At 54.7% G+C, this 56601-nt stretch carries 59 protein-coding genes, 2 tRNA genes, 1 other RNA gene and 1 riboswitch (2 of these 63 running past the window's edge); of the genes, 16 read left to right on the forward strand and 46 right to left on the reverse strand.

The features are described 5' to 3' along the window. The 5 genes in view from prmC to CBW42_RS06115 are tightly spaced (at most 37 nt apart) and all read right to left on the reverse strand, a layout consistent with a single transcriptional unit that may run on beyond the window. Positions 1 to 121: the beginning of a peptide chain release factor N(5)-glutamine methyltransferase gene (prmC, locus tag CBW42_RS06095; RefSeq protein ID WP_087018789.1), read on the reverse strand. It extends 767 nt beyond the left edge of the window; the window shows 121 of its 888 coding nt (coding positions 1-121); it begins with the start codon at positions 119 to 121; its stop codon lies beyond the left edge, outside the window. Beyond that, positions 118 to 1068: a DUF1385 domain-containing protein gene (locus CBW42_RS06100; protein WP_242969813.1), complete on the reverse strand. Its 951-nt coding sequence runs from the start codon at positions 1066 to 1068 to the stop codon at positions 118 to 120. Before CBW42_RS06100 ends, prmC begins: the two co-directional genes overlap by 4 nt. A gap of 3 nt (positions 1069 to 1071) precedes the next feature. Further along, positions 1072 to 2640 carry a sensor histidine kinase gene (locus tag CBW42_RS06105; RefSeq protein WP_087018791.1) on the reverse strand — a complete coding sequence of 523 codons (1569 nt, stop codon included), beginning with the start codon at positions 2638 to 2640 and terminating at the stop codon, positions 1072 to 1074. Positions 2641 to 2657: 17 nt separating this feature from the next. Then, the gene (locus CBW42_RS06110) at positions 2658 to 3344 is read right to left on the reverse strand and encodes a response regulator transcription factor (protein WP_087019756.1); all 687 of its coding nucleotides are present in this window, start codon (positions 3342 to 3344) and stop codon (positions 2658 to 2660) included. A gap of 37 nt (positions 3345 to 3381) precedes the next feature. Beyond that, complete coding sequence (locus CBW42_RS06115; RefSeq protein ID WP_087018793.1) at positions 3382 to 4713, reverse strand: hypothetical protein; 1332 nt, start codon at positions 4711 to 4713, stop codon at positions 3382 to 3384. Positions 4714 to 4911: 198 nt separating this feature from the next. On the opposite strand from CBW42_RS06115, the gene CBW42_RS06120 reads away from it, so the two are divergent. Continuing rightward, a tRNA-Leu gene (locus tag CBW42_RS06120) sits at positions 4912 to 4994 on the forward strand. 77 nt (positions 4995 to 5071) lie between these two features. Continuing rightward, positions 5072 to 5938 (forward strand): fumarylacetoacetate hydrolase family protein, encoded by an 867-nt coding sequence (locus CBW42_RS06125; protein ID WP_087018795.1) that lies wholly within the window; start codon positions 5072 to 5074, stop codon positions 5936 to 5938. A gap of 52 nt (positions 5939 to 5990) precedes the next feature. On the opposite strand, the gene CBW42_RS06130 is transcribed toward CBW42_RS06125, so the two are convergent. From CBW42_RS06130 to CBW42_RS06150, 5 genes are all read right to left on the reverse strand, one after another. Beyond that, entirely contained in the window at positions 5991 to 6746 is a 756-nt protein-coding gene (locus tag CBW42_RS06130) for an ABC transporter ATP-binding protein (RefSeq protein ID WP_087018797.1), read from the reverse strand. Further along, the gene (locus CBW42_RS06135) at positions 6746 to 7792 is read right to left on the reverse strand and encodes an ABC transporter substrate-binding protein (RefSeq protein ID WP_087018799.1); all 1047 of its coding nucleotides are present in this window, start codon (positions 7790 to 7792) and stop codon (positions 6746 to 6748) included. Before CBW42_RS06135 ends, CBW42_RS06130 begins: the two co-directional genes overlap by 1 nt. A gap of 12 nt (positions 7793 to 7804) precedes the next feature. Continuing rightward, positions 7805 to 8581, reverse strand: a complete 777-nt coding sequence (locus CBW42_RS06140) for an ABC transporter permease (RefSeq protein ID WP_087018801.1) — start codon at positions 8579 to 8581, stop codon at positions 7805 to 7807. Continuing rightward, positions 8547 to 8849 carry a thiamine-binding protein gene (locus tag CBW42_RS06145; RefSeq protein WP_087018804.1) on the reverse strand — a complete coding sequence of 101 codons (303 nt, stop codon included), beginning with the start codon at positions 8847 to 8849 and terminating at the stop codon, positions 8547 to 8549. Before CBW42_RS06145 ends, CBW42_RS06140 begins: the two co-directional genes overlap by 35 nt. 72 nt (positions 8850 to 8921) lie before the next feature. Beyond that, a riboswitch (TPP riboswitch) is annotated at positions 8922 to 9031 on the reverse strand. A 42-nt stretch (positions 9032 to 9073) separates the two neighbouring features. After that, positions 9074 to 9637, reverse strand: coding sequence for a DUF3793 family protein (locus CBW42_RS06150; protein ID WP_087018806.1), 564 nt, complete (start codon positions 9635 to 9637; stop codon positions 9074 to 9076). A gap of 265 nt (positions 9638 to 9902) precedes the next feature. Here CBW42_RS06150 and CBW42_RS06155 point away from each other — a divergent pair, with 265 nt between their 5' ends. Continuing rightward, the gene (locus CBW42_RS06155) at positions 9903 to 11345 is read left to right on the forward strand and encodes a nicotinate phosphoribosyltransferase (protein WP_087018808.1); all 1443 of its coding nucleotides are present in this window, start codon (positions 9903 to 9905) and stop codon (positions 11343 to 11345) included. 60 nt (positions 11346 to 11405) lie between these two features. On the opposite strand, the gene CBW42_RS06160 is transcribed toward CBW42_RS06155, so the two are convergent. Further along, the gene (locus tag CBW42_RS06160; protein WP_087018809.1) at positions 11406 to 11993 is read right to left on the reverse strand and encodes an HAD-IB family phosphatase; all 588 of its coding nucleotides are present in this window, start codon (positions 11991 to 11993) and stop codon (positions 11406 to 11408) included. A 131-nt stretch (positions 11994 to 12124) separates the two neighbouring features. On the opposite strand from CBW42_RS06160, the gene CBW42_RS06165 reads away from it, so the two are divergent. Next, positions 12125 to 12508 carry an HsmA family protein gene (locus CBW42_RS06165; protein WP_087018811.1) on the forward strand — a complete coding sequence of 128 codons (384 nt, stop codon included), beginning with the start codon at positions 12125 to 12127 and terminating at the stop codon, positions 12506 to 12508. Positions 12509 to 12553: 45 nt separating this feature from the next. On the opposite strand, the gene CBW42_RS06170 is transcribed toward CBW42_RS06165, so the two are convergent. The 3 genes from CBW42_RS06170 to gdhA all read right to left on the reverse strand — a co-directional run bounded on the left by CBW42_RS06170 (position 12554) and on the right by gdhA (position 15343). Next, positions 12554 to 13426: a DegV family protein gene (locus tag CBW42_RS06170; RefSeq protein WP_165761084.1), complete on the reverse strand. Its 873-nt coding sequence runs from the start codon at positions 13424 to 13426 to the stop codon at positions 12554 to 12556. A 17-nt stretch (positions 13427 to 13443) separates the two neighbouring features. Next, on the reverse strand, positions 13444 to 13812 hold the full coding sequence (locus CBW42_RS06175; protein WP_087018815.1) for a VOC family protein: 369 nt from the start codon (positions 13810 to 13812) through the stop codon (positions 13444 to 13446). A gap of 187 nt (positions 13813 to 13999) precedes the next feature. Continuing rightward, positions 14000 to 15343 (reverse strand): NADP-specific glutamate dehydrogenase, encoded by a 1344-nt coding sequence (gdhA, locus tag CBW42_RS06180; protein WP_087018817.1) that lies wholly within the window; start codon positions 15341 to 15343, stop codon positions 14000 to 14002. Between the two features lie 537 nt (positions 15344 to 15880). On the opposite strand from gdhA, the gene cls reads away from it, so the two are divergent. Further along, the gene (cls, locus tag CBW42_RS06185; RefSeq protein WP_165761085.1) at positions 15881 to 17452 is read left to right on the forward strand and encodes a cardiolipin synthase; all 1572 of its coding nucleotides are present in this window, start codon (positions 15881 to 15883) and stop codon (positions 17450 to 17452) included. A gap of 150 nt (positions 17453 to 17602) precedes the next feature. Here cls and CBW42_RS06190 read toward each other — a convergent pair whose 3' ends face one another. From CBW42_RS06190 to malQ, 6 genes are all read right to left on the reverse strand, one after another. Then, a complete protein-coding gene (locus CBW42_RS06190) occupies positions 17603 to 18775 on the reverse strand; it encodes an NAD(P)-dependent malic enzyme (RefSeq protein WP_087018821.1) in 1173 nt (390 codons plus the stop codon). Positions 18776 to 18949: 174 nt separating this feature from the next. Beyond that, a complete protein-coding gene (locus tag CBW42_RS14460) occupies positions 18950 to 19207 on the reverse strand; it encodes a hypothetical protein (RefSeq protein ID WP_133058273.1) in 258 nt (85 codons plus the stop codon). Positions 19208 to 19319: 112 nt separating this feature from the next. Beyond that, a tRNA-Gly gene (locus tag CBW42_RS06195) sits at positions 19320 to 19395 on the reverse strand. A gap of 180 nt (positions 19396 to 19575) precedes the next feature. Continuing rightward, the gene (locus CBW42_RS06200; protein WP_087018823.1) at positions 19576 to 20175 is read right to left on the reverse strand and encodes a lactate utilization protein; all 600 of its coding nucleotides are present in this window, start codon (positions 20173 to 20175) and stop codon (positions 19576 to 19578) included. A 13-nt stretch (positions 20176 to 20188) separates the two neighbouring features. After that, positions 20189 to 20830, reverse strand: a complete 642-nt coding sequence (locus CBW42_RS06205) for an HAD family hydrolase (protein ID WP_205703617.1) — start codon at positions 20828 to 20830, stop codon at positions 20189 to 20191. A gap of 16 nt (positions 20831 to 20846) precedes the next feature. Then, positions 20847 to 22346 carry a 4-alpha-glucanotransferase gene (gene malQ, locus CBW42_RS06210; protein WP_087018827.1) on the reverse strand — a complete coding sequence of 500 codons (1500 nt, stop codon included), beginning with the start codon at positions 22344 to 22346 and terminating at the stop codon, positions 20847 to 20849. 136 nt (positions 22347 to 22482) lie between these two features. Here malQ and trmB point away from each other — a divergent pair, with 136 nt between their 5' ends. Beyond that, on the forward strand, positions 22483 to 23220 hold the full coding sequence (gene trmB, locus CBW42_RS06215) for a tRNA (guanosine(46)-N7)-methyltransferase TrmB (protein ID WP_087018830.1): 738 nt from the start codon (positions 22483 to 22485) through the stop codon (positions 23218 to 23220). Between the two features lie 183 nt (positions 23221 to 23403). Here trmB and CBW42_RS06220 read toward each other — a convergent pair whose 3' ends face one another. The 6 genes from CBW42_RS06220 to CBW42_RS06245 form a co-directional block, all read right to left on the reverse strand. After that, a complete protein-coding gene (locus CBW42_RS06220; RefSeq protein ID WP_087018832.1) occupies positions 23404 to 23580 on the reverse strand; it encodes a FeoB-associated Cys-rich membrane protein in 177 nt (58 codons plus the stop codon). A gap of 15 nt (positions 23581 to 23595) precedes the next feature. Then, positions 23596 to 25779 carry a ferrous iron transport protein B gene (feoB, locus tag CBW42_RS06225; protein WP_087018834.1) on the reverse strand — a complete coding sequence of 728 codons (2184 nt, stop codon included), beginning with the start codon at positions 25777 to 25779 and terminating at the stop codon, positions 23596 to 23598. 77 nt (positions 25780 to 25856) lie between these two features. Next, the gene (locus CBW42_RS06230) at positions 25857 to 26078 is read right to left on the reverse strand and encodes a FeoA family protein (RefSeq protein ID WP_087018836.1); all 222 of its coding nucleotides are present in this window, start codon (positions 26076 to 26078) and stop codon (positions 25857 to 25859) included. Between the two features lie 28 nt (positions 26079 to 26106). Continuing rightward, complete coding sequence (locus CBW42_RS06235) at positions 26107 to 26319, reverse strand: FeoA family protein (protein WP_087018838.1); 213 nt, start codon at positions 26317 to 26319, stop codon at positions 26107 to 26109. A gap of 265 nt (positions 26320 to 26584) precedes the next feature. Continuing rightward, positions 26585 to 27151 carry a hypothetical protein gene (locus CBW42_RS06240; RefSeq protein ID WP_087018840.1) on the reverse strand — a complete coding sequence of 189 codons (567 nt, stop codon included), beginning with the start codon at positions 27149 to 27151 and terminating at the stop codon, positions 26585 to 26587. An 11-nt stretch (positions 27152 to 27162) separates the two neighbouring features. Next, entirely contained in the window at positions 27163 to 27720 is a 558-nt protein-coding gene (locus tag CBW42_RS06245; protein WP_242969814.1) for a class I SAM-dependent methyltransferase, read from the reverse strand. A gap of 165 nt (positions 27721 to 27885) precedes the next feature. Here CBW42_RS06245 and CBW42_RS06250 point away from each other — a divergent pair, with 165 nt between their 5' ends. Next, positions 27886 to 28506 (forward strand): CpXC domain-containing protein, encoded by a 621-nt coding sequence (locus tag CBW42_RS06250; protein WP_087018844.1) that lies wholly within the window; start codon positions 27886 to 27888, stop codon positions 28504 to 28506. A gap of 51 nt (positions 28507 to 28557) precedes the next feature. Here the strand turns inward: CBW42_RS06250 and rplT are convergent, their stop codons facing one another. Genes rplT through infC form a run of 3 tightly spaced genes read right to left on the reverse strand, consistent with a single transcriptional unit; the run spans position 28558 to position 29808 of the window. After that, complete coding sequence (gene rplT / locus CBW42_RS06255; RefSeq protein WP_087018846.1) at positions 28558 to 28911, reverse strand: 50S ribosomal protein L20; 354 nt, start codon at positions 28909 to 28911, stop codon at positions 28558 to 28560. A gap of 51 nt (positions 28912 to 28962) precedes the next feature. Beyond that, positions 28963 to 29160, reverse strand: coding sequence for a 50S ribosomal protein L35 (gene rpmI, locus CBW42_RS06260; RefSeq protein WP_087018848.1), 198 nt, complete (start codon positions 29158 to 29160; stop codon positions 28963 to 28965). A 54-nt stretch (positions 29161 to 29214) separates the two neighbouring features. Further along, on the reverse strand, positions 29215 to 29808 hold the full coding sequence (gene infC, locus CBW42_RS06265) for a translation initiation factor IF-3 (RefSeq protein ID WP_087018849.1): 594 nt from the start codon (positions 29806 to 29808) through the stop codon (positions 29215 to 29217). Positions 29809 to 30236: 428 nt separating this feature from the next. On the opposite strand from infC, the gene CBW42_RS06270 reads away from it, so the two are divergent. Together CBW42_RS06270 and ssrS are read left to right on the forward strand one after the other, a co-directional pair. Next, positions 30237 to 30530 carry a DUF1292 domain-containing protein gene (locus tag CBW42_RS06270; RefSeq protein ID WP_087018851.1) on the forward strand — a complete coding sequence of 98 codons (294 nt, stop codon included), beginning with the start codon at positions 30237 to 30239 and terminating at the stop codon, positions 30528 to 30530. A gap of 25 nt (positions 30531 to 30555) precedes the next feature. Then, a non-coding RNA gene (ssrS, locus tag CBW42_RS06275) (6S RNA) lies at positions 30556 to 30749 on the forward strand. A gap of 504 nt (positions 30750 to 31253) precedes the next feature. On the opposite strand, the gene CBW42_RS06280 is transcribed toward ssrS, so the two are convergent. The 4 genes from CBW42_RS06280 to CBW42_RS14645 form a co-directional block, all read right to left on the reverse strand. Further along, positions 31254 to 31439: a TipAS antibiotic-recognition domain-containing protein gene (locus CBW42_RS06280; protein ID WP_407922954.1), complete on the reverse strand. Its 186-nt coding sequence runs from the start codon at positions 31437 to 31439 to the stop codon at positions 31254 to 31256. A 40-nt stretch (positions 31440 to 31479) separates the two neighbouring features. Beyond that, positions 31480 to 31824 (reverse strand): TIGR04076 family protein, encoded by a 345-nt coding sequence (locus CBW42_RS06285; RefSeq protein ID WP_087019759.1) that lies wholly within the window; start codon positions 31822 to 31824, stop codon positions 31480 to 31482. 50 nt (positions 31825 to 31874) lie between these two features. Beyond that, entirely contained in the window at positions 31875 to 33380 is a 1506-nt protein-coding gene (locus CBW42_RS06290; RefSeq protein ID WP_087018855.1) for a YifB family Mg chelatase-like AAA ATPase, read from the reverse strand. A gap of 124 nt (positions 33381 to 33504) precedes the next feature. Beyond that, entirely contained in the window at positions 33505 to 33678 is a 174-nt protein-coding gene (locus CBW42_RS14645; RefSeq protein ID WP_165761086.1) for a hypothetical protein, read from the reverse strand. A gap of 109 nt (positions 33679 to 33787) precedes the next feature. Between CBW42_RS14645 and nifJ the strand changes: the two genes are divergently transcribed. Continuing rightward, on the forward strand, positions 33788 to 37336 hold the full coding sequence (gene nifJ / locus CBW42_RS06295; protein WP_087018857.1) for a pyruvate:ferredoxin (flavodoxin) oxidoreductase: 3549 nt from the start codon (positions 33788 to 33790) through the stop codon (positions 37334 to 37336). Between the two features lie 368 nt (positions 37337 to 37704). Continuing rightward, positions 37705 to 38805 carry an MGDG synthase family glycosyltransferase gene (locus CBW42_RS06300; protein ID WP_087018859.1) on the forward strand — a complete coding sequence of 367 codons (1101 nt, stop codon included), beginning with the start codon at positions 37705 to 37707 and terminating at the stop codon, positions 38803 to 38805. Between the two features lie 96 nt (positions 38806 to 38901). On the opposite strand, the gene CBW42_RS06305 is transcribed toward CBW42_RS06300, so the two are convergent. Then, positions 38902 to 40152: an IS110 family RNA-guided transposase gene (locus CBW42_RS06305; RefSeq protein WP_108721050.1), complete on the reverse strand. Its 1251-nt coding sequence runs from the start codon at positions 40150 to 40152 to the stop codon at positions 38902 to 38904. A gap of 285 nt (positions 40153 to 40437) precedes the next feature. Between CBW42_RS06305 and CBW42_RS06310 the strand changes: the two genes are divergently transcribed. Then, a complete protein-coding gene (locus CBW42_RS06310) occupies positions 40438 to 41121 on the forward strand; it encodes a polysaccharide deacetylase family protein (protein WP_087018861.1) in 684 nt (227 codons plus the stop codon). Then, positions 41111 to 42151 (forward strand): lysylphosphatidylglycerol synthase transmembrane domain-containing protein, encoded by a 1041-nt coding sequence (locus CBW42_RS06315; RefSeq protein WP_165761087.1) that lies wholly within the window; start codon positions 41111 to 41113, stop codon positions 42149 to 42151. Before CBW42_RS06310 ends, CBW42_RS06315 begins: the two co-directional genes overlap by 11 nt. A gap of 41 nt (positions 42152 to 42192) precedes the next feature. On the opposite strand, the gene CBW42_RS06320 is transcribed toward CBW42_RS06315, so the two are convergent. The 4 genes from CBW42_RS06320 to CBW42_RS06335 form a co-directional block, all read right to left on the reverse strand. Next, positions 42193 to 43131 carry a 1-phosphofructokinase family hexose kinase gene (locus tag CBW42_RS06320; protein WP_087018865.1) on the reverse strand — a complete coding sequence of 313 codons (939 nt, stop codon included), beginning with the start codon at positions 43129 to 43131 and terminating at the stop codon, positions 42193 to 42195. Between the two features lie 212 nt (positions 43132 to 43343). Next, complete coding sequence (locus tag CBW42_RS06325; protein WP_087018867.1) at positions 43344 to 43784, reverse strand: HEPN domain-containing protein; 441 nt, start codon at positions 43782 to 43784, stop codon at positions 43344 to 43346. After that, entirely contained in the window at positions 43756 to 44067 is a 312-nt protein-coding gene (locus CBW42_RS06330) for a hypothetical protein (RefSeq protein ID WP_087018869.1), read from the reverse strand. The genes CBW42_RS06325 and CBW42_RS06330 overlap by 29 nt, the downstream gene beginning before the upstream one ends. A 22-nt stretch (positions 44068 to 44089) precedes the next feature. After that, positions 44090 to 44812: an acyl-[acyl-carrier-protein] thioesterase gene (locus CBW42_RS06335; protein ID WP_165761088.1), complete on the reverse strand. Its 723-nt coding sequence runs from the start codon at positions 44810 to 44812 to the stop codon at positions 44090 to 44092. Positions 44813 to 44969: 157 nt separating this feature from the next. On the opposite strand from CBW42_RS06335, the gene CBW42_RS06340 reads away from it, so the two are divergent. Beyond that, positions 44970 to 45461 (forward strand): GNAT family N-acetyltransferase, encoded by a 492-nt coding sequence (locus CBW42_RS06340; RefSeq protein ID WP_087018871.1) that lies wholly within the window; start codon positions 44970 to 44972, stop codon positions 45459 to 45461. A gap of 48 nt (positions 45462 to 45509) precedes the next feature. Beyond that, the gene (locus CBW42_RS06345; RefSeq protein ID WP_087018873.1) at positions 45510 to 46829 is read left to right on the forward strand and encodes a glycoside hydrolase family 10 protein; all 1320 of its coding nucleotides are present in this window, start codon (positions 45510 to 45512) and stop codon (positions 46827 to 46829) included. A gap of 55 nt (positions 46830 to 46884) precedes the next feature. Here the strand turns inward: CBW42_RS06345 and arcC are convergent, their stop codons facing one another. From arcC to lexA, 8 genes are all read right to left on the reverse strand, one after another. Then, complete coding sequence (arcC, locus tag CBW42_RS06350; protein WP_087018875.1) at positions 46885 to 47829, reverse strand: carbamate kinase; 945 nt, start codon at positions 47827 to 47829, stop codon at positions 46885 to 46887. A gap of 98 nt (positions 47830 to 47927) precedes the next feature. Next, positions 47928 to 49121, reverse strand: a complete 1194-nt coding sequence (gene ygeW, locus CBW42_RS06355; protein ID WP_087018877.1) for a knotted carbamoyltransferase YgeW — start codon at positions 49119 to 49121, stop codon at positions 47928 to 47930. A 21-nt stretch (positions 49122 to 49142) separates the two neighbouring features. Beyond that, positions 49143 to 50462, reverse strand: a complete 1320-nt coding sequence (locus CBW42_RS06360) for a YgeY family selenium metabolism-linked hydrolase (protein WP_087018879.1) — start codon at positions 50460 to 50462, stop codon at positions 49143 to 49145. A gap of 58 nt (positions 50463 to 50520) precedes the next feature. After that, positions 50521 to 51771: a diaminopropionate ammonia-lyase gene (dpaL, locus tag CBW42_RS06365; RefSeq protein WP_087018881.1), complete on the reverse strand. Its 1251-nt coding sequence runs from the start codon at positions 51769 to 51771 to the stop codon at positions 50521 to 50523. Positions 51772 to 51928: 157 nt separating this feature from the next. Beyond that, complete coding sequence (locus CBW42_RS06370) at positions 51929 to 52558, reverse strand: helix-turn-helix transcriptional regulator (RefSeq protein WP_407922955.1); 630 nt, start codon at positions 52556 to 52558, stop codon at positions 51929 to 51931. Positions 52559 to 52990: 432 nt separating this feature from the next. Then, on the reverse strand, positions 52991 to 53203 hold the full coding sequence (locus CBW42_RS06375) for a helix-turn-helix domain-containing protein (RefSeq protein ID WP_087018885.1): 213 nt from the start codon (positions 53201 to 53203) through the stop codon (positions 52991 to 52993). Positions 53204 to 53451: 248 nt separating this feature from the next. Further along, positions 53452 to 55488 (reverse strand): ATP-dependent DNA helicase RecG, encoded by a 2037-nt coding sequence (gene recG / locus CBW42_RS06380; protein ID WP_087018887.1) that lies wholly within the window; start codon positions 55486 to 55488, stop codon positions 53452 to 53454. Then, positions 55485 to 56084, reverse strand: a complete 600-nt coding sequence (gene lexA, locus CBW42_RS06385) for a transcriptional repressor LexA (RefSeq protein WP_087018889.1) — start codon at positions 56082 to 56084, stop codon at positions 55485 to 55487. Before lexA ends, recG begins: the two co-directional genes overlap by 4 nt. A gap of 271 nt (positions 56085 to 56355) precedes the next feature. On the opposite strand from lexA, the gene CBW42_RS06390 reads away from it, so the two are divergent. Further along, positions 56356 to 56601: the 5' portion of an Asp23/Gls24 family envelope stress response protein gene (locus tag CBW42_RS06390; protein ID WP_087018891.1), read on the forward strand. 105 nt of this gene lie beyond the right edge of the window; only the first 246 of its 351 coding nucleotides appear in the window; it begins with the start codon at positions 56356 to 56358; its stop codon lies off the right edge, out of view.

Genomic DNA, 56601 nt, shown 5'->3' on the forward strand with positions numbered 1-56601 from the left:
TATCACGCGCATCCAGTCCGGCGGCGCGCGCCGTCAGCTCGCGCGCCTCGAGGTCAGATTCCTCCACGCCCATCGCGGTCAGCTGATCCCGCATCTGCCGAAAGCAGTCCCATGCGTTCACCACTTGTCCTCCTGCTTATTTTCCGGGATGACATGCTCGAGCGACACAATGGCGACCTCAATCATGCCGTCGTCCGGCTCAAGCACGGTGATGTGTTGGAGCATCATGCCGGGCCAGCGCAGCGCACGGGAAAGTGCGCCGTCATGCCGTCCGGCAAAACGGTTGACCTCATAGCTCAATCCAATGACCACCGGCAGCAGCACGAGCCGCAGCACAAGCTGTACCACACGGCTGTCCGACGTCACGAGTGAAAACACCAGGATACTGATAATCATCACAACAAACAGGAAACTCGTGCCGCAGCGCGGATGCTCCCGCGGCTGCACGCGCACGTTTTCCGTCGTCAGCGGCAGTCCCTTTTCATAGCAGTAGATGGTCTTGTGCTCCGCGCCGTGATAACGGAATGTACGCTTCATGTCGGGAATGAACGACATCAGCCACATATAGCCGATAAAAATGGCGATACGCACAACGCCCTCCAGCAGGTTGACTGCCAGATGCGGTACGCTGTCCGGCAAAAAGCCCACCAAAAATGCGGGCAGCAGGATAAACAGACCAACTGCCAGCACAACGCCCAGTACAATGGAAAAAACGTACAGCGCGTTTTCCACTGCACCCTCGCCAACCTTGTCAATCAGCCATTTCTCAAAGCCGGACGGCTCCTCCTCGTCCTCTTCTTCGAGGAACTGCGAGGAATATTCAATCGCCCGGAATCCGTCCGCAAGCGACTGCACCATCACGAGAAAGCCACGGATGACCGGCCAGCCTGCCGGAGCAAATTTTTCGCGCAGCGGTGTGGTCTCCTCATCCCGGATGGCGAGTGTGCCATCCATCCTGCGCACGACGGTACAGCTTTTGCGCGGGCCCTTCATCATAATGCCCTCAAGAATCGACTGTCCGCCGATGGTTGTCTTATGCACAACCTCCTGTGAATGCTTGCTGTTCAATGCTTACTCCTTGTTGATCTCTGCGACGATGGTTTCGGTCGGTTCGACGCGCTTGGTATCTGTGTTTGCCAGCGGCAGGGAAATCGTGACCGTCGTTCCCTCGCCATAGGTGCTGGCGATGTTCAGCGTGCCGCCGTGCATGCGGACGATCTCATCCGTAACGGCGAGGCCGATGCCGCTGCCGCGCTGCTTGGAGCTGCCCTTATAGAACTTCTCCTTGACAAACGGCAGTTCGTCTTCCTTGATACCGACACCCCAGTCGCGCACCTCGATGCGCACGGTATAGCTGTCGCGCGACAGCTCAATCTGAATTTTGCCGCCGCTCTTGCCGTACTTCGCTGCGTTATCAATGACATTCAAAAATACCTGCTTGAGGCGGTGACGATCACCGCTGACCGGACACATCTGATCGGGAATGTCATATACCAGCTGGATATCTTCCTTTTCCAGCATATTTTCGTACATATAGACCGCTTCATACAGCTCTGCGCCGACGTCGAACAGCTCGACGTTGAGCTTCATGCGGCCGGATTCCAGCCGTGTGAAGTCCAGCAGCTCCTCGACCATCTGGGTCAGACGGCTGCTCTCCTTCTGAATGATGCGCAGACCCATGATGACCTCCTCCGGGTCGGTCGCACCGCCTGCAATCAGCGTGTCGCTCCAACCGCCGATGGCGGTGAGCGGCGTGCGCAGCTCATGGGAAACGGAGGAAATGAAGTCATTTTTCATGCGCTCGGCACGGCTGATTTCCTCCGACATATGGTTGATGGTGTCACACAGGTCGCCGATTTCATCGTCATAGACCTTGTGCAGGCGCATGCCATAGCGTCCCGCAGCAATCTCCTTGGCAATGATGTTAATTTTCATGACCGGTTCGACAATCGACTTGATGAAATACCGGTTGGAAAGCTCGACGGTCAGCGCGAAAAACAGCCCGACCAGCAGGCAGGCCAGCACGATATAGACAATCTGCCGCTGTACCAGCGCCATGGATGAGATACAGCGCACACAGCCGATCAAATTCTGGTTGGAATCGTACAGCGGCGAGGACGCAGACATAACGCGTTCGCCCGATGTCGTATCCTTGCCCATCCAGACGGTTGTCGTGTTGTTTTCCAGGCACTGCGCCACATCCTCTGTACCCGGCGCGCTGCCGGTCTGCGTAAAGGACGAGGACGATGACAGGATATATCCGCCATACGAAACAATCTGAATTTCCAGCTTGTCCTTATCCTCAAAGCCGGTGACAAACGACTGTCCTGCGGACAAAAACTGCTCATAGCTCGAGTTGAGAAAGCGGTTGAGGAATGCCGCCGACTGCGTCGTTCGCGTGACAAGATTCTGCCGCATGTTGTTGTAATAATAGCTTGCCCCTATCATGGTAATGAAAATCGAGGCAATGGCAAGCGCTGCCGTGATGATCGTCATCGAATTCATCGTCCAGCGCCCCTTGAGGCCGCCGCGCGCATGCTGCACGCGGAATTCACGCGGCCCCTCCTGTTGTTTTTTCCCCTTGAATTCCTGCGAAAGATCGGGCAGCTCCCTGGTATCCGCAGTTACCTTTTTATCCATAGATCAATCCTTCTCGGTCAGTCTTTCCACATGTAGCCAAAGCCGCGTACCGTCGTGATGTGCTTCGGGGAAGCCGGATCATCCTCTACCTTGATGCGCAGACGGCGGATGTTGACATCGACAATCTTCAGCTCGCCGGAATAATTCTTGCCCCAAACCGCGCCGAGCAGTTCCTCGCGGTCCATGGCTCGGCCGCGGTTTTCCAGAAACGTCTTCATCAGTGAAAACTCAACCTGTGTCAAATCGACGCGACGGCCATTCTTTTTGAGCTCACGTGCGCGCATATCCAGACAGAATTCACCGCTCTGAATGGTCTCCGACGAGAAGGAATGCAGACCGAGGCGGCGCACCAATGCGTCGACGCGGGCAGTCAGCTCGACGACGGAAAACGGCTTGGTTACATAGTCATCCGCGCCGGTCATCAGACCGGTGACCTTGTCGGACTCCTGTGTGCGGGCAGTCAGCATGATAATGCCGCCCTCATAGCCCTCTGCGCGCAGCGTACGGCAGACATCATAGCCATCGATACCGGGAAGCATGACATCGAGGATGCAGACTGCCACATCCGTATTGTTGTGAAATTTCTCCAGCGCTTCCTCGCCGCTGCCCGCCTGAATGACTTCATAGCCCGCACGTTTGAGGTTGATTACGACAAAGCTGCGGATATTTTCCTCGTCCTCTAAAACCAATACCTTGCGTGTCATCATAATTCTGTCCGATCTCCTTCATCCCTATATATGGTTATTTCCATTCGCCTTGTACCACGCTGAACGCCTCCACAGCTTCGTCCTCCGATATCTGATAGCTGCTGTCGCTGTGACCGAGCTTTGCGGCAAAACAGGTATCCACCGTCGAGCCGAGCGCAATCAGCCCGCCCGATCCGGCAGCGGCCTCGCGGTCCTCGCCGGTGAACACATAAATGGTCAGCAGCGGGTCATTCAGCTGCCCGGGCTGCATAAATGTTGTCTGGCTGACACCCGCCTCACTGGTGGTGGTCGCCGTGACTGCCCCGCGCCATTCCTTTGGCAAGCGGAACGTCCAGCCCTCCGAAAGGCTGTCATAGGTAGTCAGCATCCGCTGTGTCGCGCCGTTCATGCTGTAGCGGTACCAGTCCACCATCCACAATGTCTGGGTCGCATCGCTGTTCTCGTAACCGGGCATCGGCTGTAGCTGCGGCACCTCAATAATGCCGTCGCCGTCGATATCCTGACTGTAGTACAGCGAAACCGAGCGATACGTGGAGGCATTGGCGGACAGTGCCACATTGCGCAGCCTGGTTTTATCCAGCACGTAGATATCGGTCTGCATGCCGTTGTCATTTTCAAATTTGTTGTCGACAAACACCGCCTGATGGCCGTCCTCATCCAGCTTGCCCTGTGTGATATTGGCGACCGTCTGCACATCCTGTGTCGCATCGGTCTGCGAAAGAAGAATCATTTTGTTGTCGGCATAATCATAGACCTGTGCGGTCTTGCGCCCTGCGTCGTCATAGGTGACGGTAAACAGCTCCTCCGAGCCGTCGCTGTCGAGGTCGCTCATCGTATAGCTGGTATACGTCGCATCGAGCACTTCGGTGAGCTTGCCGTCCTGCACGGCGCATACGGTCATGCCCTGCTTGAGGTCGCCCGACAGCGTCCAGGTCAGCACAATGAGCTTTTCCTTCCGCTTGTCACCCGTGCCCTCATCCTTCTCATGGATCTTGAGGAATGACATCGAACCGAGTGCAGAGCCGGGAGCCTCAATGCTGCCGATGGGACGGTATTCACCGTCCTCGAGTTCAAACGCATACACATAAATTTTTCCGCCCGAGCCTTCGCGCAGGAAGGCAATGGCTTCCTTTTCGCTGTCGCCGTCAATGTCCTCGAACGTGACGGTATTGCGGTATTCACCGCCCTGCGGCGACACATACGTCATCGTGTCACCCATGATCTGTTCCAGCTGTTTTTGCAGCAGCATAAAATTTTCCGACGGCCGGGGTGTTTGCAGCAGGTCATCCCCGCTGGAAATCAGCGAACAGCCCGACAGAAGTGCCGCGCACAACACAACAGCAATACATCTTTTGACTGTTTTCATAATCCTACCCATAAGATGCGGGCTGCATCCGGCGTCACCGCCGAACCCCGCCCGCCGTTGTTTTTGCGTCTGTCCTGACAATTTTCTTTATTGTATCACACTTTACGCAGTTTGAACACCACAGACCGAACAAATTTTCACCCCATGGCCTTGACAACAATTTACTGCATATGCTACCATAACCGTATACTGTTTTACGCGGATATGGCGGAATTGGCAGACGCACTGGATTTAGGTTCCAGCGGGCAACCGTGCAGGTTCAAGTCCTGTTATCCGCACCAGGTCGGAGCAAACCGGGCTTTGCTCCGACTTTTTTCTTTTTTCAGATTCTCACATCGCACGGAAAGGAAGATAACCCATGAAGCTGTACACCTACCGAGCCGCGGATGGCGCGGAGCGCCTTGCCGCGGAACTCCACAACAGACTGTATGATCTCGAACAGTTCGGTCTGCATTATGCCGATATGAACGCACTGATTGCCGACAGCGGGGTCTTCCTGCGCACGCAGCTCGACCCCACAGGCAAGCAGCCGTTGGCAGAGCCGGTGACACTGTGCGCCCCTATCCCGCACCCGCAGCAGGATGTGCTGTGCCTCGGCATCAATTACACCGCACATGCGGAAGAGGCCAGCCGGTTCAACGGCGAGGCATTTGGCGGTGAGCGTCCAAAGGCGATTTATTTCAGCAAGCGCGTGCACACAGCCTCCGGCTACGGCGACCCCATCCCGTCCTATCCAGGTCTCGTCGACAGCCTCGACTATGAGTGTGAGCTGGGTGTTATTCTCGGCAAAGACGCCTTCTGCGTACAGCCGGAGCAGGTCGCAGACTATATTTTCGGTTATACCATCGTCAATGATGTATCTGCACGTAATTTACAGACCGCGCACAAACAGTGGTATTTTGGCAAGAGTCTCGACGGTTTTACGCCATGCGGCCCGTGCATCCTGACAGCGGATGAGGTCCCTTTCCCGCCCGCGCTGGATATCCGCTGCACGGTCAACGGCGAGCTGCGGCAGAACAGCAATACCTCATACCTGATTCACGGTATTGCGGAAATTATTTCCGAGCTGTCGCGCGGCATGACGCTATGCACCGGAACCATCATTGCCACCGGCACCCCATCCGGCGTCGGCATGGGCATGCAGCCACCCCGATTCCTCAAACCGGGCGACTCCGTTGTCTGTGAAATCGAGGGCATCGGTGCCCTGCACAACACCGTGGAGTAATTTCATCTTTTTGCGCACAAAGCCCCGGCAGCGATTGCTGCCAGGGCTTCCTTTATGCCTGTGATTCGTCCAGTTTTTCCAAAATACGGCGCTTATACGCCAGAAATTCCGGTGTCAGATTAAAATCTACCGCACGCGGCTTCGGCTCTGTGATGACAATTTCCTCAGAAATACGCCCCGGCCTGCCGGTCAGCAGATAAATGCGGTCAGACAGCAGGACTGCCTCGTCGATGTCGTGTGTGATAAACAGCGTCGACAACCGGATGCGCTGCATGACATCCAGATACCAGGTATGCATGGCAGACTTGGTCAGCGTATCCAGCGCAGAAAACGGCTCATCGAGCAGCGCAACGTTGTGCGAAAACATATAGGTGCGCAACAGGGCAGCGCGCTGGCGCATGCCGCCGGACAGCTGTGCCGGATACTTTTTCTGCGTGCCGTCCAGGCCGAATGCCTCAAACAGCTCACCCGCCTGCGCCCGTGCCTCTTTTTTTCCCACGCCGCGCAGCAGCAGCGGCAGTGCCACGTTGTCCTCAATTGTGCGGTATGGCAGCAGCAAATCCTTTTGCAGCATGTAGCTGATGCGTCCCGGCTGGCCGGTAATATCTGTGCCATCCAGAAACACCTGCCCACAGTCCGGCTTCATCAGACCGGAAATGATATTGAACAGCGTTGTCTTGCCTGCACCGCTCACACCGAGAAAACAGACCAGCTCTCCCTCATGCAGCGTGACATGGATGTTGTCCAACACCTGTTTGTCGGCAAACGACTTGCTGACGCCGCGCACCTCCAGTTTGTTCTGTTCCATCAGGACTGCGGCAGGTAATCGTTGGAGAATCCGGTATTCTCCGGAATGTCCGCGGATACCAGATCGTTTTCATTCAGCCAGTTGTAGAACGCATTCCAGCGCTCCGCGTCAAAAATACCCCACTGAGATGCATCAGCAGTGTATTTATCTGCAAGATACTTCTGGCTCTCAACGACAAGCTCCCGATTGGATTTCAGCTCCGGACACTGCTCAAGCAGGATATCCGCAGCCTCCTCCGGGTTCTGCTCGGCATATTCATAGCCCTTTGCCAGCGCAGCAAGGAACGCCTTTGCTGTTTCCGGATCGTTTTTCAGGAAATCATTGTTCGCAATGATGACCGGGGTATAGTAATCAAAGACCGGATTGATGTCAGAAAATGCAAAGTAGTCGGTGTCAAGTCCTGCAACCTTGGTCGCAATGCCGGCCCAGGCATAATACACCCAAATCGCGTCGACCGACTTGCTCTGTAATGCGGACACCTCATCCGTGACGGTGGACGGGATCAGCTCAACCTTGGAGAAATCACCGCCGTCCGTCTCGACGACATTCTTCATCATAGCTTTTTCAATATCCATATCCCAGGTGGCATACTTTTTGCCTTCCAGACCCTTCGGGCGATCCATCCCCTCGCCTGCGCGAGAGATAATACCGGAGGTATTGTGCTGGATGACCGCGGCAACCGCCGTGATTGGCAGTGCGTTGTCACCGATCAATGCAGAAGCCATCGTGTCCTGAAACGACACGCCAAAATCTGCCTTACCCGAGCCGACCAGAACCTCTGCGCCGTCATCAGGCGGCTGTACAACATCGACATCCAGTCCGGCGTCTTCAAAATAACCATTCTGCAACGCGACATACAGACCGGTATGGTTGGTATTCGGCGTCCAGTCGAGCACAAAGGTGACTTTCTTGAGATCCCCAGAAGTGTCTCCGGAGCCCTGTTCCGCAGAACCGTTCTGCGGCGCGCTGCTGCTGCCGCAGGCAGCGAGTCCCAGCGCCATGGCGGACAGAACAACTGCCGCCGTTACTCTTTTCCACAGTTTCATACAAATCCTCACTTAATCGTCGCCGTCCATATTGGAATACGGCATGCATTTCTTTTGCAGCAGGTTGACCAGCGCCATCAGGATCAGACTGATGGCGGAAATCAGGAAAATGACTGCAAACATCTTGTCAAACGCAAACGCCTTTTTGACGCGCGTCATGTATACACCCAGACCGCCGAAGCCGCCCAGCCATTCCGAGATCACCGCACCGACAATCGCATAGGCCGAAGCAATGCGCAGCCCGGAAAAAAACTGCGGCAGCGCAGACGGGCATTTGATATAGCGGAAAATCTGCCATTTGCCCGCGCCCATCGAGCGCAGCAGGTTGATGGAATCCGGGTCAATGCTGCGGAAGCCGTCGAGCAGACCGACTGTCACCGGAAAAAACGTTGCAATGACAATCAAAATGATCTTTGGCGTCATCTCATAGCCAAACCAGAGCACGAGCAGCGGCGCAATTGCCACGGTCGGGATAGTCTGGGAAATAACCAACAGCGGATAAAATGCCCGGTACAGCCAGGAAAACGCATCCATCAGCACCGCAAAGGCAAAGCCGATGGCAACACCGAGTGCAAGACCAAGAAACGCCTCCTCCAGCGTAATGACAGCATTCTCACACAGCAGGCCAAATTCCCCGACAAAGGCGCGAACGACCTGCACCGGAGACGGCAGCATATAACCGGGCACCAGCCCGCTGGCCGAAACCAGCTGCCAGACCGCCAGCAGCAGGACAATCGCAAGTGCGGCAGGCCCCTTACTGCTCGTGATGCTTCGTAACCTTTTTATCAATGGTCAGAATCTCTCCTTCCGGGCGGTACACTACCTTAATGTACGCGGAAACCGACGGCGCACCTGCACGGATGGCAATGTGCTGGCATTCCTTTACAATGTCCATCAGCTGGTCATAGTCCTCACCCTCAATCGTTGTCTCAAACGGGCCGACATAATAATGCAGGCCGGTGCTTTTGATATACGCAATGACTTCATCGACAATACGTACCAGTTCGGTTTCGTTTTCTGCCTCCGGCAGAGTCTGAATTGCAACGCTTGCTTTCATGCTACTTCTTCCTTTCTTTGTTCGCAGCGGTTTACACACAGAAAAAGCGCCTTCACCGGAAACGCGGCGAAGGCGCTGGCAGTTCTGTCACTCCCGCGCTGGCATGATCCAGATCAGGTCAAAGGGTCACGGAACAGTATCCGTTTCTCAGCCCGTCTGTCCGGACTCCCCTGATAGTCATTTAATATAGCACAAATCCTGCCTGTCTGCAACCCCGTGCGCCATTATGCAGCGACAACCAGCTTCATCAGCGGCACACCACGGCGGTACATACGCTTATACACGGCTGTACAGCGCTTATAGACATCGAAAGTCCGCTGCGCCCGGTCTGCATCGCCGTAGCACTTCCAATGCCCGCAGCAGGAATAGTTTTGTCCGCGGTTTTCAATAAATCCAATCACATCATGCAGCGGATAGCCCAGAAATACACCGATTTCATGCGGGAAATCCTCCTGCAGGCACAGGCGGCGCGACAGCTGGCACAGCACGCTCTCTGTCCCCTTCGACAGATCATAGCCGTTTGTGCGTAGAAATTCCGCCGTATCCGCCTGCGCCAGTGTGCGGCAGATCCAGTCCCAGCGGCACACATAAATCAGACATGCATGGGTACGGCGGCAGCGTTTGACCACACGAATGCGGATACCGCTCGCGCGAAGGCGGTTGTCCCACTCCTGCACCGAATGGTACAGCGCCGCATGATCGGGGCAACGGAACAGATTCGCAGGCTTCACTCCTGCCAGCGTCGGCGCGCACTGCTCCACCAGCATTTCTTCCAGCGTTTTATCCATGTCCTTCCCTCCATAATTAGCAAAAGCTAACTCAATTTTCCAAAAAGAGGGGCTGCTTTGACAACCCGCTTGCAGTTAGCCCCTGCTAACTGCCATTATGATACCAAACCAGTCCAGATTTGTCAATCCTTTCTTTTGTCTTTTCCGCTGTGCCTGTAGTTTCCCCTGTCGCCTGTCTTGCTATGTATGCGGACAAATTGATTGTACTGGCAAAATAGGGTATACTGAGTACATCAAACCCAACCGGGAACAGGAAGTGACTGTAATGCAACGAGAAAATCTTTCCATGCTCTGCGATTTTTATGAGCTGACAATGAGCAACGGGTATTTCCTCAACGGCTTTTATAAGCGAAATACCTATTTTGATGTATTTTTCCGCACGGTGCCGGACGGCGGCGGCTTTGCAATTGCGGCCGGACTGGAGCAGATCGTGCACTATATCGAACAGCTGCATTTCGAGGAAGAGGACATTGAATACCTGCGCTCGAAAAAACTGTTTGACGAAAAATTTCTGACCTATCTGCGCGAGTTCAAATTTACCGGTGATATTTACGCTGTGCCGGAGGGCACGCCGGTGTTTCCGAACGAGCCTATCCTGACTGTGCGCGCCCCGGCAATTGAAGCACAGCTGATTGAAACCTTTGTCCTGCTCGCCATCAATCATCAGTCGTTGATTGCTACCAAGGCCAAGCGCATTGTGCGTGCCGCACAGGGTCGTGTTGTGCTGGAATTCGGCTCCCGCCGCGCACAGGGTGCGGACGGCGCAGTCATCGGCGCGCGCGCGGCATACATCGGCGGCTGTGCCGGAACGGCATGCACGCTGACCGACGAGCTGTACGGCGTCCCGGCGGGCGGTACCATGGCACATTCCTGGGTACAGATGTTCGACAGCGAATATGAAGCATTCAAAACATACTGTGAGCTGTATCCGGACAACACAACGCTGCTGGTCGACACCTACAACACACTGAAAAGCGGCGTACCAAACGCCATCCGTGCCTTCAAAGAGATCCTTCTGCCGAAAGGGATCACCAATTTTGCCATCCGTCTGGACTCCGGTGACATCGCCTATCTGTCCCGGCAGGCGCGAAACATGCTGGATGAGGCAGGGCTGTCCTGCTGCAAAATCACCGCGTCCAATGCTCTGGATGAGCACCTGATCCGCGACCTGCTCATGCAGGGTGCCTGTATCGATACCTTTGGTGTCGGCGAGCGCCTGATTACCGCGCGCAGCGCACCGGTCTTCGGCGGCGTGTACAAGCTGGTGGCAATTGAAGCACCAGACGGCACCATTGTGCCGAAAATCAAAGTGAGTGAAAACACCTCCAAGATCACTAACCCGCATTTCAAAAAGCTGTACCGCTTTTTCGACAACGAGAGCGGCAAGGCACTGGCAGATGAACTGTGTATCTATGATGAGGTCATCGACCCGGACACACCGCACACAATTTTCGACCCGAACGCAACCTGGAAAACCAAAACGCTGACCAACTTCACAGCAAAAGAGCTTCAGGTTCCGATTTTCAAAAACGGCAAGCGCGTCTACGAGCTGCCGTCCATCCACGACATTCAGGCGTACTGCACCGAGCAGGTCGGCCTGCTGTGGGATGAGGTGCAGCGCTTTGAAAATCCGCACACCTATTATGTCGACCTGTCCCGCAGGCTGTGGGACATCAAGCGGCTGCTGTTGCAGGACTGCAAGAGCTGATTTCTTCTCTCAACAGCATGTGCCCCGCCGGTTGCCCGGCGGGGCACTTTTTGCATACGATTATTTTTTCTTTTTGCGCTTCTCCCATTCCGCCCACGGAATCAGTTCATCGCCGCGCACAATCCACGCAGTCTGTGCTTCGCGCGCAAGCGGCGTATCCGACAGCGAATCGGAATAGAAGGTTTCAATCTGCGCGTCGCCGAATACCTCGCGGAAGCGGCGCACCTTTTCCTCGCCCCAGCAGTTGACACCGGTGTATTTTCCCGTGTGCGCATCGACGCGCGATGCCATCAGATATTTGATACCCAGCTGTTCACAGGCGGGCTTCAGCAAAAATTCCGGCGATGCGGAAATAATTACATCATCCTCCCGCCAGGTCTTCTCTATGTACCATGGCTTGATGTTGCGGATATGTGTGCGCCAGAATTCCTGCACCACCTGCTCAGAATCACCGATGGCGGTCAGAAAGCGATACATCTGCTGCTTGGCCTTTGTCTTATCCCACAGCTTTGCGCCATACAGGGCAAAGCCACCGATGGTTCCCGGCACGGTGCGCAGCATCAGCGGCTTGTGCCGCAGGCAGTAAAAATAGAAATCTACCGTGCTGTCGCCGTGGTAGATGGTTTGGTCAAAATCATATACGTTCATCCGTCCATCCTCCATGTGTCTTTCTGATTTTATGATACACTGTGCGGTTATACCACGTCAAGAGGCGGTTTGCGATTCGCCGGGAATGTGCTATACTGGAGAAAATCATATCTATTCAGGAGGAACCTGCTATGTCACCCTTGCTGCTTGCAGCTATTCTTTTTATCACGCTGGCACTGATATTCTACACTACCGGTGTCTTTGGCGAACGCCGTTCCGGTACGCTGACCGTGCGCCATGTTGTCATCTTCTGGCTTGGCCTGTGCTGCGATACGACCGGCACGCTGTTGATGTCGCGCATCGCCTCGCAGCAGAATGCGGGCGCGGGAAATCCACTGCACGCCGTCACCGGCACGCTCGCCATTGTGCTCATGCTCATCCATGCGGTCTGGGCGGTTTACACCCTGCGCCGCGGCACAGAACATGCACGTCACATTTTCCACAAATTCAGCCTTGCTGTCTGGCTTGTCTGGCTCATCCCATATGTGCTCGGCATGGTCATCGGCATGGGATAAACGCAAAAAAACAGCCGCAAAGCCTGCGGCTGTTTTTCATCTGGTTCAGTTTCCGCGCTTATCTCCGTAGAAAAACAGCGCAACGGTTCCCGGCCCGGCATGGGCGCCGATGACCGTGTCCAGCATATGGATTTCCACATCCTTCACCTCTGTGTGGCTGAGGATATAGTTTTTCAGGTATTCAGCATCCTCCAGACAGTCACCGTGGCTGATGGTGACCGGATAGCTGCCAATGTTCCGAATATGCGCATTCAGCTGCTTGCAGAGCATGTCGAGCGCACGCCGACGCCCGCGCACCTTTTTGTCCGCGATCAGGCGTCCGTCATCCGACACGTACAGAATCGGCTTGATGCCGACCAAAGAGCCCATGACGGCGGATGATTTGGACACACGGCCGCCGCGATGCAGGTACATCAGATCATCCACTGTAAACCAGTGGACAACATGGGTACGGAATTCCTCCACCCATTCGACAAGCTGCTCAGCGGTCATACCCTCCGCCCGGCGCTTCGCCGCTTCACGGACAATCAACGTCTGTCCGCCGGAGGCGGCAAAGGTGTCGACGCAGTACACCCGGTTGGGATATCTGTCCTTCAGTTCGTCGCGCGCCATACAGCCGGACTGGAAGCTGCCACTGAGTGCGGAGGAAAAGCCGATATACACAACATCACGACAGGACTGCAAAATACCTTCAAAAACGCTGGCAAATGCGCCCACAGTCGCCTGGGATGTTGTGATACTTTTTCCCTCGCGCAGCTGCTGATAAAAGGATGAAAAAGGAACGGTTCTGCCGAAATCGTCTTCTACGGTGTCACAGCCCTCCAGTGTAAAGCTGAGCGGAACCGTACAGATATCGTTCTGGAGCAGATAGGACTCTTCAATGTCCAGAACGGAATCCGTGACAATAACGTACCCCATGGTATCCTCCTTCCGCATCATTCTGCCGGAATAATCTCGACCCAGTAGCCATCTGGATCGACGATGAAATAGATGCCCATCGCTGCATTTTCAAAGCAAATGCAGCCCATTTCCTGATGCTTTTCATGTGCCTCTTCAAAATTGTCCGCGCGCAGGGCAAGGTGAATTTCATTTTCACCCAGATTGTATGCCTGCGGATGCTCACGCAGCCAGGTCAGCTCAAGCAGATGCGGCGTCACACCGTCACCCAGATAAACAATGGTAAATGCGCCGTCCGGCCCGTGGATGCGGCGCGTTTCCTTCAGTCCCAGCGCCTCCTGATAGAACGCAATCGAAGCGTCCAGATCCTTTACATTTATGTTATTATGTGCAAATGTAAACTGCATATGCATTCCCTCCCATAAACAAATATCACTGATCGTATCTATTATACGTGGATTTCCGTGCTTTCGCAATGGTCTGTCCCCATTTTTCACAATCTCTCCGCATTTTCCGTCTGTTTGCACAAAGAAAATCCCCTGCGGACGCATCCGCAGGGGACTGTGTATTCAGCTTTCTGTCGGGGGAAATAAATTACATAACACCCTGAGCCTTCATTGCCTCGGCAACCTTCAGGAAACCTGCAATGTTAGCGCCTGCAACCAGATTGCCCTCGCAGCCATATTCCTTGGCAGCAGCAGCAATGTTGTGGTAAATATCGACCATGATCTGATGCAGCTTGCTGTCGACCTCTTCAAAGGTCCAGGACAGACGCTGGGAGTTCTGGCTCATCTCCAGAGCGGAGGTAGCTACGCCGCCTGCGTTTGCAGCCTTTGCCGGAGCGAACAGAACGTTGTTGCTCTGGAATACAGCGATTGCTTCCGGAGTGGACGGCATGTTTGCGCCTTCGCCGACAGCCTGTACGCCGTTGGCAACCAGAGCCTTTGCATCCTCTTCGTTGATCTCGTTCTGGGTTGCGCACGGCAGAGCGATGTCACACGGAACAGTCCAGATGCCCTTGCCCTCGAAGTACTTCGCAGTCGGAACAGCGTCAACATATTCCTTGATGCGGCCGCGGCGAACTTCCTTGATTTCCTGAACAACCGGCAGGTTGATGCCGTTCTCGTCTACAACGTAGCCGTTGGAGTCAGACAGTGCGATAACCTTTGCGCCCAGCTGGGTAGCCTTCTGGGTAGCGTAAATTGCAACGTTGCCGGAACCGGAGATAACAACCTTCTTGCCCTCGAAGGAAGTGCCATGATCCTTCAGCATTGCGTCAACGAGGTAGCACAGGCCGTAGCCGGTAGCCTCGGTACGAGCGAGGGAACCGCCCCACTGGAGACCCTTACCGGTCAGGACACCAACATACTCATTGCGGATGCGCTTGTACTGGCCAAACATGTAGCCGATTTCACGCGCGCCGGTGCCGATATCGCCAGCCGGTACGTCGGTGTCAGCGCCGATGTGGCGGCACAGCTCGGTCATGAATGCCTGGCAGAAACGCATAACTTCTCCATCGGACTTGCCCTTCGGGTCGAAGTCGGAACCGCCCTTGCCGCCGCCGATCGGCAGGCCGGTCAGGCTGTTCTTGAAGATCTGCTCAAAGCCCAGGAACTTGATGATGGACGCGCAGACAGACGGATGCAGACGGATGCCGCCCTTGTACGGGCCGATTGCGGAATTGAACTGATAACGGAAGCCGCGGTTAACCTGAACCTTGCCGTTGTCATCAACCCATGCAACGCGGAACTGAATGCCGCGCTCCGGCTCAACAATGCGCTCAAATACGCCAGCCTCAACGAGGTCCGGACGGCGCTCTGCGACCGGCTGGAGAGACTCCAGAACTTCATAAACTGCCTGCTGGAACTCCGGCTCGCCGGGATTGCGCTTTACAACGGTGTCATAGACACCCTTCAGATAGGTGTTGGTGATTGCCATATTTCATTTTCCTCCATACAAAATGGTTTGTTCACATCTTCGGTAAAAATAATACCACAAGAATGGCAATTTGAAAATACAAAAATTGCAAAATTCATAAATTTTTCTAAATCGCTCTTCTTTTTCCCCTTGTTCTTCCCCTTTTATCGTAAATTTTGCTGAAATTTTAGGGGAACTCCGAGGTTTTGCGCTGGATTGTCCAGTTTTTGCAACGAATTATGCCTGCTATGCTGTTTTTGCACAATTTCCTGCAAAATCTATATTCTACTACTTTTTAGTTATTTAGCCAGACTTTTCGTTCAAAATGTATTTCTTTTTTGTTATGCATCGCGACGAAAAACCGTCTGATTTTGCAGGAATTCTGTTGAAGTGCTGCAAATTGTTTTTTTATACGGACAACTGTCTTTCTCATGTGTGCACAAAAACGCGTCAAAAACGTACACATGATTGACTTTCCGTTCAAAAATAGGTATCATGTGGACAGTATACAGGCTCTCACACAGTGGAAAAAGACCATCTTTTGGAGGATTCCAATACATGCAAAACCGTAGTTTTCCAAGAAAAGCCAAAAAAGCCAGCCAGAAAGTCAGGCGGTCGGTGTTCAGCTTTCTATTCAACCGTCTGACCATCAGTGCATTGCTGATCCTGCTTCAGCTTGCCCTGGTTGTGTCCGCATTCGTATTTCTACAGGGTCGCATCAAACACCTGTACAACATTCTTCGTGTCATCAGTCTCGTGGTCATCATCTGGCTGATCCGCAAGCCGGATAACCCCGCCTATAAGATATCATGGATTATTATTATCCTCATACTCGCGCCGATTGGCTCTCTGTTCTACCTGTTCTGGGGCAATACGCCGTTTAACCGTGCGCGTCTGATTAAAATTCGTCCGATTGATGTGACACGCATCGAGCCGTCCCATCCCTCCGCGACACATGAGCTGTGTACCCGTCTGCCGCGCCACAGGCGCAACTGCCAGTATCTGCACAGCATTGCAGAAATGCCTGCCTGGAAGGATACTGCTACAGAATATTTCCCGGTCGGTGAATTTATGTTTGAATCCATGTTGTCTGAGCTGAAAAAAGCAAAGCGATTCATCTTCATGGAATTCTTTATCATTGACCGCGGACATATGTGGGATGCAATTCTGGATATTCTGCGAAAAAAAGCCGCAGAAGGCGTCGATGTCCGCGTGATGTACGACGATGTCGGCTGTATCTCCAAGCTGCCGCACAATTACAGCAAGACGCTGGAGAGCATGGGCATTCGTGTGATCCGGTTTAACCGCTTTGTTCCGATGCTCAACACATATTTCAATTATCGCGACCACCGTAAAATCTGTGTCATCGATGGAAATGTCGGATACACCGGCGGCATCAACCTTGCCGATGAATATATCAACGAAAAGGAACGCTTTGGACACTGGAAGGATACCGGCGTCAAGCTGACCGGCAGCGGTGTTGCCAATCTGACCGCGCTGTTTTTACAGCTGTGGGATTTTTCCGTCGGTTCGACCACGGAAAATCTGGAAGATTATCTCCCCACGATTACCGCCCCCAGCGACGGTTATGTGCAGGCGTTTGCCGATTCCCCATTGGATGATTACAACGTCAGTGAAACCGTATTCCTGAACATCATCAACAACGCCACACGCAGTGTCTATATCACCAGCCCTTATCTGGCACTGGATAACGAGATGATTACCGCACTGTGCAACGCAGCGGAATCCGGTATCGATGTACGTATTGTCACGCCGGGCATTCCGGATAAAAAATCCGTCTATCTGATTACACGTTCCTATTATGCCCAGCTCATCCGCGCCGGCGTGCGCATCTATGAATATACGCCCGGCTTTATCCACGCAAAAATGATTGTTGCTGACAATGATGTTGCGGTTGTCGGCACCATTAACATGGATTTCCGCAGTTTTTATTTGCATTTCGAGTGCGGTACCGTATTTTATCGCGGCTCTGTTGTCGACAAAGTCCGTTCGGATATTCTGGAAACCATCGAAAAATCCGAAGAAATTGACGCGCACTGGATCAAATCCTATCCATGGATCAAATCCATCGGCGCTTCGTTGCTGTCACTGCTCATTCCGCTGATGTAATCGAAACATCTGGTGCAACAAATTAAACCAAATAAAACCGCGGGATGTACCTTTACGGCGCATCCCGCGGTTGTTCTGTCCGGTTATTCCCAATTATATTTCGTGTGCAGTCAGTTCCTTTGCCTGCTTGCCGGACAGCTGTCTGTTTGTTTAGATTCTTGCAACGCCGCTCTCGCGTGCAGCCTTGGCAACCGCAGTCGCAACCGCATCCCTGACGCGCGGGTCAAATGCCTTCGGCATGATATTCTCCGCACTCAACTCCTCGTCGGAAATCAGATTTGCAATCGCATATGCCGCTGCAATCTTCATATCCTCATTGATATCGGAAGCACGGACATCCAGTGCGCCGCGGAACACACCCGGGAATGCCAGAACATTGTTGATCTGGTTCGGATAATCCGAGCGTCCCGTACCAACGACTGCCGCGCCGCCGCGCTTTGCCTCGTCCGGCATAATCTCCGGAACCGGATTTGCCATGGCAAAGACCATCGGATCCTTTGCCATCGTGCGAACCATGTCCGCAGTCAGTACATTCGGCGCAGACATGCCAAAGAAGATATCTGCACCCGACAGGACATCCGCCAGCGTACCCTGCTTGTTTTCCGGGTTGGTGACAGTCGCCATATATGCCTGTTCCGAATTCATCTGCTCACAGCCTTCATACAGTGCGCCGAACTTATCGCACATGATGACATCCTTCAGACCCATGCTGAGCAGCAGCTTGGTGACCGCAATGGCAGCCGCACCGGCGCCATTGACAACCATCTTGATTTCCGACAGCTTGCGGCCCGTCAGACGGCATGCGTTAATCATTGCCGCTGCACAGCAAATGGCCGTGCCATGCTGGTCATCATGGAAGACCGGAATATCACAGCGTTCCTTCAGTTTGCGTTCAATTTCAAAGCAGCGCGGTGCGGAGATATCCTCCAGATTGATGCCGCCGAACGAACCTGCCAGCAGTGCAACCGTATTGACAAATTCATCGACATCCTTGGTGCGGACGCAGAGCGGGAATGCATCAACGCCACCGAACTCCTTGAACAGGGCACATTTGCCTTCCATAACCGGCATGCCTGCTTCCGGGCCGATATCACCCAGACCAAGAACCGCAGAACCGTCCGTAATAACGGCTACCAGATTGTGTCGGCGGGTATAGACATAGCTCAGATCAATATCCTTTTGGATTTCCAGACAGGGCTGTGCAACGCCGGGGGTGTATGCAATCGACAGATCATCTGCATTTTCCACCTTGCAGCGGGAAACAACTTCAATCTTGCCCTGCCAGTCGCGGTGGGCCTGTAATGCTCTTTCTTTCTGGTCCATGATGTCCTCCATTTTCCGTGTTCGTATTCTCAGATTCTTACATTCTACCACTTCACAGAGGCAAATACAAACTGTATTTTCCCGGTCTGCCCTGTACATGTTATACAAAACAAATGCGTCTGTTATTTGGCTTCTTCTTTGTTACAATTTATTCACAGGATTGTCACAAACTCTTTACCCCTGCGTGGATATTCCTTCATAATTTTTCGATAGAATAGAATTACAGAAAAGCACAGGAAGACAATGTGAAATTCCACTGTCCCGCTGCCATTGTCTTCCGTTCCGCAGTGGGCAGGCTAAAAGCATCTGCTGAAAAGCAGTCTCTATATACTCTCTCTTAACTGTTGTTTTTCCACTTATCTCTTCTTTTTTACCTCTTTTTTCATCCACCTTTTCTACCGCAAAATCTCCAGCTGAGCCGAACAGCTTCACCCTGTTCGGCTCAGCGTCTTTTTATGCAGAAATTTCGCGGCGGGCAGCGCGTTCGTTTCGCATCTCTGTTCCTGCATACGAAAAAAGCAACCGAATCTCTCGGTTGCTTTACTGGAGCGGATGACGAGGCTCGAACTCGCTACCTCCACCTTGGCAAGGTGGCGCTCTACCAGATGAGCTACATCCGCATGTTTTGTTGTTCTGTCCTGACGACGATATTTATTATATCCAATCGGGCGCCTGTTGTCAACAGTTTTTTTCGTTTTTTTCAAAAACATTTCCATTTCCCCAGAGCAAAGAAAAAAGGCCGGCACAGCCTCCCCACTCTGAGGCTGTACCGACCGGACGTAATCAAAAGAAACAGATGGTCAGTAGCCGAGCTCTTCGCCAATCAAAATCAACTCGCAGCGTTCCTGCGACAGCATCGGCCCCTGATGAATGACAATCGCACGACAAATACTGCGCGGGGCATTGCAATGATAACACTTGTCCCCACCGGCTGCCGCACAGGCTGTCATTTTATCCGGATGATCGCCGAACAGACGCATGGCATTCTTTGGCGCAGCTATATTCTGTGCGCGTTCCATGGCAGACGGCAAATCCGGCGTCAGCTTGTTGACACCGCATACAAAATAGACCTCCTTCGGCCCGTACAGCGTCGCGGAGACACGATTGCCTGCGCCGTCAATATTGACCAGCTCGCCGGTCTCCGAAACCGCATTGGCTGAGGTGAGATAAACCTCCGGCGTCTGCATATAGCCGTCGCCCTTCCAGTGCCAGTGCACGTCTGCCTGCTTTCCCAGTGTCTCGTATGCTCCCAGCGCTTCCAGCGTCTTGGAACCGCCGAACGATACTGTTTTGCCCGCAGTCTGTTTGCTTAAGTATGCCACAGCCTGTGCACCATTGTCAAAGTATTTTACACAAAAACCGTGCTGCTCAAACGCCGCCCGGATCCGTTCCAGTTCCATGCAGCATGCCTCCTCACAGCATCATCAGAATCTGAACCGGCAAGTCAGCCAGCAGATCCGCACCGTTATCAATCAGCTCTTCACGGCTTCGGAAACCCCAGGTTACACCGACTGCGGTCAGACCCGCATTGCGCGCCGTATTCATATCCACACCGGAATCACCGATATACAGTACTTCCTCCGGCTTGGCACCCAGCTGTTCCATTATCATGCGGCAGGAGGTCGGATCCGGCTTGCGCGGTATCCCGCTGTGCTCACCAAACACAACGTCTACTTTTCCACGGAAAAAGTGGCGGATCAGCGCCTGTGTCGCAGAATTCAGCTTGTTGGACAGCACACCAACTTTTATGCCGCGCTTGCGCAAAATGGAGAGCAACTCCTGAATGCCGTCATACGGCACGGTCGTGTCATACAGATGCTCCGCATAATATTTCTTGAAGTCCGCCAGCGCCGCATCAATTTCTTCGTCTGACGAGCCGGCAGGCAGACAGCGGCGCATCAGATTGCGCACACCGTTTCCAACAAAGCGCCGAACCTCCTCCGTCGTGCGCGGAGGCAGGTTCCGCAGACGCAGCGCATAATTCGCTGCACCGCGCAGATCGCCCAGTGTATTGAGCAAAGTTCCATCCAAATCAAAGATAATGGTTGTTTTCAAAATAAATTCCTTCTTTTCAGGTACGGGGATTGAGCCGCTTTCCACCGAATGCCGCACGGCGCAGGAATCCGGATACATCCGGGTTGATGGCCTCACGGCGCACACGCCAGCTCCAGTTTCCGCCCAATGTGGACGGTGTATTCATGCGCGCATCCGCGCCGAGCGACAGCACATCCTGCATGGTTGTCATCGCAATGTCCGCCTGCGACGCAAATGCTGTGCGGATTGCACTCCAGCCGAGCGGCTCACGGTCAGAGGTGCGCAGATATTCATATGCAAATTTTCGGTCTGCTTCTGTGCACTTGTCATTGATCTGCTCACAAATTGTCTCTGAGTCATGCGTAGATGTATATCCTACGCAGTTTTTCGGCCAGTTGAATGGAATATGGTCATTGGTTTCATTCGCACGCATGCCGAAAATCATGACACGCATGCCCGGATAACCGGACTTTTTGAGGAACTTGCGCACATCGTCGTCAATGTCGCCCAAATCCTCCGCAATAATCGGCACATCGCCAAGTGCATTGCGGATTGCCTTGAACAGCTTCATGCGCGGGCCCTTGATCCATTTGCCGTTGATTGCAGTTTCCTCACCCGCCGGCACTTCCCAGTAAGCCTGGAACCCACGGAAATGGTCAATGCGGGTGACATCAAACAGCGCCAGATTGCGGCGTACACGCCAGATCCACCATTTGAAGCCATCCTGTTCGATCACCTTCCAGTTGTAGGTCGGATTGCCCCAGAGCTGGCCGGTTGCGGAATAATAATCCGGCGGAACACCTGCAACACCATTTGGCTTCAGGCTGTCAGACAGCTTGAACATCTCCGGGTGCGCCCATACGTCACAGCTGTCCGGAGAAACATAAATCGGAATATCACCGATAATCTGAATGCCCTTTTCATTGGCATAGGCATGCAGCTTCATCCACTGGTCGAAGAACAGATACTGCATGAACACATAAAAATCAATCTCATGCTTGAGTTCAAAGGAATACTTCCGCATGGCTTCGGGTTCCCGATGCTTGATCGCCTCGTCATCCCAGTCCCACAGTGCCTTGTGGTCGAAATGATTCTTGAGCGACATAAACATCGCATAATCTTCCACCCAGTCGCGGTTGTCCCAGCGGAATGCCGCCATCTTGCCGAGCAGCTCCGGTGTCGCGCGGTCAAACGCACGGCGCAGAACAACAAAGCGTGTTTCTGCCAGCGCAGCAAAATCCACTGCATCCGGCGTGGTCTCCGCGTCCGCATCGCGCAGATCCTGCTCGTTCAGCAGGCCCATCTCCGCCAGCGTGTCGAGGTCGATGAAGTACGGATTGCCCGCCGCTGCCGAGAAGCACTGATACGGGCTGTCGCCGAAGCCGGTCTGACCGAGCGGCAGAACCTGCCAATAGGTCTGTCCTGCGTCGTGCAGAAAATCGACGAATCGATACGCATCTTCACCCATTGTGCCGATGCCATACGGAGACGGTAAAGAAGAAATATGCAGCACTACGCCGCTGGAACGCTGAAACATTGTAACACCCAATTCTAATTATTTATTTGCAAACGAATTGCATTTACACGGCGTTTCCGCTATAATCATGACAGATACACCGTTATTTTTCAACATAAAATCAAAAATTTCTGAACAAAAAGAGGAGAGTATCCCCATGCGCATGCGCAAAAAGAAAAATCTGGACACCCGTCTGGCGAACTGCGCCGCCGTCCTGATCTCCGACCCGGAGGCCCACAAAGGCAGCTGGCGCGCCATCTTCGGCAACGATAACCCATTGCATCTGGAAATCGGCTGCGGCAAAGGCCGCTTTATCGTCGAGACCGCCCGCCGCAATCCTGAGGTGAATTATCTCGCCATCGAACGTGAACAGGGCGCACTGGTCATGGCAACCGAAAAGGCTATGGCGCTCGAACTGCCCAACCTGCGTTTTCTCGACTTCGACGCAGCCGGTCTGACGGAAATTTTCGCAGACGGCGAAATCGACCGCATCTATCTGAATTTCTCCGACCCGTGGCCGCCGAACCGCCAGCGCAAACGCCGCCTGACACATTCCAATTTTCTCGCGCTGTACGACTGCGTGCTGTCCAAATACGGTCAGGTTCATTTTAAAACAGACAACCAGCACCTGTTTGAATTCACGCTGGAGGAAATGTGCGGCTACGGCTGGCTGATTCAGAACATCTGTCTCGACCTGCACAACAGTGATTTCGATAACATCATGACGGAATATGAGGAAAAATTCTCAAGCGAAGGCTTCCGCATTTACCGTCTGGAAGCGTGCCGCCGTGACGAGGACACGCTCACGCGCGCGCACACGCCTCCGCGCACCGCCGAACAGCTCAGCCATCCGGCACGCGGTTCCGTCGCGCCCAGTTATCACACATCCCGTTGATTATTGTATCATTTTTACCCAAATTTAGCAAGGATTTTTTGTGCTTTTTGTGTGATACGTCCAGAGCATATACTGTGATGTTGCTCAACGGATGCTTCAGCCTCTGACAGCTCCATAAAAAAGAATCGGTGCGGAGATTGTTCCGCACCGATTCTTTTTTGAAATCATTACAGTATTCAAATTTTACTTATGCACGTGATTGGTATTGGAATGGCAGGCATCTGCCATTCCGCAGCCCCCGCAGGAACCGCCGCAGGAGCAGGAGCTCCCGCCGTTTTTTCTCTTTCGTATTCCCGAAATAACAATGGCAAGGAATACCGCCGCGACCAGCGCGGCAACAAGAAATGTTGCAAGATTCATAGAAAAAACCCTTCTTTAATTCTGTGCCGCAGACGCATGAACTGCCAGCACATTGTCGTTGTACTTATTTCTGCGGAACAGCAGGTACAGCATGCCGATCAGGACAACGATTGCCGCCGCCGTCCAGATGGAGAAACCGCCGCCGGTGAACAGTGTGCCCAGCTGATAGACAACCAGCGAAACCGCATAAGCAAACGCACACATATAACCGATTGCCGCACAGGTCCACTTTGCGTTGTTCATCTCACGCTTGATTGCACCCATTGCCGCAAAGCACGGTGCACACAGAAGATTAAAGATCATGAACGAGAAGGCTGCCAGACCGCTGCCGCCAAAGAACTCCTGTCCGATGACCGTCAGTGCCGCAGAATTGCCCTCTTCGACCAGTTCCATCGCCAGATCTGCATTCGCCATGGAGGACAGGGAGCCGAATACGCCGACAACCTCTTCCTTTGCAACCAGTCCAAGGATGGTGGCAACTGCTGCCTGCCATTCGCCGAAGCCCAGCGGGACAAACAGAACGGCAAGACCCTCACCGATGACATTCAGAATAGACATTTCATCGCCGTCGCCGATATAGTGAAACCCGCCTTCAAAGGTCAGGCTGTTGAGTACCCAGATGATAATGCTCGCTGCAACAATGACCGTGCCGGCACGCTTGATAAAGCTCCAGCCGCGCTCCCAGGTCGCACGCAGAACATTGGAGGCCACCGGCGCATGATAAGCCGGAAGCTCCATGACAAACGGAGCCGGGTCGCCCGCGAACGCCTTTGTCTTTTTCAGAATGATACCGGAGACGATGACCGCAGCGACACCGATGAAATATGCCGCAGTCGCAACCCATGCACTGCCGCCAAATACCGCACCGGAAATCAGACCGACAATCGGCATCTTCGCGCCGCACGGGATAAAGCAGGTGGTCATAATAGTCATCTTACGGTCACGATCCTGCTCAATGGTACGGGATGCCATGACACCCGGCACGCCGCAGCCGGATGCAACCAGCATCGGGATAAAGCTCTTGCCGGACAGGCCAAACTTGCGGAAGATACGGTCCATGATGAAGGCGACGCGGGACATATAACCGCAGTCCTCCAGAATAGACAGCAGCAGGAACAGAATCAGCATCTGCGGTACAAAGCCCAGAACCGCACCGACGCCGCCGACAATGCCGTCCGCTACCAGGCTGGTCAGCCAGTCCGCACAGCCAATGGCTTTCAGACCGGATGTCACACCCGGCACAATCCATTCGCCGAACAACGTATCGTTCATAAATCCAACTGTCCAGTCACCGATGGTGCCGATGGAAATGGTGTAAACCGCCCACATGATAACCGCAAAAATCGGCAGCGCCAGAATGCGGTTGGTCACAATGCGGTCAATCTTGTCCGAGGTGGACAGCTGACCGGTTCTTGCCTTTTTGTAGCATCCCTTCATAAGCGATGCAATGTAAATGTATCTCTCGTTGGTGATGATGCTCTCCGCATCGTCGTCACACTCATCTTCCGCAGCTTTGATGTCCGCCTCGATATGCGCGAGGACATCGGCTGCAATATTCATCTGTTCCAGTACCTTATCGTCGCGCTCAAAAATCTTGATCGCATACCAGCGCTGCTGCTCCTCCGGCATCTCATGCACGGCAGCCTCTTCGATATGGGCAATCGCGTGCTCGACCGCACCGGAGAAAGTATGCATCGGAACTGTCTTTCCGTTTTTCGCCACATCAATGGCAGCCTCTGCTGCCTCCAGAATACCGGTGCCCTTCAGTGCGGAGATCTCAACTACCTTGCAGCCCAGCTCACGGGACAGCTCCGCAATGTTGATCTTATCACCGTTTTTCTGCACGACATCCATCATGTTGACCGCAACAACGACCGGAATGCCCAGCTCGGTCAACTGCGTAGTGAGGTAGAGATTTCGCTCCAGATTCGTGCCGTCGACAATATTCAAAATGGCATCCGGACGCTCACCGATCAGGTAATTTCTCGCAACGACTTCTTCCAACGTGTACGGAGACAGCGAATAAATACCCGGAAGGTCGGTGATGGTAATATCCGCATGTTTCTTTAATTTGCCCTCTTTTTTCTCAACCGTAACGCCCGGCCAGTTGCCGACGTACTGGTTGGAACCGGTCAGCGCATTGAACAGCGTGGTTTTGCCACAGTTCGGGTTGCCGGCTAAGGCGATTCTCAATTCCATAGGTTCATTCCTTTCTGCAAGAGATTAGCGAAAGCTAATCATCCGTCAAAAAATAAAGATCGTCTGAAAACGATCTGTTATTTTACCTCAATCATCTCGGCATCCGCCCTGCGAAGGGACAGCTCATAGCCGCGAACCGTCACTTCAATCGGATCGCCGAGCGGTGCGACCTTGCGCACATGTACCTCAACGCCCTTTGTGATGCCCATATCCATGATGCGGCGCTTGACTGCGCCTTCGCCGTGCAGCTTGACCACGGTGACGGTGTCAGCAACCTTTGCCTGCTTCAACGTATTCATACGATGCTCCTTTCTCTGCCCAAAGCCGTCAGATCATGATTTTCTGTGCCATTTCCTTGCTGATGGCGACACGCGCTTCCTTTACATTCACAATGACGTTGCCGCCCATCATCGTGATGACTGTCACGCTTCCGCCTGCGACAAAGCCCAAATTTTCCAAGTGCTTTTTGACGTCCGGCCTTCCGCCTACCTTTTTGATGATATTCTCTTCGCCGACAGACGCGAGTGTCAATGGCATCATGACTCCGCCTCCCTTATGCGTTCTATTTGTTAGTGTATCCTAACACTATGTCAGATTATCTCGCAATTAGCGTTCGCTAACCAACTCGTATCATACATTCTTTCTCCGGCTTTGTCAACCATTTTTTGAAGTTGTTCCCGCCGGATCAATATTTTCGTAATATTCGCGCATTTGTTAGCCTTTGCTAATATCTGTTTTGTGCAGAATAGACAGACACGGAGCATCGCAAAATCGGATGCACCGTGTCAAATTCAAACCGATTCATTCAGTTTTCTTTTCCTGCCTCCGGCAGGACAATGCGCAAGCGCACCGGTTCCTCACTTTCCAGCTGCACGCCGGATGCGAGGTCACAGTACAGCTGGAGAACACCGGACAGCAAATTCATCAGATACAGCGCCTGCGGCATGCGCGATGCCGGGTCGGTCAGCTGCGCCTGATCCAGACAGTCTTCCACCAGCTGGCGGAGTGTCTCATCCCCGCGTGCATAAAACTGTCCAAAAGCCGCCGCACGCTTGAGCGAATACAGAATATATGGCGCTTCCGTCCCCTCCGCCGCTGTCTTCGGCAGGATACTGCGGAACACCTGTGCGCGCACCTGCGGCGCAACCCTGCTGTGCACAGACTCCGGCAGGCGGCTGTCCGGCATCAGATCGTCCAGCAGATACAGCGCCGCACACAGATACTCGACTGCAAGCCGCCGCGTCTGGTCGCTGTTCAGCCCGAGGTCGTGCCGCAGATCCGCGTTGAGAAACAGATTGTCATATTCCGCCAGTGTGACATGTTCAAACAGCCGGCAGTATTCCTCCATCGTCAGATTATTCGCTTCATCCATCTCAAGTCACCTCATGTCGCTTTTGTAATAAACACCGGGATCGGTGGATCACCTGCTCGGTTGGAAAACTGTACCGTCAGCACGGTGTACCGCTCCGGGTCAATCGTCTTCACATATTCCAGCAGCGCATCGCGCTCCTCATAGCCGCTTGCACCGCCGTAATAAATGCTGACACACATCAGCCCGCCGTCGCGCAGCAGCTCCAGCCCCGCTTCAATCGCAACAATCGTGCTGTCCGCATGGGTGAAAATGCTGTGGTCGCCGCCCGGCAGCCAGCCGAGATTGAAAACGATGCAGTCCACGCTGCCCGGTTCGGCATACTGCGCCATATTCGCATGGCTGTCCAGCACGGCGCTGCCGACTTCATCCCAGCCGCTCTCAACCAATCGCTTTGTTGTATTCTCGACTGCCTGCGGCTGGATATCAAATGCCAGCACCCTGCCTGTTTTGCCGGTCAGCCCACAGAGGAATGCCGTATCCCGTCCGTTGCCCGCCGTGGCATCTATGATAAAATCTCCGGGTCGGATAAACTGTTCGAGGTATTTATGCACCAATGTCAAAGTATTCACGATTCGCCTCCCAAATGTAACACCAATGACTGCATTATAGCATATTTTTTGAGAAAAATCCGCACTTTTCCTCCGATTTCACCTGTTTTTTCCCGAAAAGTATGTTACAATACAGATATTAACAGCTTACTCGATGGTTCCCATTGGCGAGGGGAGTGAACTGCCATGTCCAACCGTCATACCATATCCTTTACCTGTCCTGCCTGCCGGCAGGCATTTACCATGACAAAGTGGACCAACATCAGTCCGAACGATGATCCCGCTATCCGAAAACATGTCATGACCGGAGACCTGTTTCATCACACATGCCCACACTGCGGCAACCGCATGATGATCGCCTATAATTGCCTGTATCAGGATCGGCAGAAAAAATTCGCGGTTTCGTTGCAGGCCGACCGCAACCAGCCCGCCGTGACGCCGCTGCTGCCCGGCTACCAGATGCGTCTGGAACACACGCTGTTGTCCTTTGTCGAACGCATCCGTATTTTGGATGCCGGACTGGACGACATGGCGTTCGAGCTGTACCGCATAGTCGTGCTGACACAGGTCAGACGCCAGCATCCGGAGCGTTCAGTCACCTCCCTGCGGTTCGACGCGGTTGAGGGCGACATGATTTTTTTACAGGCGAGCCAGACCGAACAGGTCAAGCTGCCGCTGTCGTCTTACCAGAACATCGCGGACAAGGTAAAAAAGTCCGGCTTCCACCCGAAGGTGTCCGGCTACCTGACCATCCACGGCAAGTGGGTGCAGCAGTCCGGCATTCTGGACGTCCTGAAGAAGCAGTAAAAAATCCCCGTTCCGATCGGAACGGGGATTGCTTTTCGTGTAATCCTGAAATTACAGGGCAGCCTTTGCCTTCTCAACGAGGCCTGCGAAAGCAGCCTGATCGTTGACAGCCAGGTCAGCGAGCATCTTGCGGTTGATGTCGATGCCAGCCTTCTTCAGGCCGTTCATGAAGCGGCTGTAGTTGATGCCGTTTGCCTGAGCAGCAGCGGAGATGCGGGTGATCCACAGTCTGCGGAAATCACGCTTCTTCTGCTTGCGGCCGATGTATGCATAACGCAGGGACTTCATAACGGCTTCGTTCGCCGTGCGGAACAGCTTGGACTTCGCACCGAAGTAGCCCTTGGAAAGCTTCAGAATCTTCTTTCTTCTCTTGCGCGTCATCATTGCGCCCTTAACTCTTGCCATGTTAAAACAATGCCTCCAAATTCAAATCGTAAGTGTTTGTAATCCTGAAAATCAGTCGTACGGCAGCAGGCGCTTAACCTGTGCTACGTTGGTGGAATCAGCGAAGCCTTCCTTTCTGAGGTGTCTCAGACGCTTGGTGGACTTCTTGTTCAGGATATGGCGGCGGCCAACGTGAGCGCGCTTGATCTTGCCATTCTTTGTCATCTTAAAGCGCTTGGATGCGCCGCTGTGAGTCTTGATCTTAGGCATATTGGGTTCTCCTCTCTGGTGTTGCCGCGCCCGGTGCGGGCACGGATCTGTGATTTATGAATCGGACTCTTCCGTTTTGGGAGCCTGCTGCGGCTTGCCGGATTTTCCCTTGCGGCCGCCCTTCTTGGCGTCCTTCTTCGGATTGTCCTTTTTGGGGGCCAGGAACATAATCATCTGGCGGCCCTCCAGCTTGGGGGCTTTCTCCATACTGCCGATTTCCGAGCAGTTTTCGGCGAACCGGTGCAGCAGATCCAGACCGATGGAAGAATGCGTCACTTCACGGCCGCGGAAGCGGACGGAAACCTTGACTTTATTGCCATCCTTGAGGAAACGCTTGGCATGGTTGGCCTTTACGTTGAAATCATTCACGTCGATGCCGGGGCTCAGGCGGATTTCCTTGATCTCCACGACATGCTGGTTTTTCTTCGCTTCCTTTTCGCGCTTCGCCTGTTCAAAGCGGAACTTGCCGTAGTCCATGACGCGGCAAACCGGCGGAACGGCCTGCGGAGCGATTTTAACGAGGTCGAGATTTTTGGACGATGCGGCCTCCTGTGCCTTGGCAATCGGTACGATGCCAACCTGGTTGCCGTCCGCGTCAATCAATCTGACTTCCCTGTCGCGGATCTCCTCGTTGATCTGGTGTTCCATACTGCTAATTGTTAAGCACCTCCAAACGGTAAAAACAATAAAAAAACGGACGGAAAGGCACCGTCCGACGCTGCTCCCCGCACATGCGAACAGCAGAAAGCATCTGAACCTCTCAGCCGGAGCGCGAGGTGAGGACGGTGAAGCCCTTCTTTCTTTTGCCCGTATAGTATAGCAAACTCCGGGCACACTGTCAACAGAAAAGTTTGATTCGCACCAATTTTTTGTCTTTCCGCTGTTTCGCCCGCTTTTTGCTTGACAAACCGGGGTTCCGCGTGCTATCCTGCCAGGAAGATTATCCAATATCCCAGACCGGCAGTATCATTTTTCCTGTGATTTTTTTGCGCTTACCTGTTGAAAAGCGCGGCAAAATACGCTATGATATTTATACAAGATAACCAAACCGCCGGTTCGCCAATGGAGGCTGCGCTATGAGCGACGAGTACAAAAACAACTTTGTCGTCCTCACCGATGAGGAAGGCAACGAAAAAGAATTTGAGCACATCGACACCCTGGAGGACGGCGGCACCATGTATATGGCCTTCATCCCTGCCGAGCTGAGTCTCGAGGAGGAGGCCGAAGTCGTTATCCTGAAGATCGTCGAGGAGGACGGCGAGGAGCTTCTCGCAACCGTCGATGACGACGACGAAAACCTGCGTATCTACAACCTCTTTATGGATCGCCTGGAGGACATGTACGAAGCGCCGGAATTCGACGATGACTGACCGATCTTCCTGATATCTTTGTCAACGCGCCCTGCGCGGTTCGACAGTCGCCTTTTTTTAACCCACAGTTAGTTTACGGGACCCCGAAGTATTGTTCCCCCTTCAAGTGCAGGCCTCCCGCCCTGCGGAAGTTGGAAGCACAGCGATTCGGGATAGGGGACCCACCTGCAGAGTTCGTGCAGGTTACTAATCTGGCGACATCGGCCGTGCGGGGTTTCTTTATGCCCCGGAAAAACTGGGTATCCATTCAAATCTTTCACCAATTTTCGCCCCGTTTTGTCATAAATCCCTATATATTTTTCACGAAATTACCCTTTACATTTGCATCCGTCGGGTGTATAATGTACAAAATAAACAAAGAAAGGAGCGCTGAACCCATGGAAGGCATTCTGAAGATCCGCGACTATCAGCCGCAGCCCGACAAGCCCGATATTGACGACCTCATCTACGGTGACGATCATCATGTTTCCGAAAAGTAAGACCAACTTGTAAGAACATCAGAGATTTCCACGCAGAGAGGCGTGGTTTTTTTCTACCCAAAACAGCGGCACAGGACAAAAAAACTCCCGCCGTTTTTATATGATAGATGAAGATAAATCCACGTCATATCGTGGCAGCGCCGCACCTTGTTCCAAAGGTGCGGCGCCTTTTGTTATCCACAGTTTCCACAGAGTTTTGCACAAAGTAGAAACCAGTACACGTAATACTGTACGTATTGTCTGCTCACAGGCTGCGGCAATATGCTGCAATCGCCTGACGGGCAAAGGAAGCCGTCCCCTTTCCGCCCGCATGGTCGATGTTCTCCGTCATGCTCCCGCCTGCGGCATACATCTCACCGAGCGACCGCAGTATTTCCGGCGTGCAGGTGTAGTAGTGCTCTGTGATGAAGGCACGCAGCGTCAGAGTCAAGGCCTTTTTGCAAAATATTCTTGGATACCTGCGGGACAGCTTATCGAACCGGTGTATAATCAATTTCTGAAATATTCTCCGTAGCTTCGAGTTTAAAGATAACCGGTCTTAATCCATCATTACAGCTGCATATCGCAACGCCGGGTTTTCTGATCCAATCCCCATAATAAAAAACATCGTTTCCTGCTCCATGTGCCAGGGCAAATACATATTGGTAAATCGCTTTCCATGCTTCGTCACAAAATCCTTCCGGTTTTGCATAATCCGCATAAAATATCTGTCCCGCTCTCATCATTGGGCAGGCAGTCAGTCCGACTGCACCGTATTCCTCCGCCAATTCCTTGTCAAATGTTGTTTTTAGCACAGTTATTTTGACTTTTTTCATCATTTTGTCTCTTTCCTCTCATTCAAATTTTCCTGTCTTCAGGGCATCACTCACCGGAACCGATACTGAATCGCCTCCGCGATGTGCGCAGCAGAGATGTGCTCTTCCCCGGCGAGGTCGGCAATGGTGCGCGCCAGGCGCAGCACGCGGTCATAGCTGCGCGCCGTCATGCCGAGCCGTTCAAATGCCGCATCCATCAGCTTCTGTCCGGCTTCATCCAGTCGGCAAAACTCTGCCAGCTGTGCCGGGCGCATGTCCGCATTGCATGTAACCCCGGTTCCCCGATAGCGCGCCAGCTGGCGCTCCCGCGCCGCGACAACGCGTGCACGGATGTCTGCCGAACACTCCGCAGGCTTGCGCTCAGACAGATCTTTGAGCGGAACCGGACGCACATCCATTTGAATATCAATGCGGTCGAGCAGCGGGCCGGATATTTTTTTGCGGTATTCACGCACCTCATGCGGCGTACAGCGGCACCGCCCGGATGGATGCCCATACCATCCGCACTTGCACGGGTTCATCGCGCAAATCAGCATAAATTTTGCCGGATAGGTCACGCGCCCCGCAGTGCGGACGATGGAAACTGTCCCGTCCTCCAGCGGCTGGCGCAGTACCTCCAGCGCATCCTTGCGGAACTCCGGCAGCTCATCGAGAAACAGTACGCCATTGTGCGCGAGGCTGAGCTCACCGGGCATGGGGAGCCCCATGCCGCCGCCTGCAATGCCTGCGGCGCTCGTCGTATGATGCGGCGACCGGATCGGGCGCAGATCGCTGCGCGCCGCCTTTGCCCCTTCCCCGATGACAGAATAGATGCGCACGACATCCAGCTTCTCCTCCGGCGTCATCGGCGGCAGGATGGTGCCGATGCGCTTTGCCATCATACTCTTGCCCGAACCGGGCGTGCCGCACAACAACATGTTATGCCCGCCTGCCGCCGCGATTTCCATCGCGCGCTTGACATTTTCCTGCCCCATGACATCGGAGAAATCGGGCATACCGGCGTGTTCCTCCGGTTTCTCCGGCTTTCCGTCGTAGGGCTGCATGCGGTTTTTCCCCGACAGGTGGTCCAGAATCTCCTGTGTATGCTTTGCCGCATAGATGGTCAGAGCACCCGCAAGCGAGGCTTCTTCCGCATTTTCCTCCGGCACAAACAGGCAGGTTTTGCCGGAATCACGCACCGCCATCGCCATCGAAAGCGCACCGCGCACCGGGCGCAGCGCCCCATTCAGGCTCATCTCCCCGATGAACACACAGTCCTCTGGCAGCGGCTCAATCTGTCCGAGTGCGGCCATCAGCCCAAGGAACACCGGCAGATCATATACTGCTCCCTCTTTCTTTCGGTCAGCGGGCGCAAGGTTGACTGTTTTGCGGCAGGGCGGAACCGCAAGCCCCATGCTGCGCGCCGCCGTTGTGACACGCTCCTTTGCTTCGCGTACCGCCGCACCCGGCAGTCCGACGATATCAAACGCCGGCAAACCGTTGGCAACCCCGCACTCTACTGTCACCAGATATCCTTCTATGCCATAAATCCCCGCAGAAAATGCCGTCGCAATCATCGCTGATGCTCCTTTTCTTTCCCAATTTTCCGGTACAATTTGCATCCATTTTACCGCATTCCGACCTGAATGGCAATCATTGCCTGCACTGGTTTCCTGTATTTGGTTCAAATTTATCATAATATTACCAGCACAGCACAATGAATGATATTTTCTGAGTTTTTCCAAGTTTTTTTGTGTCATTTGCGTAAATTCTTTCGGTTTTCTGTTTACAGCCGTATTTTTTTTTGTTAAAATAGACAAGGTTGAAGGGCGTTGCAAACGGCAACCCCCTCTCTGACCCCTTCTGTTTCGCCACAGTCAGCCCACTCCTGATTGTCCCGAAGCGAAAGCAACCGTCTGCGGTTTCGAGCAAAGATCGCATTACGGTTTCGCAGAAAAAAAAATATAGGAGGAACTATTGAATCATGGCAAGAAAAATGAAATCCATGGACGGCAATACCGCCGCTGCTCATGTATCCTATGCGTTTACTGAAGTAGCCGGTATCTATCCGATCACCCCGTCCAGCCCGATGGCCGACAACGTTGACCAGTGGGCTGCTGCCGGCAGAAAGAACATCTTCGGCACCACAGTTAAGGTCGTCGAGATGGAATCCGAGGCCGGTGCCTCCGGTACTGTACACGGCTCTCTGGCAGCCGGTGCACTGACCACCACTTACACCGCATCCCAGGGCCTGCTGCTGATGATCCCGAACATGTACAAGATCGCCGGCGAGCTGCTGCCCTGCGTTTTCCATGTTTCCGCACGTACCGTTGCAACCCATGCGCTGAACATCTTCGGCGACCACTCCGACGTCATGGCATGTCGTCAGACCGGCTTTGCAATGCTGTGTGAAACCAACCCGCAGGAAGTTATGGACCTCTCCGCTGTTGCTCACTGCGCAACCATCGAGAGCCGTGTTCCGTTCATCAACTTCTTCGACGGCTTCCGCACCTCCCACGAGATCCAGAAGATCGCTGTCTGGGATTACGACGACCTGGCTGATATGGTCGACATGGACGCGGTTGCTGCATTCCGCAAGCGCGCGCTGAACCCGGAGCGCCCGGTTATGCGCGGCTCCCACGAAAACGGCGACGTTTTCTTCCAGCATCGTGAGGCCTGCAACAAGTACTACGAGGCTGTTCCGGCAATTGTCGAGAAGTACATGGACAAGGTCAACGAGAAGCTGGGCACCGACTACAAGCTGTTCAACTACTACGGCGCACCGGATGCTGAGCGCATTATCATCGCAATGGGCTCCATCTGCGACGTCGCAGAAGAAGTTATCGATTACCTCACCGCACAGGGAGAGAAGGTCGGCCTCGTCAAGGTTCGCCTGTTCCGTCCGTTCCGCGCGGACAAGCTGATTGAGGCGATTCCGGCAACTGCCAAGAAGATCGCAGTCCTCGACCGCACCAAGGAGCCGGGCTCCCTGGGCGAGCCGCTCTATCAGGACGTTGTCACCGCTCTGGCAAACGCAGGCATCTCTGCTACCATCACCGGCGGCCGCTACGGCCTGGGCTCCAAGGACACGCCTCCGTCCAGCGTATTCGCAGTATACGAAGAGCTGGCAAAGGATGAGCCGAAGAAGCAGTTCACCATCGGCATCTCCGACGACGTTACCTACCTGTCCCTCGACGAGAAGCCGTCCCCGAACACCGCAGCAGAAGGCACCATCGAGTGCAAGTTCTGGGGTCTCGGCGGCGACGGTACCGTTGGTGCGAACAAGAACTCCATCAAGATCATCGGCGACAACACCGACAACTACGTACAGGCTTACTTCCAGTACGACTCCAAGAAGACCGGCGGCGTAACCGTATCTCACCTGCGCTTCGGTGCAAAGCCGATCAAGTCGCCTTACTACATCAACAAGGCTGACTTCGTCGCATGCCACAACCCGTCCTACGTTGTCAAGGGCTACAAGATGGTCAACGACGTTAAGCCGGGCGGCGTATTCCTGATTAACTGCCAGTGGACGCCGGAAGAGCTCAACGAGTACATGCCGGCTGAGGCGAAGCGCTACATCGCCAAGAACAACATCCAGCTGTACACCATCAACGCAATCGACCTGGCAATCCAGATCGGCATGGGCAAGCGCACCAACACCATCCTTCAGTCCGCATTCTTCTCTCTGGCCAAGGTAATGCCGGAAGAGACCGCAATCCAGCTGATGAAGGACGCTGCTACCCATTCCTACCTGAAGAAGGGCCAGGATATCGTAGATATGAACCACAAGGCAATCGAGCTGGGCGCTACCGCTTACGTCAAGATCGACGTACCGGCTGACTGGGCTGACGCTCCGGACGATGCTCCGGCTGCTGCTCCGGAAGGCCGTCCGGCAACCGTCAAGATGGTTACCGAGCTGCTCGATCCGATTGGCCGCATGGACGGCGACTCCCTGCCGGTATCCGCATTCAACGACTATGTTGACGGTACTTACCAGCACGGTGCTTCCGCTTACGAGAAGCGCGGCGTAGCCGTAACCGTTCCGTCCTGGGATGCAGAGAAGTGCGTACAGTGTAACCAGTGCGCATATGTCTGCCCGCATGCTACCATCCGTCCGTTCGCTCTGACCGCCGAAGAGGCTGCTGCTGCTCCGGCTGCTGCCAAGACCGCTCCGATCAAGGCTGGTAAGGGCAAGGACGTTTACACCTTTACGATGGCTGTTTCCCCGCTCGACTGCATGGGCTGTGCTGTCTGCGTCGGCGTCTGCCCGACCAAGGCTATCACCATGGTTCCGCAGCATGAGGAAGCTGCTCAGGCAGAGGTTTGGGATTACATGGTATCCAAGGTTGCTCCGAAGGCCGACATGGCAGACACCAAGACGGTCAAGGGCTCCCAGTTCAAGCAGCCGCTGCTTGAGTTCTCCGGTTCCTGCGCAGGCTGTGCAGAGACCTCGTATGCCCGCCTGATTACCCAGGTTTGCGGCGACAGAATGTATATCTCCAATGCGACCGGTTGTTCCTCCATCTGGGGCGGCCCGGCTGCTACTTCTCCGTACACCGTCAACAAGGAAGGCCACGGTCCGGCATGGGCGAACTCCCTGTTCGAGGACAACGCACAGCACGGTCTCGGCATGTACTACGGCCAGAAGGCAATCCGTGACCGCCTGATCTCCGACGTTGAGCAGATCGCTGCTGACGAGCGCTGCTCCGCTGAGCTGAAGGCTGCCATCGACGCATTCCTGGCTACCAAGGACAACGGCGCTGACAACGAGGCTCCGGCAAAGGCTCTGATCGCTGAGATCGAGAAGGCTGCTTCCTGCGGCTGCCCGCTGATGGCTGACGTTCTGGAAAACAAGGAATACCTGTCCAAGAAGTCCATCTGGATCTTCGGCGGCGACGGTTGGGCTTACGATATCGGCTTTGGCGGTCTGGATCACGTCCTCGCTTCCGGCCAGGATATCAACGTCATGGTATTCGATACCGAAGTTTACTCCAACACCGGCGGCCAGGCTTCCAAGGCTACCAACATCGGTGCTGTCGCTCAGTTCGCAGCTGCCGGTAAAGCAATCGCCAAGAAGTCCCTCGCAGAAATCGCAATGTCCTACGGCTACGTTTACGTTGCTCAGGTTGCGATGGGCGCAAACATGCAGCAGACCCTGAAGGCAATCGCTGAGGCTGAGGCATATCCGGGACCGTCTCTGGTTATCGGCTACGCTCCGTGTGAAATGCACTCCATCAAGGGCGGCATGACCAACTGCCAGTCCGAGATGAAGAAGGCTGTTGACTGCGGTTACTGGAACATGTTCCGCTTCGATCCGCAGCTGAAGGCACAGGGCAAGAACCCGTTCATCCTCGACTCCAAGGAGCCGAAGGAAGGCTATCAGAACTTCCTGATGGGCGAGGCTCGTTACTCCGCTCTGACCCGTTCCTTCCCGGAGCGCGCCAAGGAGCTGTTCGCAGAGTCCGAGAAGGAAGCTGCTGCACGCTATCAGCACCTGCTGGCTCTCCAGAAGATGTACGGCGGCGAATAATCCCGTTCATTTCATTCAATCAAATACCCGTTCCCGGCGGCATTTGCCGCCGGGAACTTTTTTGTCTGATTCTTAAAATTTTCTTACTCCCCTTGCATTTCTTCGTGTATTGTTGTATTATTGTATCAATATCTTAGTACAGTAATTCAGTCAATCTTTCCAAATTCTTTACTGCGGCCTTTCCCGTGCGCTTAACCTCTGTCTGGTATCGTTGCAATCAGATCGGGCAGAGAGTGATTCGCAACCAAGCCGCAACCGCTTCGACAGAATTTCGTAAGATATTTGCGCGGGCTGCCGCAAGAATTGTGCGGTATCCTGATACAAAACAGCGAAGGGAGGGAGTCAGGCAGCCGCGGCTGTCTGACAAAATGATGAAACACATTTTAATTTTAACCGGCCGCTTTGGCATGGGGCACTGCTGCGCAGCGGAAGCCGTTCGTCAGGAGCTTCTGACGGTCAACCCGCAGGCGGAGGTGCAGATTGTCGATCTCGTGGACTACCTGTTCCCGCATCTCGGTGGAGCGATTTACCGCACGTTTGCGCACATGGTCAACCATTGCTCCGCCATGTATAATTTCCTGAACCGCGCAGCCGGGCGCTGCGGCATCCTGCCGATGAAAGCAGTCATCGCGCAAAAAATCGACCGTCTGTTGCTGGAATATCATGCGGATATCGTGGTTTCTACGCTCCCGATCTGCTCGCAGTGCATCTCCGCCTACAAGCAGTTGCGCGGCGCGGACATCCCGCTTTACACCTATATCACCGACATCGGCGCACAGGACGAATGGATTGTCCCGCACACCGACGCGTATTTTGTCGGCGCAGCGGAAACAAAGGCGGAACTGATGGAAAAAGGTGTGCCCACCGCTTGCATCCATATTTGCGGCATTCCCGTCCGGCGCGATTTCCTCCATCCATCTGAGGCTGTGCGCACTTCCGGCAGGCAAGCGGAGCTGCTGGTGATGGGTGGCGGTCTGGGGCTGCTCCCATCGTCTGACGCATTTCTGTCCGCGCTCAGCAAAGTGGAAGGTGTCCATCTGACTGTCATCACCGGCAAAAACAAGGTGCTTTACACGCGCCTGCGCGACCAGTATCCCGGCATCACGGTCGTGGGCTACACCGACCGCGTCGCGGATTATATGCGCCGCGCCGACCTGTTACTCACAAAATCCGGCGGCATCACGACGTTTGAAGCAATCCACTGCGGCACGCCGCTGTATATCATCCAGCCATTCCTCATGCAGGAAATCCGCAACGCGCAGTACATCGAACGAGAGGAGCTTGGACGCGTGCTGTGGATACAGCCGGATGACATCGCGCACGACATTCTTTCCCTGCTGCACGATGAGGTACGGCTGTCCGCGATGAAGCGAAACATGTCACAGCTGCGGGACAATCTGGAAGAAATCTGTCCTGCCGCATATTATGGAGAGCCTGCAAATAAAAAGTCAAGCCCAAATTGGACTTGACGAAAGAAAATTTTGCAGGCGGCAGGTAACTGCAAAAGGGCACGACAAAAAGGCCACCGTGAAACCGCTGGCCTGCAATGTCGGGGTGTTTGGCTGTCAGTTGGTCTGGTTTAGACCGGTGGAATCCATATCTACCGGCGGTAGATCGTCCAAGGTGGCGAGGTAATCTCTCACCTTTGCGTAGTACCGCCGCAGGAACTTGTTCGCACCGGCTGTCATGTAGACATAGAAGGGCTTGCCCTCGGCTCGCTTGCGGTCAAGGAACTGGTACACAGGCTCCTCGGCTGGCGAGCATCTGAGATAGATTCCCATGATGTTGAACAGCGTCTTGCGAAGATACGGCGAGCCGCGCTTCGAGGAACGGTTGCTGCGCACATTCTTGTCGCCGGACTGGTTCGGCATAGGGTCAACACCGGCAAACGCGATCAGAGACTTCTTCTGCTCAAAGCGGCGCACATCGCCAATCTCTGCCATCAGCTGAGGCCCCAGAGACTCGCCTACGCCGTATAGTTCCATGACGACTGGGTATTCCGGCAGCAGGGAAGCCAGACGGTTCATCTCGGCGCGGTAGATCTCCACAGAACGAGAGATACTGGTCAGTTGGTTCGCAGCCTCCTGCACCAGCAGCTTCGTGGTTTCGGACGACGACACCAGCACCACGGCAGACTTGGCGAGGGTGTAAACTTCTTCAGCGTTGCTTTGCTTGAAAATGTAGCCGTGCCGTTTGCACCATTTCCGGTAACGCTCGGAAAAGGCGTTCAGGCTGTGTCTGCGGACGCAGTCCACGTGCCAAAAGGCGTAGGTGAAATCCACCCACTTCTGCGTACCGTCCCTGCGGACCGGGCTGTCAAAGCATTTGCGGATGCCGGGGAAGGACTGTTCCTGTAGGGCGATCAGGTTGTTGGCGGTTGCGGTTTTCTGCTTACTGGCCAGCTGAAACTGGCGGTTCAGCGTTTTCAGGTCATAACGAATCGTATCCATGGGAGTATAATCCCGCAGATCCGCCCAGTTGTCAAGGGCATAGCGGGCAATCTTCACAGCGTCTGCCTTATCGGTCTTGACCCTGCGCAGAGAATTGCCGCCGTACTCCCGGATGAGCAGCGGATTGACCGCGCTGACGTACAGGCCTGCTTCGTGCAGCACATTGGCCACCGGCTCGTAGTAGCGGCCGGTGTGCTCCATGACGACCCGCGTCTCGCCGTCAAGCGTCTTGAGCTGCCGGGCAAGATCAAGCAGTGCTTCGGCGCTGTGGCCCACCTCAAACGGAACCTTTACAACCTCGCCAAACGGACGGAGCACGGCCACCGTACTTTTTCTGCTGGAAACATCAATACCTGCTGCGTTCATAAGAATCACTCCCGTTTAGAATTTGCAATGGACAAATGCCATCCTTTTCCCATTGCCGATTCCATCTGTTTGATGACGCGAACGCTCAGGCTCTACCTGCACAAATCGAACGCTGCGAATGAGAGGATGGCTGACTGACTTTCTCACGGACGTGAAAGCCCTTGGAGGCAAAGGTCAGACCATTACCTCTTCATTCTAACAGCTTAGGCAACGAGATGTCCCATGCCTATGGCTGGCTGCCATATATCAAGGGGCAAATTTATAGTAACAGGAGGCAACGGTATCATGAAAAAATATGTTCTCGGCGCACTGGGTACGGCAGCACTGTGTTACAGCATTGTTCCGACCTATGGCGGCAAGCTGCTGCACCGATTGCGCCGCCCGGAGCCGGACGACACACTGTATCTGACCTTCGACGACGGTCCTGACCCGGTTTATACACCGCAGCTGCTCGACCTGCTCTCGGAATATGGCATCCACGCGAGCTTTTTCGTTGTCGCACAGTCCGCACAGCGTAACCCCGGCCTGATCGCCCGCATGAAACGCGAAGGACATCTGATCGGGCTGCATTCCCTTCAACACAAAAACGGGATGCTCCAGCCGCCCATCTCGGCATGCCGCGACTTTGTACATGCTGCCTGCATCATGCAGCAGCTCGGCGCACCGGCCTTTTATTACCGCGCGCCGTGGGGACACTGGAATCTCGCCTGCCTCGCAGAGCTGTACAGCTATGGTATGAAGCCGGTGCTGTGGGATGTCATGGCACAGGACTGGCGCGGCGATACAACAGCGAAGGAAATCGCACAAAAGCTGCGCCGCCGCACCTGTGGCGGCAGCATCCTCTGCCTGCACGACGGACGCGGCAAAAATGATGCGCCTGCACGCACCATTGCCGCGCTGCACGACGTCCTGCCCGACTGGCTGGATGCGGGCTTCCGCTTCGATACGGTGGATCACTATGAACACTAAACGCTCTCCCAAGCGCCTGCTGGCGCACATCGCTCTGTTCATCGGGCTGATTGCCCTGACCTTTTTCATCCTGCTGCGCGGGCAGAACCTCTCTGAACTGCTCGCTGTCCTGCGCGGTGTCCGGGTGCGCTGGCTTGCGCTCGCCGCAGGCTGCATGTGCGTGTTCCTGCTGTGCGAGGCGGTAAATCTGCGCGGCTGTTTGCAGCTGTTCGGCTGCCGCTGCACGGTGCCACAGGCAATCCGCTATGCGCTGACCGGCTTTTTTTTCAGTTCGGTCACGCCATCCGCGAGCGGCGGACAGCCCATGCAGCTGTATGCGATGCACCGCGACCGCATTCCGGTCTCACATGGCACGCTCGCACTGCTCACGCAGTTTTCCTCCTTCCAGACGATAACCGTCACCTTCGCGGCCGCCGGATTTGTCCTGCAATACGCGCTTTTGTCGGAAGAAGTGGGTCGCTTTCGCTGGCTGTTCGCACTCGGTGCCGCTGCCAACGTCGTGCTGCTGCTCATCACGCTGACGGCAATTTTTTCCCGACGGCTGTCTCATTCGCTGATCCGCGCGGCTTGCGGCATCCTGCACGCGCTGCACATCAAAAAAGCCGCTGCCATCGAGCAGCAGCTGACAAGCCAGCTCGCACTGTACCAGCGCAGCGCGGCATATCTCCGGCAAAATCGCTCCGCCCTGCTGGGCGTGCTCACAGTGACTGCCGTACAGATTGCGGCGTTTTACAGCATTCCCTATCTGGTATATTTGTCACTCGGACTGCCGCTATGTTCATTCTGGATGGTTCTCTCGCTCCAGGCAGTGCTGCATATATCCGTTTCCTCGCTGCCGCTTCCGGGTGCGGTCGGCGCGAGTGAAGGCGCGTTCCTGCTGCTGTTCCGCTCCGTATTTCCGGCAGCGGCGCTGCACGACGCGATGCTGCTCAGCCGCGGTGTGAGCTTTTACCTGTTCGTCGCGCTCAGCGGCCTGTACATTGCCGTCTGGTCGCTCTTCGGGCAAAAAAAGAACAGCGAACCCGGCTGACATGCAGCCGGTTCGCTGTTTTTTCCTCTGTTTGTTATGTGTTACATGGTATAAACCTTGATGGTTTCATATACCCCGTAGGCTTCCTTCATGGTTGCCATCTGGGTGCCGGGCAGCTTTGCGGATGCCGTGCCCATGGCGACGGCGAACTTGGCAAGCTCCTCGTTAGACATGCCCTGGTTGTACGCATGTGCAATCGCGCCGACCATTGCATCGCCGGAGCCGACCGCACTCTTATCCGCCGGGCCTGCATCTGCCACCATGTACAAAGGTGTTTCATTCGGGAAGACGAAAATCGCGCCGTTCGGGCCGAGCGATGCACAGATTGTCTGTGCGCCCTGCTCCCGCAGCGGCAGGACATGCTCCAGCGCCTCCTCCGGATCATGCGTGCGCGGCAAACCGGTCAGCTTGGCAAGCTCGGTCGTATTCGGCTTGATGAAATCCGGCTTGCACGGCAGGACGCTGCTCAGCGTTGCGCCGTCGCAGTCGACCAGCAGCGGGCAGCCCGCCTTTTTGATAATCTTGATGATTTTGAGATACTGCTTGAGCTTCATTCCGGGCGGGACACGGCCGCACAGAACGAACAGATTGTGTGGATCGAGGTACAGCTTGAGCTTCTCGATAAAGCGCAGATAATCTTCATCTGTCACAACAGTACCCGGTTCATTGAGGTCAGTATGGCTGCCGTCCGGATGAACCAGCTGGGTATTGACACGGGTCTCACCCGCAACGTCGGTGAAATCGTGATGGATGCCGAGCGAAGTCAGGCCGTTTTTCAAGGAACGGCCATTGTTTCCGCCGGTAAAGCCCATTGCCACGCTCTCGCCGCCGAGCGCACGGATCGCTCTGGAGACATTGATGCCGCGTCCGCCAACCTCGACAAAGCTCTGAGAAACGCTGTTTACCGTTCCAAACTCGATGGGTTCGTCGATAATCAGCGTCCGGTCAATCGCTGGGTTCAGCGTTATGGTTATTATCATGGATAAACCCTCCTGCTTTCAGTAAAAAATGGACGCATGGTTTATCAGTGTTGTCCTACATTATATTTTACATAATTTCTGGTGCAATGTAAATGAAAACCTCAAAGATTTTTTGTTTCTTTCTGCTAAGATTGGCAACCGTCCCACAAGAGGCGACATACTCCGGCATCATCCTCCTGAAATCGATTTCTCCCACAATAGTGGTATATTTTTCAAGAAGTGATTTCGTGTGGTTCATCCTCTGTCTGATACAGTTCCTGCCGAATCATGTTGAACATATCCTCTGCCATCGTCAGAATGTTGTACACCTGTGTCTCCGTAATTTCAAACGGGAGGTCGGTTGGATATCGTGTTTCAATATAATAGTTGTTGAGCGCGGCACTCTCATCCAGATAATGAATGAACCGATCGTCACACATTGCCGCCTGCCGGCACAGGAAGGTGAGGTTGTGCCCGTCAAAATGGCGCCCGGCGCGAAACAGCAGATAGCCCTTGAGGGCTTTCTCAATCGCCTGCTGGCAATGAAACGCCACTGCCATCGCATCCCCACCCCAGGTGAGCAGGATGCGCGCGCTTTGCAGATCGCTGAGTGCCTTTTCCAGCCATTTGTAATAATACCGGCTGTCAGTGCTCCCCTTTCGTCGTCTCGCCATACAGTATCGTTCCCTTCTTCTCAATTGCAGACGCATAGCTTCCTGCGTCCTTCCGCATGCTGACCCATTCGTCCGTGTTGTACAGCAAAAACTGAACCGGGAATGGCGCATTGACCTCCAGATACAGCTTGCGCAGCAGACTCTTTTTGTCGCACATCACGTCAACGATGATGCACAGGTTTGCCGATCGCATGTCGTGGCCTGCCATCTTTTCGCCGTACAGAATCACACGGCTCGGTCGGCAGTACCGGATTACTGTGTCGAGAACTTCCTTGAAATTCATGCCTGTCTCCCCCCTGTCCGGGTTAAAGTGCGGAAAAGACCACTTCCGACTGTACATTTTCCCTTTCGCCGTCAAACGCCGCCACGCAGAGTGCGCCGTCCGCACCTGTACCGCGTGCCAGCATGAGCTTTGTGCCACAGGTTGTCTCCGAGAGATAATTGACCTGCATCTGTGAAACCCAGCGCGTCTCATCATCCTCCAGTCCGAAGGCATCCGACAGGATATCCACCGCCTTGACGTTGTTCAGATGGTGATTGATATCGATGTCACTGTATCGCACAACACGGTCAAAACACGGCTGCAAATGCTCCGTATGAATCGTCTTGAGCATCTCCGGCTCGCCGACAATCTGATCTTCAAACGAGATATCCAGCGCCTTCGGGCGCAGCAGGCGATGGGTTTCCATGTTGACAATCGCCCACATGGTCACCGCACTGCCGATTACGCCGTCCTGCGCCTCAAATGTAAAATCGCGGTACCACGACGCGCCCTTGATCTGACGCGGCCAGGTAGTCAGGCGTACGGTCTCATACGAATGCAGCGGGCGGGTTAACCGATATTTCAGGCGCGACAGCACCCAGAATCCATTGTGCGCCGCAACCTTTTCGGAAAGTCCCATCTCACCCGCATGACGTGTGGCGAGATCCTGCATAAAATCGATGACAGCGGACGGGCGTGCAATCCCCCGTCCATCAATATGCCCGATATCGAGCGCATATTCCTTAGACATCTGACACTGCGGCATCTGTCTTCTCCTCCCCGGCTGTGTTTTTTTATTACCTTTAGTATACCGCATTTGCGCCGGAAAGAAAAGATTTCTCCGCAAAATCCCCCTGTGTTCTGCGTTGTCGAACGCGGAAAATTGTGATAGACTGATAAACACAGAAAGGATGTGCATCATCATGGAACTGACCTTCCAGCAGGTTACTGACACAGAGATTGAGACACTCGCCGCACTGGCGGATGAAATCTGGCATGAATTTTTCCCCGGCATTATTTCCGACGCGCAGGTGGACTATATGGTTGAAAAATTCCAGTCCGCACCCGCTATGCGGCAGCAGATTGCGGAGGGCTACCGCTATTACCTCGTATATGCCGGCGCGGAGCTCATCGGCTACACCGGCGTACATCCAGAGGAGGAACTGCTGTTCCTGAGCAAGCTGTACCTCAAAAAACAGCACCGCGGCCATGGATATGGACGCAAAATGATCGAATTTGTCGCCGGTCTGGCGCGTGAGCTGGGAAAATCCGGTGTCTATCTGACTGTCAACCGCTACAACGAGAACACCATTGCGGTCTACCATGCAACCGGCTTTGAAACTGTGCGCACGCAGGTCGCTGACATCGGAAACGGCTATGTCATGGATGACTATGTCATGCAGCTTGCGGTATAATCCCACCCCTGTCCCGCGTAGGATAGACCGAGGACAGGAGGGTTGTCTATGAAAAAGCTGTTTGCACTGACAGTGCTGTTTCTCGTGCTCGTCGGCGGCATTGTGTGGTATTCGGACGGTTCCGCTGCACTGGAGCTGCCCAATCTGGAACAACTGACTGCAAAGCGGGAACAGGTGGAAGCGCAGGCCGGCAGTGCCGGGACAGAGGAAACCGGACAGGCTGATACCAAAACGAGTCTGCTCACTTCGCTGACCGAAACACGCGCCGTCTGGGTCGCGACAGCCTATGCCATCGACTACCCGTCCGCACCGACAACGGACGCGGACGAACTCAAAGCGCGCTGCAATGAAATCCTGGACGAAGCCGCAGCGGACGGCTGCAACACCGTGTATTTCCAGGTGCGCCCGGCAGCGGATGCGCTCTATCCATCCGAGCTGTTCCCATGGAGTCGGTATCTGACCGGTACCTGCGGCACAGCGCCGGAGGACGATTTTGACCCATTCGCTTACTGGACGGAACAGGCGCACACGCGCGGTATGAAACTGGAAGCGTGGATCAATCCCTACCGCATCTGCGCCGGACAAAACGCGAAATCGGATTTTGACGCTCTGCCGGACACCCATCCCGCAAAGCAGCACCCAGACTGGGTCGTATCGTGCGATGGCGACTATTACTTTGACCCGGGCATGTCCGAGGTGCGGCAGCTCATCTGCGACGGCGTCGAGGAAATTGTCAGACAGTACGATGTGGACGGCATCCAGTTTGACGATTACTTCTATCCCTCCACCGACTTTGCGGATGGGGAAACCTACGCCGCGAGCAACACGCAGCTGAGCCGCGCTGACTGGCGGCGTGACAACGTCAACCAGCTTGTGCAGGCGGTCGGCGAAACGGTACACAAAAAGGCGAAAAATCCCATCTGTATGTTCGGCATCAGCCCTTCGGGCATCTGGCGCAACAAGGGTGTGAACGCCTTCGGCGGCAGTGATACAAACGGCTATGAGCACTATACATCCTCTTATGCGGACTCGCTCACCTGGATTAAAAATGGCTGGATCGATTACATCTGTCCGCAGATTTACTGGGAAATCGGCGATACTGCCGCGGATTTCGACACGCTCGCGCACTGGTGGGCACAGCAGGTCGAGGGCACAGATGTCCGGCTGATCCTCGGTCTCGCGGCATACAAAATCGGCAGCACGGACTACACCGACACCTGGCGCACGGACGGCTGTGCGGAAATCGCGCGCCAACTCAGCCTTGTGCGCGAAATTGACGGTGTGGACGGCTGTGCCGTATTCAGCTACCGCAATCTGGAACAGACAGACGGGCTGTCCGAAACACTCAAACAGGCTTGGACGCAGTAAAAAACGAACCTCGCGGAGCTTCCGCGAGGTTCGTTTGCGTTTGTTTCCATTTTATCTATTCCATCCGGATTTTCGTGCCGGTGCGTCCCTCCAGCCCATCGCGCGCCTTGTCCAGCAGTGTAATCAGCGCTTCGCGGCCCGGTTTGCTGCTCGCAAACTGCACGGCTGCCTCGACCTTCGGCAGCATGGAGCCGGGAGCAAACTGTCCTTCCTCCATCAGCCGGTATGCCTCATCTACCGTGATGCGGTCGAGATTGCGCTGCTCCGGTTTGCCGAAATTGACAGCGACCTTTTCCACTGCCGTCAGGATGACGAGGGAATCCGCATCCAACTCCTTCGCCAGCAGTGCGGAAACCAGGTCTTTGTCGATAACGGCACTCGCACCGCTCAGATGGTTGCCGTTCTGGAAGACCGGAATCCCGCCGCCGCCACAGCAGATGACCAGCTCGCCGCAGTCTACCAGTGTGCGGATGGCGCCAATTTCCACAATTTCCTTCGGCATCGGGGATGCGACCACGCGTCGATACCCGCGTCCGGCATCTTCCTTTACGATATGCCCGAACCGGCGCGCCTGTTCTTCGGCGACTTCCCGGGTCATGAACTTTCCAATTGGCTTGGACGGGTTGTCAAACGCCGGATCGTCCTTGTCTACACGCACCTGTGTGACAACCGTGGAAACAGGCACACTGGTGATGTTCCGGTTGCGCAGCTCCTCGCGAATCGCATTCTGTAAATCATACCCGATGTACGCCTGGCTCATGGCAACACAAACGGAGAGCGGTGTATTCGGCTGCTCCGGGTCTTCACGCTCGAGCGCATACATCGCCTGGTTAATCATGCCGACCTGTGGGCCGTTTCCATGGGTCACAATGACCTGATAGCCCGCTTCAATCAGATCGACAATCGACTGTGAGGTGTGCTTCGCCGCCGCCATCTGTTCCGGCAGCGTATTGCCGAGGGCATTGCCGCCGAGGGCAATGACAATCTTCTTTCGATCCATGCGCAACATCCCCTTCCTGCTGTAGCATCAGCATATCGAAAGAAAAAAAGCCAATGGGAGCTGCTCCGCCCCCATTGGCACAGTTTTCCGGTAAAAACTCAGCCAAAGACGCGCTTTGTGCCGCGCTCTTCCAGCTTCTTCAGGATTTCCTGCGGGTTCTCAAACTTCGACAGGAAAATCATCGCTGCAATAATATAGGGCTTGAAGGATGCTTCCTTGTACAGCGGCGTGCGATAGCGGTCAAAGACAGACGCATCGACCTCGCCGGTCTCACAGGACACGCCGGAGATATCTGCCGGCAGGCAGTGCAGGTACAGTGCCTTGCCGTCGCGGGTGAGCTTCATCATATCCTCCGTACACGCCCAGTCCTTATGCTCGGCATTCTGCGCGAGCAACTCCTGCTCCAGTGCATCAATGCCCGCCTGATCGCCCTCGGCGTACAGTTTGGTACGCTTTTCCATTGCGGCAAACGGCGCCCAGGACTTCGGATAGACGATATCTGCATCCTTGAATGCCTCTGCCATGTCGTTGGTCTTGGTGAACGAACCGCCGGCCTTTGCAGCATTTGCCTTTGCGACCTCTTCGACCTCCGGCATGACCTCATAGCCCTCCGGATGTGCAAGGACAACGTCCATGCCGAACCGGGTCATCAGACCAATGACGCCCTGCGGGACGGACAGCGGCTTGCCATAAGACGGAGAATATGCCCAGGTCATCGCCAGCTTCTTGCCCTTCAGGTTCTCGACACCGCCGAACGCATGGATGATATGCAGCATATCTGCCATGCACTGCGTCGGGTGATCGATGTCGCACTGGAGGTTGACCAGCGTTGGGCGCTGCTCAAGAATGCCCTCGTCATGGCCTTCTTTTACGGCGTCAACAACATCATGCATGTATTTGTTGCCCTTTCCGATATACATGTCGTCACGGATGCCAATGACGTCCGCCATGAAGGAAATCATATTTGCGGTTTCGCGGACGGTCTCACCGTGTGCAATCTGCGACTTGCCCTCGTCCAGATCCTGTACCTCAAGACCCAGCAGATTGCAGGCAGAAGCAAAGGAGAACCGGGTGCGGGTGGAGTTGTCGCGGAAGAGGGAAATGCCCAGACCGGACTCAAAGACCTTGGTGGAGATGTTGTTCTCTCGCATGTAGCGCAACGCATCGGCAACGGTAAACACCGCTTCAATTTCGTCGTCCGTCTTTTCCCATGTCAGGAAAAAGTCGTTTTCATACATCTCCTTAAAGTTGAGCGCATTCAGCTTGTCGATATAGTCCTGTAACGTCTTCATCGTTCGTTTCTCCTCCGTTTTTTACTTCGTATTTTCGCAGTAAATGGTCGGAAGTGCCGCATAAACCGCTGCGCACTTGACCAGGTCTTCCTTCCAGGTGATCTCATTCGGCGCATGTGCCTGTGCCTCGGCGCCCGGGCCGAAGCCGATGCACGGAATGCCATTGCGTCCCATGATAGTGACGCCATTGGTGGAGAACGTCCACTTGTCGATCAGCGGGCGCGCCTTGCGCTCCGCGTCCACCGTACTGTCACCGCTGCGCTCCTCGCCGTACAAACCGGTGTACGCCTGCTTGAGCGACTGGGTAATCACGTCATTTTCCGGAATCGTCCAGGTCGGGAAATAGCACTCAATCGGGTAGACCAGACCGGTGTAGGACGGGCGGTCGTACTCATACATCGAAACCGTAACCGCATCTCCATACTTTTTGCAGGCCGGCAGATCGCGGATCTCCTGGAGGCAGGATTCCCATGTTTCACCCGCAGTCATGCGGCGGTCGAGCGAAACCGAGCACGAATCCGCAACTGCGCAACGGGACGGAGAGGTAAAGAAAATTTCCGATACGGTGACGGTGCCGCGGGTCAGGAAGCGCGCTTCCTCCCATTGGGGGTTGTATTTCGGATTGAGCATCCTGACCAGACCCTTGATCTCAGTCTCATCCGCATCATCGTTTTCATTGAGCGCGCGCACATCCTGTAAAATATCCGCCATCTTGTAAATCGCGTTGTCGCCACGCTCCGGTGCGGAGCCGTGGCACGAAACACCGGTGACATCGACGCGGATTTCCATGCGTCCGCGGTGTCCGCGGTAAATGCCGCCGTCGGTCGGTTCCGTGGAGACAACAAATGCCGGACGAACGCCGTCTTCGCGGATGATGTACTGCCAGCACAGACCGTCGCAGTCCTCTTCCTGTACCGTGCCGGTGACGAGCACCGTGTACTGGTCATTCAGCATGCCGAGATCCTTCATAATCTTTGCACCGTAGACGGAGGAGACGATGCCGCCCATCTGGTCGGAGCCGCCGCGTCCGCCGATTTCGGTCTCATTTTCATAGCCTTCATACGGGTCAAATTTCCAGTTTTCCAGATAGCCGATGCCGACGTTGTCGATATGTGCGTCAAACGCAATCAGCTTTTCGCCGCGGCCCATGTAGCCGAGCACATTGCCCTGCGGGTCAATCTCCACGCGGTCAAACCCAACCGTGCGCATTTCCTCCGCGATGCGGTCAATGTGACCCTTTTCCTGGCAGCTCTCGCCCGGGATTCGGATGAGGTCGCGCAGGAACTTCGTCATGTCCTTTTCATATGCCTGTGCTGCCTGCCTGATCTTTTCAAATTCCATGATGAACCTCCCCATATAATTGTTGCATTCCCTATTGTATGTATCAAACAGCCGGTGTTTATCTCGGCTTTCTGACGTCGTCCTCTGCAAACGGTTCGCGGATGCCGTACAAGCCGTCCCAGACCACCTCACGGAAGCGAACCGGATCGGTGTTGCCCTCCGTCGAAACCAGCAGCACCTCGGAATTTTCATCCAGCTTCAGCGCCGCGCGGATGTCCGCATGATTCTCCCGCGCCATCACAACACTGAGGAAGCCCATGGTGACGGAACCGGATTCGCCGGAAATAATCTCCGGATCGCCCGCCATCGGAACGCCGTACACCCGCGTGCCGCGCGCACTCATCCAGTCCGGACAGGAGACAAATGCCGCCGCATGGTTGCGCAGGATATCCCACGCAATCGTATTGCCTTCGCCGCAGGCAAGGCCTGCCATGATGGTGACCATGTCACCGGTGACATTGACCAGCTCACCGGTCGCCTGTTCCGCACTGCGGTACAGGCAATCCGCCGCATTCGCTTCGACCACCACCATGATCGGCGGATTCTCCCGGTAACGGTTGGCAAAATAGCCAATGACCGCACCTGCCAGAGAACCGACGCCCGCCTGAATGATGACATGGGTCGGGCGCTCACAGCCGTCTGCAAGCATCTGCCGGTCTGCCTCGAGTGCGAGCGTGCCGTAGCCCTGCATGATCCACGACGGGATTTCCTCATAGCCGTCCCACACGGTGTCCTGTACCATGACGCCGTGTTCGGTCTGCGCCGCCTCAGCTGCCGCCATGCGGACACATTCGTCATAGTTCAGTTGTTCAATCGTGACCTCCGCGCCCAGCTTGCGGATGTTCTCCAGCCGGGTCGGTGTTGTGCCCTTCGGCATGCGGACGACAGCCTTCTGCCCCAAACGGTTTGCTGCCCAGGCGACACCGCGGCCATGGTTGCCGTCGGTCGCCGTGAAGAACGTCGCATGTCCGAACTCTTTACGCAGCGCGTCTGATGTCAGCACGCTGTACGGCAGCTCGGAGACATCGCGTCCGGTCTGCTTTGCGATGTAGCGTGCGATGGCAAACGAACCGCCCAGCACCTTGAAGGCATTCAGACCAAAGCGATAGGATTCATCCTTCACGTACAGATTTTTGATTCCCAGATACTGTGCGAGATGCCGGAGGCTGTGCAGCGGCGTGACGCGGTATTCCGGGAAGCTCTTATGGAAATGATTGGCCTTGAGGACATTGTCCGGGCTCATAATCTCCAGGTATCGGTCATCCGTCCCGGGGACATGGTTTTCTGTAAATTTCATTGTTACATCCATGTGATCCAACCTCCGTTCCGCATCGGTCATTCGACCAAATTTCTTATCCCTATCATAGCACACGCACGCGCGATTGCAAGCCTTTTTTCAAAATATTTTTAGGTTTATACAAAAATTTTTAGGTTTGGTTTTTGTGCAGTTTATCCTCCAGTATGCCTTATTTACTGCTTCCGATGTAGCTGTACAGTGTAAACTTGGAAATGCCGAAATAATTCGCCACCCTGTCACCCGAATGGGTAATCAGAAATGCACCGGCGTCGTTGAGGAACTTGATGGCGGCGACTTTATCGTCCTTGTTCATCAGTGCGACCGGCTTGCCGACGAGCGCAACCGACTGCTCCAGCAGCTGGTCGAGCAGCTCGCTGACGTTATGGGAAATCTCCGGCGGGCGTTCGGTCTTGGGCGCAGAGGTCAGGTTTTCCAGCGCATTCTGTGCCGCGAGCAGGGTGGAAATATCAAAATTGATGGCAAAGATATATTCCGGCTTTCCCTCGTCATCCTTGATGTAAATGGTGGAGGATTTGAGCACCTTGCCATCGGTTGTGGTGGTCAGATAACCGGAGCGGTCTTCCGGCACCTCGCCGTCGGTCTTCATTGCCTTGAGCACGACCTCCGACGGGCCATCCCCGACCTTCCGGTTGGATACATGCCCGTTTTCGATGTGGACAATGGACTGGTTCAAATCCTTCGACCGCAGGTCATGAATGACAATCTCACAGTTCGGCCCGAACTGCTGCGCCAGACTGGCTGCGACCTGCTTTAATATCTGTAGCGTTTTCAAAACCACATTCACTCCTGTCTCTTCTGCGTGCGCCCGCCGCATGGCGGCTGCGGCAGGTGTATGTATTTGCCTACAGTGTATCATATTTCCCATTCGATTGTCATATCTTCCGCCAAAATTCCGATGGAGGACATTGATGTTCTTCGTGGAATGTGCTACATTTATGATATTCTAATATCACAGCATTCGGTTTTGTCCAAATAAACCGGAACTACGCGCAGAGATAAAAACACGTCCCGGTAGGTAGTCCGGGAGCGGCGGCAGACCCGCCGTCAGTAACCTGCCTCCTTTGGTTGTCCGTTCTCTGCATCGCCATGCAAAAAAAGGAGGATCTGCAGCGGCAGTTTGAACTGCGGAAGGAAAAACACAGGCAGAGGCACCGCGGGCACTGACCGCAAAAAAAGACCGCCGGAGCGATGCTCCGGCGGTCTTTTGCCGTTATCTTGCTGTTTTGGGATTGTCGGTGCGCCCGAGCAGGTAATCGACGGATACATTATGAAAATCCGCCAGCCGAACCAAAACTGCTGTCGGGATGTCGATGTCTCCCCGTTCATAATTGCTGTAGACGCGCTGACTGCATGACAGGATCTTCCCCATCTCTGCCTGCGTAATATCTTTATCTTCCCTCAGATCGCGTATCCTGTGATACATACTCACGCTCCCCTTCGTGAGATGATGAAATTATTATAAATAAGTAAAATATCCTCTTTTTGGTTTTAGCGGATATTTCGCTAAAAAATAACAAATTTCACCCAACTGTATATCGACCAATGCCACTTTCCGGACAGATTCCCTGTCCAAATCCCCCTCGGCATGCTGGAACAAAATCCGAAGCCCCGTGTCCCCCGACGCCGGACTTCGGATTATTTTCATTTTTCGTTATTTATATCATTCTGCTCTCAGTTAAAGCTCCCTTCTCCGTACTGCGCAAACAGCTTTTCCACCCGTGCCCGCAGTTCAGGCTCGCGCACCAGCTCCGGGTCATCTGCCAGAAGCGCATCCGCTGCGCGCCGCGCCTGCTCCAACACGCGCGTATCTCCCGCCAGGTCTGCCAGCTTCATCGGCGGCAGACCGTGCTGCCGTGTGCCGAAAAAGTCGCCCGCACCGCGCATCTCCAGATCCTTCTGTGCGATGACAAACCCATCGTTGGTATGCACCAGCGTTTTGAGTCGTTCGCGCGCATCCGCGCCGCGGTCAGCGCCGTAAAAGACACAGTAGGACTGCCGCTTTCCGCGCCCCACGCGCCCGCGCAGCTGATGCAGCTGAGACAGGCCAAAACAGTCACCGTCTTCCACAACCATCAGCGTCGCATTCGGCACATTGACGCCGACTTCGATGACGGTTGTAGAAACAAGAATATCAATATTTCCAGCGGCAAAATCCGCCATAATCTGTTCTTTTTCCGCCGCTCTGGTGCGCCCGTGCACGAGTGCGACGCGGCGGTGCGGCAACACACCTGACAGGCGCTCTGCCGCGCTCTCCGCACTGGTGCGCCCACTCTCGCCGTCGCCGACCAGCGGACAGACAACATAGACCTGTCCGCCCTCGGCGCACTGTTTGTCGATAAACCGATCAATCCGCTGGCGCATGGTTTCACCGACGGCATACGTCTTGATTTTCTGCCGTCCGGGCGGCAGCTCATCGATGACGGACACATCCAGATCGCCATACAGAAGCAGCGCAAGCGTGCGCGGAATGGGCGTCGCAGACATGACAAGCAGGTGAACATTTTCCCCCTTCGCCGTCAGCGTCGCGCGCTGATTGACACCGAACCGGTGCTGTTCGTCCACGATTGCCACCGCAAGGTCGTGAAACTGTACCGTATCCCCCAGCACAGCATGTGTGCCGATCACGACAGAAACTTCCCCTGCTTCAATCGCCTGTACGGTTTCACGTTTTTGCTTCGCACCCATCGAGCCGACCAGCAGACCGCACGACACGCCGAGTTTTTGCAGCAGCGGCGCCAGCGTCTGCATATGCTGCTGTGCGAGCAGCTCGGTCGGCGCCATCATGACTGCCTGCCGCCCGTTCTTCGCGGCGAGGTAACACAGCGCCGCCGCGACCATGGTTTTGCCGGAACCGACATCACCCTGAATGAGACGGCTGAGCGGCCGACCGGCGGCGATATCCAGCGTGCACGCCTCAATGGCGCGCATCTGTGCCCCGGTCAGTGAAAATGGCAGCGCACGGTAAAACGCATTCAGGCTCAGATCGCGCAGCTGTGCGCCGCTCTTTCCCGACCGCCGCGCGCGCAGAAATCCCATACCGCACGACAGCAGGAAAAATTCTTCAAATACCATGCGGCGGCGCGCCTGCTGTGCCTGCCGCATATCCTGTGGACGGTGGATGCCGGCGAGCGCGTCACGGATGGGCGCAAAGCCCTGTTGCTCCCGAATGGCTTTCGGCAGAAAATCCGGAAGGTCATCCGGCACGGCGGCAAGCGCCGCGTCGGTCACGCGGTACAGGTCGCGCTGGTACAATCCCGCCGTCAGCGGATACACCGGGAGCACCCGCCCGGTGCGGTCGTCCGCGCCGACCGGCTCGAACTCCGGCGACAGCATGACAAATCCACGCCCCTCCGCCTGTACCTTTCCGTAAAAGGCATATTCTTTTCCGGTCTCCAGCGCAGCCGCCGCATATTTGTGGTTGAAAAAACGCAGTGTCAGTGCGCCGCTCTCATCATACACCGTGCAGCGCGTCACATCCATGCCGCGGCGGATGTGTGCGGTTTGGGGCGGTGTTCCCACGACAGCGTGCACACATTGTTTTTCTCCGTCCAGCAGATGTCGGATGGGAGTGATGTGCGTGCGATCCTCATAGCCGCGTGGATAGCACTGTACCGCATCCTCCAGTGTCACAATGCCGAGCCTGCCGAGCAGCTCCGCTTTTTTCGGCCCGATGCCGCGCACAAAGCGCACATTGTCCTGTAGCTTCATACCGGATAACTGCGCACGACCTTGGCGACAACACCCAGAATGCGGGCATAGTCACCCGGAATGGGGTGATAGGCCGGATTTTCCGGCATGAGCCAGATGTGCCCGTCCTCCTTCTCCAGCCGCTTGCAGGTCGCTTCGTCTTCAATCAATGCGACCACAATCTGTCCACGCTGCGCATAATTCTGGCTGCGCACGACAATATAATCTCCGTCGAGAATGCCCGCGCCGATCATGGAGTCGCCCTGAATGCGCAGGGCAAAAAAGTCGCCGTGCCTGCCGTCCAGATCGACATGCAGCACGCCCTCTGCCTCCTCAACCGCGAGGATCGGCATGCCCGCGGTGACGCGCCCGAGAATCGGCACAGCATCTCCACCGGGCGCGCCGCTGCCCGCCAGCGTAATCGCACGCGTCTTATGGTCATCCTTTTCCAGATATCCCAGCTCGCGCAGGTGCTTGAGGTGTGCATGCACCGACGACGGTGAGCGCAGCCCAACCGCCGCCGCAATTTCCCGCACGGACGGGGGATAGCCCTGTTCGGCGGTATAGTCGCGGATAAATGTCAAAATCTGTCTTTGTTTTTCGGAAATTGGCCGCATGATGCCCCATCCTTTCCCATCCGTCATTCCTGAATACTTTTATTTTACCGAATTCCATGCAAAAAAGCAAACAAATGTTTGTTTTTTACGTCAGACAGAAATGCCATTACCGAACACTTCTATTTTATGTGCCGGATAACAGCAACTTCGTCTGGAGCAATCGTAAAATCCTCTTGTCGCAACTGCAAAAATATTATAAAATAAGATTGAATTATTCTGTAAACCATCCCAATCAGGAAATTGGATTCCATTGTATAGAGGAGGAATTGTGATGACGATCAAAGCCGATCTCGGATTTATCAATATCGCGCCGGAAGTGCTGGCGGATATCGCGGGCTATGCGGCGATGAGCTGCTTCGGCGTCAAAGGCATGACCATCCGTTCTGTGTCCGACGGCATTGCACACCTGCTGCGCCGCGAAAACATGTCGCGCGGCGTGCGCATTACCGAAGCGGAGGATGGCGGTGTCAACATCGACCTGCATCTCGCCGTGGAGCACGGTGTCAACATTGCAACG

Origin of the sequence: Butyricicoccus porcorum, assembly GCF_002157465.1 — a bacterium.
GTDB classification, from domain to species: domain Bacteria; phylum Bacillota; class Clostridia; order Oscillospirales; family Butyricicoccaceae; genus Butyricicoccus_A; species Butyricicoccus_A porcorum.

Bases quoted from the DNA above. Each gene is read 5' to 3' on its own strand.
- CBW42_RS06155 (WP_087018808.1), top strand. From the start codon at position 9,903: ATGCAACGAGAAAATCTTTCCATGCTCTGCGATTTTTATGAGCTGACA.
- malQ (WP_087018827.1), bottom strand. From the start codon at position 22,346: ATGTTTCAGCGTTCCAGCGGCGTAGTGCTGCATATTTCTTCTTTACCG.
- nifJ (WP_087018857.1), top strand. From the start codon at position 33,788: ATGGCAAGAAAAATGAAATCCATGGACGGCAATACCGCCGCTGCTCAT.
- CBW42_RS06250 (WP_087018844.1), top strand. From the start codon at position 27,886: ATGTCCAACCGTCATACCATATCCTTTACCTGTCCTGCCTGCCGGCAG.
- CBW42_RS06320 (WP_087018865.1), bottom strand. From the start codon at position 43,131: ATGATAATAACCATAACGCTGAACCCAGCGATTGACCGGACGCTGATT.
- CBW42_RS06170 (WP_165761084.1), bottom strand. From the start codon at position 13,426: ATGGGGTACGTTATTGTCACGGATTCCGTTCTGGACATTGAAGAGTCC.
- CBW42_RS06360 (WP_087018879.1), bottom strand. From the start codon at position 50,462: ATGGAATTTGAAAAGATCAGGCAGGCAGCACAGGCATATGAAAAGGAC.
- CBW42_RS06330 (WP_087018869.1), bottom strand. From the start codon at position 44,067: ATGAATTTCAAGGAAGTTCTCGACACAGTAATCCGGTACTGCCGACCG.
- CBW42_RS06235 (WP_087018838.1), bottom strand. From the start codon at position 26,319: ATGATGCCATTGACACTCGCGTCTGTCGGCGAAGAGAATATCATCAAA.
- CBW42_RS06300 (WP_087018859.1), top strand. From the start codon at position 37,705: ATGATGAAACACATTTTAATTTTAACCGGCCGCTTTGGCATGGGGCAC.
- CBW42_RS06325 (WP_087018867.1), bottom strand. From the start codon at position 43,784: ATGGCGAGACGACGAAAGGGGAGCACTGACAGCCGGTATTATTACAAA.
- CBW42_RS06165 (WP_087018811.1), top strand. From the start codon at position 12,125: ATGTCACCCTTGCTGCTTGCAGCTATTCTTTTTATCACGCTGGCACTG.
- CBW42_RS06285 (WP_087019759.1), bottom strand. From the start codon at position 31,824: ATGAAAAAAGTCAAAATAACTGTGCTAAAAACAACATTTGACAAGGAA.
- CBW42_RS06375 (WP_087018885.1), bottom strand. From the start codon at position 53,203: ATGTATCACAGGATACGCGATCTGAGGGAAGATAAAGATATTACGCAG.
- CBW42_RS06105 (WP_087018791.1), bottom strand. From the start codon at position 2,640: ATGGATAAAAAGGTAACTGCGGATACCAGGGAGCTGCCCGATCTTTCG.
- CBW42_RS06220 (WP_087018832.1), bottom strand. From the start codon at position 23,580: ATGAATCTTGCAACATTTCTTGTTGCCGCGCTGGTCGCGGCGGTATTC.
- CBW42_RS06145 (WP_087018804.1), bottom strand. From the start codon at position 8,849: ATGAAAGCAAGCGTTGCAATTCAGACTCTGCCGGAGGCAGAAAACGAA.
- infC (WP_087018849.1), bottom strand. From the start codon at position 29,808: ATGGAACACCAGATCAACGAGGAGATCCGCGACAGGGAAGTCAGATTG.
- CBW42_RS06110 (WP_087019756.1), bottom strand. From the start codon at position 3,344: ATGACACGCAAGGTATTGGTTTTAGAGGACGAGGAAAATATCCGCAGC.
- dpaL (WP_087018881.1), bottom strand. From the start codon at position 51,771: ATGGATGTAACAATGAAATTTACAGAAAACCATGTCCCCGGGACGGAT.
- recG (WP_087018887.1), bottom strand. From the start codon at position 55,488: ATGAAGCTACAGGACAATGTGCGCTTTGTGCGCGGCATCGGGCCGAAA.
- CBW42_RS06200 (WP_087018823.1), bottom strand. From the start codon at position 20,175: ATGGAACTGGAACGGATCCGGGCGGCGTTTGAGCAGCACGGTTTTTGT.
- feoB (WP_087018834.1), bottom strand. From the start codon at position 25,779: ATGGAATTGAGAATCGCCTTAGCCGGCAACCCGAACTGTGGCAAAACC.
- lexA (WP_087018889.1), bottom strand. From the start codon at position 56,084: ATGCGGCCAATTTCCGAAAAACAAAGACAGATTTTGACATTTATCCGC.
- CBW42_RS06270 (WP_087018851.1), top strand. From the start codon at position 30,237: ATGAGCGACGAGTACAAAAACAACTTTGTCGTCCTCACCGATGAGGAA.
- CBW42_RS06240 (WP_087018840.1), bottom strand. From the start codon at position 27,151: ATGGATGAAGCGAATAATCTGACGATGGAGGAATACTGCCGGCTGTTT.
- arcC (WP_087018875.1), bottom strand. From the start codon at position 47,829: ATGGATCGAAAGAAGATTGTCATTGCCCTCGGCGGCAATGCCCTCGGC.
- gdhA (WP_087018817.1), bottom strand. From the start codon at position 15,343: ATGGCAATCACCAACACCTATCTGAAGGGTGTCTATGACACCGTTGTA.
- CBW42_RS06230 (WP_087018836.1), bottom strand. From the start codon at position 26,078: ATGAATACGTTGAAGCAGGCAAAGGTTGCTGACACCGTCACCGTGGTC.
- rpmI (WP_087018848.1), bottom strand. From the start codon at position 29,160: ATGCCTAAGATCAAGACTCACAGCGGCGCATCCAAGCGCTTTAAGATG.
- ygeW (WP_087018877.1), bottom strand. From the start codon at position 49,121: ATGAAGACGTTACAGGACTATATCGACAAGCTGAATGCGCTCAACTTT.
- CBW42_RS06340 (WP_087018871.1), top strand. From the start codon at position 44,970: ATGGAACTGACCTTCCAGCAGGTTACTGACACAGAGATTGAGACACTC.
- rplT (WP_087018846.1), bottom strand. From the start codon at position 28,911: ATGGCAAGAGTTAAGGGCGCAATGATGACGCGCAAGAGAAGAAAGAAG.
- CBW42_RS06175 (WP_087018815.1), bottom strand. From the start codon at position 13,812: ATGCAGTTTACATTTGCACATAATAACATAAATGTAAAGGATCTGGAC.
- CBW42_RS06150 (WP_087018806.1), bottom strand. From the start codon at position 9,637: ATGGATAAAACGCTGGAAGAAATGCTGGTGGAGCAGTGCGCGCCGACG.
- CBW42_RS06160 (WP_087018809.1), bottom strand. From the start codon at position 11,993: ATGAACGTATATGATTTTGACCAAACCATCTACCACGGCGACAGCACG.
- CBW42_RS06190 (WP_087018821.1), bottom strand. From the start codon at position 18,775: ATGGACCAGAAAGAAAGAGCATTACAGGCCCACCGCGACTGGCAGGGC.
- cls (WP_165761085.1), top strand. From the start codon at position 15,881: ATGCAAAACCGTAGTTTTCCAAGAAAAGCCAAAAAAGCCAGCCAGAAA.
- CBW42_RS06305 (WP_108721050.1), bottom strand. From the start codon at position 40,152: ATGAACGCAGCAGGTATTGATGTTTCCAGCAGAAAAAGTACGGTGGCC.
- CBW42_RS06315 (WP_165761087.1), top strand. From the start codon at position 41,111: ATGAACACTAAACGCTCTCCCAAGCGCCTGCTGGCGCACATCGCTCTG.
- CBW42_RS06125 (WP_087018795.1), top strand. From the start codon at position 5,072: ATGAAGCTGTACACCTACCGAGCCGCGGATGGCGCGGAGCGCCTTGCC.
- CBW42_RS06290 (WP_087018855.1), bottom strand. From the start codon at position 33,380: ATGATTGCGACGGCATTTTCTGCGGGGATTTATGGCATAGAAGGATAT.
- CBW42_RS06135 (WP_087018799.1), bottom strand. From the start codon at position 7,792: ATGAAACTGTGGAAAAGAGTAACGGCGGCAGTTGTTCTGTCCGCCATG.
- CBW42_RS06130 (WP_087018797.1), bottom strand. From the start codon at position 6,746: ATGGAACAGAACAAACTGGAGGTGCGCGGCGTCAGCAAGTCGTTTGCC.
- CBW42_RS06335 (WP_165761088.1), bottom strand. From the start codon at position 44,812: ATGCCGCAGTGTCAGATGTCTAAGGAATATGCGCTCGATATCGGGCAT.
- CBW42_RS06115 (WP_087018793.1), bottom strand. From the start codon at position 4,713: ATGAAAACAGTCAAAAGATGTATTGCTGTTGTGTTGTGCGCGGCACTT.
- trmB (WP_087018830.1), top strand. From the start codon at position 22,483: ATGCGCATGCGCAAAAAGAAAAATCTGGACACCCGTCTGGCGAACTGC.
- CBW42_RS06345 (WP_087018873.1), top strand. From the start codon at position 45,510: ATGAAAAAGCTGTTTGCACTGACAGTGCTGTTTCTCGTGCTCGTCGGC.
- CBW42_RS06310 (WP_087018861.1), top strand. From the start codon at position 40,438: ATGAAAAAATATGTTCTCGGCGCACTGGGTACGGCAGCACTGTGTTAC.